This window comes from Helicobacter macacae MIT 99-5501 (assembly GCF_000507845.1).
GTDB classification, from domain to species: domain Bacteria; phylum Campylobacterota; class Campylobacteria; order Campylobacterales; family Helicobacteraceae; genus Helicobacter_B; species Helicobacter_B macacae.
The window spans coordinates 1-57,671 of the sequence record NZ_KI669456.1; the positions used below are offsets into that span (position 1 = coordinate 1).

Genomic DNA, 57,671 nt, shown 5'->3' on the forward strand with positions numbered 1-57,671 from the left:
AGACATAAAAAATTTACATTTCCACCGAAATTTTTCCAACCTCCCCCCACAAATCTTTCACACTTTTTCACACTTACTTTATGACATTTGATATTTTATCTTTCACAATTTCTCTTAATTATCCCCACACTTAAGCAACATTTAAGCATAATATCTGTATTATTCCCTTTCCCAAATTTTCCCGTGTTTTTTATCTTTTTGTTTCTTGTTATTTCTGTGTTGTTTTCTTGTGTAGTTTTTACGCATTTCATACTTGCATTGTAGCACTTGCACTTTATACTAGATGATTTGTTTCTTATCATTACCAAATGATGCCAAATGATTTGTTAAATGACTTTTATTTGGGATACTCATTGTTGTGTATATTGTGTCGCTAGCTGTGATACTGCTGTGATGTTTTGTGATACTCTAAATGTAGAGCAGAGCAATGTAAAGCAGTGTAGATAGTGTAAAGCAGTGTTGTAAGCGTTAGAGAATCCAGAGAATGTGAAGTGGTGTAAAGTTTGATAAAGCGTGATTGCGCTTAAAACAATATCCACAAAAGCTACAAACAACAAAAATCGACTTAAACGACTTAAAAATGCTTTAAAAGCATTAGATAGTGAATGTTTAAGATAGCATTAACGAGTGGTAATAAGAGATTGATAAGAACGATAAGAACATTGAAGTAAAAACACTTAAAGAGCAATTTGGTGATATTTTACATTTTTTATCTTTAACTAGAATTGATGAAAAATTGGTAAATGATCTTTGACAACTAAGCAAGATGATAAAGCAAGTAATTATGCTAGCTTTATCTCTTACATTCATACAACTCGACTATGACTTAAAGCTTTAAGTAACCGTTGCAAATTGTTATTGCATATTGCAACACTTAACTTAGCTTAAGAGTAAAGTCTTTGTGATACGAGTGATAAGTCTATAACTTTAAGCTATGTTTTTACTAGCTTAATAGTTATGATTTAGTAAGTAGCAAGGATAAACCCTTTCATAAAACACAAAATTTAAGCACAAATTCTAAAGTTTAGAGTTTGCAAGTTTAACTTTGTGAGCCTTATTTAAGTTTTTATGAGTTTATGGCAAGTTTGTGGTTGGTATTTTATATTGACTTAAATTTCCATAGCTTCAAAAACTTTAACTTTTTATGGAGAGTTTGGCTCTATTTTTAGATTCTAAATTCCCCATTTTTATGGAGAGTTTGATCCTGGCTCAGAGTGAACGCTGGCGGCGTGCCTAATACATGCAAGTCGAACGATGAAGCCTTTAGCTTGCTAGAGGTGGATTAGTGGCGCACGGGTGAGTAACGCATAGATAACATACCCTTTAGTCTGGGATAGCCACTGGAAACGGTGATTAATACTAGATACTCCCTACGGGGGAAAGAGGCACTCAAAAATGCTCTTAGAAATGCACTTAGCTAAGCTCATAGAGTGTGATAAGTGTAGGGTTAGATTTGCAAGTTTATTTGCATAAATGCAGGAGAATCTAGCACTACAATGATTATGCTATATGTAGCTTATAAATGTATTTTTAAGAGTATTTTTGAGTGCTTTCGCTAAAGGATTGGTCTATGTCCTATCAGCTTGTTGGTGAGGTAATGGCTCACCAAGGCTATGACGGGTATCCGGCCTGAGAGGGTGAACGGACACACTGGAACTGAGACACGGTCCAGACTCCTACGGGAGGCAGCAGTAGGGAATATTGCTCAATGGGGGAAACCCTGAAGCAGCAACGCCGCGTGGAGGATGAAGGTTTTAGGATTGTAAACTCCTTTTGTTAGAGAAGATTATGACGGTATCTAACGAATAAGCACCGGCTAACTCCGTGCCAGCAGCCGCGGTAATACGGAGGGTGCAAGCGTTACTCGGAATCACTGGGCGTAAAGAGCGCGTAGGCGGGAAAGTAAGTCAGATGTGAAATGCTAAGGCTTAACCATAGAACTGCATTTGAAACTACTTTTCTAGAGTATGGGAGAGGTAGGTGGAATTCTTGGTGTAGGGGTAAAATCCGTAGAGATCAAGAGGAATACTCATTGCGAAGGCGACCTGCTGGAACATTACTGACGCTTAAGCGCGAAAGCGTGGGGAGCAAACAGGATTAGATACCCTGGTAGTCCACGCCCTAAACGATGAATGCTAGTTGTTGTGAGGCTTGTCCTTGCAGTAATGCAGCTAACGCATTAAGCATTCCGCCTGGGGAGTACGGTCGCAAGATTAAAACTCAAAGGAATAGACGGGGACCCGCACAAGCGGTGGAGCATGTGGTTTAATTCGAAGATACGCGAAGAACCTTACCTAGGCTTGACATTGATAGAATCCGCTAGAGATAGTGGAGTGCCACTTTGTGGAGCTTGAAAACAGGTGCTGCACGGCTGTCGTCAGCTCGTGTCGTGAGATGTTGGGTTAAGTCCCGCAACGAGCGCAACCCCCGTATTTAGTTGCTAGCAGTTTGGCTGAGCACTCTAAATAGACTGCCTTCGTAAGGAGGAGGAAGGTGGGGACGACGTCAAGTCATCATGGCCCTTACGCCTAGGGCTACACACGTGCTACAATGGGGTGCACAAAGAGTTGCAATATCGTAAGATGGAGCCAATCTCAAAAACACCTCTCAGTTCGGATTGTAGTCTGCAACTCGACTACATGAAGCTGGAATCGCTAGTAATCGCAAATCAGCAATGTTGCGGTGAATACGTTCCCGGGTCTTGTACTCACCGCCCGTCACACCATGGGAGTTGTATTCGCCTTAAGTCGGGATACTAAATTGGTTACCGCCCACGGCGGATGCAGCGACTGGGGTGAAGTCGTAACAAGGTAACCGTAGGAGAACCTGCGGTTGGATCACCTCCTTTCAGAGAAAAAAAGCAAGCTATTTGTTTAGCTTGCTTGCAACCTTGCTATTTTTAGTTGGTAGAGTTGGCACATTACGCGCTTTAGATTCTTGCTTAGTTTTCAGAGATTATTGTCCTATTTGATTCAATATGGGCTTATAGCTCAGGTGGTTAGAGCGCACCCCTGATAAGGGTGAGGTCAGAGGTTCAAGTCCTCTTAAGCCCACCATAGCTTGTTTCTTGTCTATTTTTGGTTTAGTGGCAATGAACTTGTTTATGGGTTAGATTTAGGAAATACATTGTGGTCTTTAGCCTATCCTTGTTATGTTATTTTAGATTTCTTAGATTGCTTAAGTTTTTTTAAGAAAATCTTTGCAAATAAGGGGAATTAGCTCAGCTGGGAGAGCGCCTGCTTTGCACGCAGGAGGTCAGCGGTTCGATCCCGCTATTCTCCACCATAGCTTAAGTCTATCTAAAATCCCAAGTTAATTAAAACTAATTAAAGCCAATTAAAATGGTTAATTAGAAGTGGTTGGTTAAAACCAAATTACTTAAAAAATAATTTGGTTAAAATCAGCAACGCAATATTTGATTAACTTACTTGGATTTTTAGTTTAGCTTAGAGTTTTTGTTTTTATTGTTTGTTCTATAAGGTTTAATGCAAGTCTTAGGAGAATCCACATAGAGAATCTTTAAGAAACCTTTGGTGTTAAGGTGTTCTTTTAGCATTCTTTTTAGTGTTTTTTGTGGAGTTCTTTAGAATCTCTATTAAGGGCAAAAAATCTAAAAAATGGAATCTTATTGAAGTAATAATCTAACACTTTTTTAGGTTCTTACTTCAACTTGGGTTTATAATCTTAAGTAGATTCTATTACAATCAACTAGAATCTAGCTATAAAATCCACTTGGAGTTATTTAGAATCTTAACTTAGATTCTATCTAGCCTCTTTGTGCTAGATTGTCTTTTAGATTTTTAGTTAGATTCTTTAAGATTCTTGGGTTTTATTATCCTTAAGATTCTAGCCTATTTGATTTTTCCATCTTTAAGGTTCTTAAGCTATCTTACTTTGGATTTTATCATACTTGCTTGAGTTAAAATCAGCTAGATTTGGCTAGATTCTAATTTGGATTTTTAATCCTCTTAGATTTTATCGCTTTAGATTCTTGCTAGAGTTTATGGCTTTTGCAAGATTTAGCATATTATGATTTCTAGCTTGTGATTTATGATTTCTAGCTTAGGATTTGCATTAGACTTTATAAGTCGTGTTATTTGACTTTTCATTGTTAATAGCCTAAGTAAAATAAAACTACAATAACCCTGCTTTATTGAAGTCTTTGTTTAAGCATTGTTGTGAATCCACAACAAGCTAAAATGATACACTCAATAAGGCGGTAATGTAAGAATACTTAACAAAAAGGCATAAGCTACAATAGAGCAAATGGTGGATGCCTTGGGTAGTAGAGGCGATGAAGGACGCACTAGACTGCGAAAAGCTACGCGGAGCTGTCAAGGAGCTTTGATGCGTAGGTATCCGAATGGGGCAACCCAATGCGTAGTGATGCGCATTACCTTTAATGGAGCGAACCTAGCGAAGTGAAACATCTCAGTAGCTAGAGGAAAAGAAATCAAACGAGATTCCCCTAGTAGCGGCGAGCGAACGGGGAAAAGGGCAAACCGAGTGCTTGCACTCGGGGTTGAGGACTGCAATATCCACTGCAATGTCTTAGCAGAAGAGTTTGGAAAGACTTATCATAGAGGGTGATAATCCCGTATGCGAAAAGACATTGCTAGGTAGCAGTATCCAGAGTAGGGCGAGACACGAGAAATCTTGCCTGAAGCAGGGGAGACCACTCTCCAACCCTAAATACTACTACTACACCGATAGCGCACAAGTACCGTGAGGGAAAGGTGAAAAGAACCGCAGTGAGCGGAGTGAAATAGAACCTGAAACCATTTGCTTACAATCATTCAGAGCCCTATGATTTATCAGGGTGATGGACTGCCTTTTGCATAATGATCCTGCGAGTTGTGGTATCTGGCAAGGTTAAGCACACGCGAAGCCATAGCGAAAGCGAGTCTTAATAGGGCGTTAAGTCAGATGCTGCAGACCCGAAGCCAAGTGATCTATCCATGACCAAGTTGAAGTAAGTGTAACAGCTTATGGAGGACTGAACTCGTGCCCATTGAAACGGGTTGGGATGAGTTGTGGATAGGGGTGAAAGGCCAAACAAACTTGGTGATAGCTGGTTCTCTTCGAAATATATTTAGGTATAGCCTCAAGTGATAGCAATAGGGGGTAGAGCACTGATTGGGCTAGGGCTGCTCACCGCGGTACCAACCCCTGTCAAACTACGAATACCTATTGCCTTATCTTGGGAGTCAGGCGGTGGGTGATAAAATCAATCGTCAAAAGGGGAACAACCCAGACTACCAACTAAGGTCCCAAAGTTCTATTCTAAGTGGAAAATGATGTGAAGTTACTTAGACAACCAGGAGGTTGGCTTAGAAGCAGCCATCCTTTAAAGAAAGCGTAACAGCTCACTGGTCTAGTGATTTTGCGCAGAAAATATAACGGGGCTAAGATAGACACCGAAGTTGTAGATTCTATGTGAAAGCATAGAGTGGTAGAAGAGCGTTCGTATCTGCGTTGAAGCCATATCGGCAAGAAGTGGTGGAGCGATGCGAAGTGAGCATGCAGGAATGAGTAGCGATAAAAGTGGTGAGAATCCACTTCGCCGAAAGTCTAAGGTTTCCTACGCGATGCTCGTCATCGTAGGGTTAGTCGGGTCCTAAGACAAGTCAGAAATGGGTAGTCGATGGAAAATTGGTTAATATTCCAATACCAATAGTAGTGTGCGATGGAAGGACGCATAGGGTTAGGTGAGCTAGCTGATGGAAGTGCTAGTCTAAGGGTGCAGCTTGGAGGATAGGCAAATCCGCCTCTGTATGTCAAACCTAAAAGGCTCTCCAAAGTCTTCGGATAGCGGGGAGAATCACTGATACCGTCGTGCCAAGAAAAGTTTCTAAGTTTAGCTACTATTGCCCGTACCGCAAACCGACACAGGTAGATGAGATGAGTATTCTAAGGCGCGTGAAAGAACTCTCTTTAAGGAACTCTGCAAACTAGCACCGTAAGTTCGCGATAAGGTGTGCCACGCAAGTGGTCTCAGCAAAGAGTCCCTCCCGACTGTTTACCAAAAACACAGCACTTTGCAAACTCGTAAGAGGAAGTATAAGGTGTGACGCCTGCCCGGTGCTCGAAGGTTAAGAGGATTTGTCAGGGGTAACCCAAAGCATTGAATTGAAGCCCGAGTAAACGGCGGCCGTAACTATAACGGTCCTAAGGTAGCGAAATTCCTTGTCGGTTAAATACCGACCTGCATGAATGGCGTAACGAGATGGGAGCTGTCTCAAAGAGAGATTCAGTGAAATTGTAGTGGAGGTGAAAATTCCTCCTACCCGCGGCAAGACGGAAAGACCCCGTGGACCTTTACTACAGCTTGGCACTGCACATGGGAGCATTATGCGCAGGATAGGTGGGAAGCTTTGAAGTCTCTACTCTGGTGGAGATGGAGCTGTCCTTGAGATACCACCCTTAATGTTTCTGTGGGCTAACTAGCTTGAGTTATCCTCAAGTAGGACAATGTCTGGTGGGTAGTTTGACTGGGGCGGTCGCCTCCTAAAAAGTAACGGAGGCTCACAAACGGTTGGCTCATTGCGGTTGGAAATCGCAAGCAGAGTGTAATGGCATAAGCCAGCCTGACTGCGAGACAAACAAGTCGAGCAGAGACGAAAGTCGGTCATAGTGATCCGGTGATTCTGTGTGGAAGGGTCATCGCTCAAAGGATAAAAGGTACCCCGGGGATAACAGGCTGATCTCCCCCAAGAGCTCACATCGACGGGGAGGTTTGGCACCTCGATGTCGGCTCATCGCATCCTGGGGCTGGAGCAGGTCCCAAGGGTATGGCTGTTCGCCATTTAAAGCGGTACGCGAGCTGGGTTCAGAACGTCGTGAGACAGTTCGGTCCCTATCTGCCGTGGGCGTAGGAGAGTTGAGGAGAGCTGTCCCTAGTACGAGAGGACCGGGATGGACACGCCACTGGTGTAGCAGTTGTTCTGCCAAGAGCATCGCTGCGTAGCTACGCGTGGATGTGATAACCGCTGAAAGCATCTAAGCGGGAAGCCAACTCCAAGATTAACTCTCCCTGAAGGTCGCAGCAAGACTAGCTGCTTGATAGGGTAGGTGTGTAAGCATAGTAATGTGTTTAGCTGACTACTACTAATAGACCGTTTGGCTTATTTCTTTATATAGCGTTAAGTATTCTAATTACTGCCTTATTGAGTGTATCAAATTGGGTAAAGCAAGGGTTGTATAATTATTGGTGTGTTTTTATTTAAGTCTAGATTCTAGAATCTAGCTTTATCTTAGGCTATTATCAGTGGTTGATAACTTACCAAGCGTTTTTTTACATTGGTGTTATCAAAATCAAATGTTATCCCCATAGGAAAATGGAAATAAGGGCAAAGAATATGACTAAGAACATAGACTTTACTTTATTTGTCGCAGATTGCCTTTATTTCCCTTTTCCTTGTGTCTATAGAGAGGAGGACACACCTAGCTCCATTCCGAACCTAGCAGTTAAGCTCCTCTTCGCTGATGATACTGCACTTTGCAAGTGTGGGAATGTAGGTCGATGCAGGGATTGGGGAAATATTTATCCTACTCACAAAATCTTGCTTTATCTGCTTTTTATTGTTTTTATCTTATCTTGCCTCATCTTGTTTTTGCCCCTTACTTTACTTTCTATCTTGTCTTGCCTTGTATTGCTTCAACTTGATTGTAAAAACTTGCTTATGGGGTGTTGTCTATGAATACCTATCATCAACCCTAAAAATTCATAATTCTCTATTTTTGGAGAATTTCACACATTTAGATTTTGCTCTCTTTTGCTACGACTTATTCCCAAGCATAGCCACTTTAGACATTATATCCCAGCTTTTGCCACATATATTTTTATCCCCTATCTGTTAAATAAATGTGTAAATTCTACCCATAGTCATATTTTTTTCATATTTTTTACGCGCTTTTTAAATCACATTAGGTAAAAAAATATATAACCTTATCTTAAGCATTCGCTATCATAATTTCATAGATACCAATGCTAAAAAATCTATAAAAAAGGAGCTAAAATGGCTATAAAAGGTTTTGCGATGCTAAAAATCGGCTCGGTTGGTTGGATAGAAAAAGACGCTATCACGCCTTGTGGTCCGCTAGATGCGATATGTCGCCCCCTAGCGATTGCACCCTGCACTTCAGATATTCACACAGTTTATGAGGGTGGTATCGGCGAGCGACACAATATGTTTTTGGGACACGAAGCAGTGGGTGAAGTCATCGAAGTTGGTGAGTTAGTAAAAGATTTTAAAGTCGGTGATAAAGTCATAGCTCCCGCTATCACGCCTGATTGGGGCTCGATAAATGCACAAAGAGGATTTGCCCAGCATAGTGGTGGCGCACTTGCAGGGTGGAAATTTTCAAACTTCAAAGACGGTGTGTTTGCAGAAAAGTTTCACATAAATGAAGCCGATGCAAATCTAGCGCACCTCCCAGAAAATGTCGATGTCGCCGATGCAGTAATGCTGTGCGATATGGTTACCACAGGGATTCACTGCGCAGAAAATGCTGATATAAAGCCGGGTGAGTCTGTGGCAGTCATCGGGCTAGGACCTGTGGGACTTATGGCTTGCGCAGGTGCAAACCTAATGGGTGCTAGCGAAATCTACGCCGTTGATTGCATAGAGTTCCGCGCTGATATTGCCAAAAAATATTATGGCGCAACGCATTATATAGATTTCACAAAAGGTGCGTTTTTTGACCAAATCAATGAAATCACAAAAGGCAAGGGAGTAGATAAAGTCGTAATCGCAGGCGGAACTACAAGCACGATAGGCGAGTGCTGCTGCTGTGTCAAAAACGGCGGTGTCGTATCAAATGTCAATTATCTAGGCACGGGGGATAATATCACTATTCCTCGCGTGGCGTGGGATGTAGGAATGGGACACAAAGACATAAGAGGCGGGCTAACCCCCGGTGGACGCTACCGAATGGAAAAGCTAGCCTCTTTGCTCTCCACCAAAAAGCTAAGTGTCAAACCACTCATCACACACAAGTTAGATGGCTTTGGCAAGATAGAGGAAGCACTAGAATTGATGCGAAACAAGCCAGCAGGGCTTATCAAACCTGTGGTGGTATGCTAGGATTTAGCCCTAGAAGTGTTTAGGGGGGTTTAGTTTTTTAAGCCGTTTATGAGTGGAGGGAGATTTGTGGCTATGATAGTTATCGTAAAAAGCGTGATTTAGATAGTTTTAGGTGTTTTTTTTGGCATTGCAAAATCACAAAGCTAAAAAATCACTAGCGTAGCAAAATCCAAAAATACTAAACCATTCTAAATCTAGTGCAAAATCCACAAGTCTAGCAAACATACCTGCCAATCTGCTTCATAGCATTTGTATCAATCGTTTTTATGTCCCAAAAGCATTTTATAATAAGAAATACACCTAAAATTATTACAAAACTACACAAATGCAAAAATTTCATCAAATATTTTCTAAAAATTCAAAAAATATTTAATCTTTTGGAGTAAAAACGCTTTTGAGGGTTTAAGCAAATGCAAGTTTTACTCCAAAGGATTTTAGGCAGATTTTGGAGCAAAATCTATTTGCAAACTCCTCCAAACAAATAAAGCAAACTCACGCTATCAAGCAAGATTTGCTAAAAAGGGTAACTAAAAGTGTCGGTGTCGCTTGCTTCTACTCTAGGGGCTTAAAGCAGATTTATTAGACTTCCTAGTGTCTAAATAGTGCCCAAAAGATTCTTGCAAAGACTTTCTAGGCATTCTAAGCTAGCCTTGAGAGATAGAATCAGCGATAAACAAAAGCCTTTGATTTTGGCAAAATCAAAGCAAACTTATTTAAGGAGACAAAATGTCTAAAACAATGAAAGCTGCAGTGGTAAAAGAGTTTGGCAAACCACTTGTCATACAAGAAGTCGCAATCCCCGAGCCACGCGATGGAGAAGTGCTAGTAAAGATTGAGGCGTGTGGCGTATGCCATACAGATTTGCACGCAGTTGATGGCGACTGGCCTGTCAAACCAAACCTAAAAGCCTTAGGCAGTGGTGGGTTTATCCCGGGACACGAGGGCGTGGGCTTTGTAGTCAAAGTCGGCAAAGGTGTTACACACATAAAAGAGGGTGATGCAGTGGGAATCCCTTGGCTTTATAGTGCGTGCGGGCATTGTGAGCATTGTATGGCAGGCTGGGAGACACTATGTGAGAAGCAAGACAATGGTGGCTACTCGGTAAATGGAGGATTTGCAGAATACGCCATAGCTGATGCCAACTATGTGGGAATCCTGCAAAAAGATGTGAATTTTTTAAATATCGCGCCTATTCTTTGCGCAGGGGTAACTGTCTATAAAGGGCTAAAGGTTACAGAGGCTAGACCGGGGCAGTGGGTAGCTATCTCTGGCATAGGCGGGCTAGGACACCTAGCAGTGCAATACGCAAAAGCTATGGGGCTAAATGTCGCAGCTATCGATGTGAGCGATGATAAGCTAGAGCTAGCCAAAAAGTATGGGGCAGAAGTCGTGGCAAATGCCAAAACTCTAGGCGAGCAAGGCACGATAAAGAAAATCATAGAAGAAACAAATGGTGGCACTCACGGCGTGCTAGTAACGGCTGTGCACCCCATCGCTTTCAAGCAAGCACTAGGTGTGGTTCGCAGAGGTGGCACTGTGGCTATGAATGGCTTGCCACCGGGAGAATTCCCTGTAAATATCTTTGATATGATTCTAAATGGCGTAACGATTCGAGGCTCGATAGTGGGCACAAGGCTTGATTTGCAAGAGGCAATAAGATTTGCCGAAGAGCAAAAAGTCCACGCTCACGTAGCTCCTGCTAAGCTGGAGGATATAAACGACATTTTCGCTCGTATGAAGCAAGGCAAAATCGATGGGCGAATGGTGCTAGATTTTCGCGCTTCATAAATCCGCTCCTCATAGATTTGCTTGTGCCAAAACCAAATGGCACAAGCAAACAAAACACGCAAGAGAAGCAAAATAAGGGAGGAAATATATAAAAATGAGGGGGAAGTATGGAGGGGGAAGCAAAGCACAAATACGGAGGGGGACAAATCTATAAAAAGCACAAAAAAGAGGATAAACACAACAAATCAAACACTACAAATTATGGATAATCTGCCAAAATCACACACTATCAAAACCACTATAATAAGGACAAACAATGCAAGCAAAACAATCGACACAGCAAGAAGCACAATCTAAAAAAACAAAAATCCTCCTACTTGGCGCGGGCTATGCAAATATGAGCTTGCTTACGCGACTAGATGAAGAAACGCTTAGAAAAGCGCAATTTAGCATAATCACAAAAGAGCCCTATCACTACAAAAGTATCTGTCTGCACGATGTCGCTTCGGGCAAGCACGACAAATCCGTGCTTTTCAATGTGGATTCTACGCTAGATAGCAAAATCAATGTTATCCAAGATGAGATTACAAGCATAGAATCTAGCATAGTCAAAGGGGCAAAATCAAGCTATGAATACGACTACCTTGTCGTGGGGCTTGGATTTGGGAGCGATGATTTTGGCATAAAAGGCGTGAGAGAGTATGCCAAAAGTATCACTTCTTATTCAAGTGCGAGAGAGATTTACGCCCTCATACTCTCAAAGCTAGAGGGCTTGCGAGAAAAAGACGATGATGAAGCAAGGCTAAGTTTTGCAGTGTGTGGAGGTGGCTTTAGCGGGATAGAGTTCGCAGGCTCTCTAGCCGAAGAGGTGGCAAAAAAATGCAGTGAATTTGGCATAGATTTTAGCAATATAAAGATTTATTGCATTGAGGCTGCACCTAAGATTTTGCCTATGTTTAGCGATAGTTTGCAAAGAGCAGGGCTTGATAAGCTAGAATCTCTAGGCGTGCAAGTGCTTACTAGCTCCAAAATCCTAGAATGCAAAGCACACTCAATCATCATAGAAAAAGAAGCCACACAAAGCGAGATAAACGCTGATGTCATCATCTGGACAGCAGGGGTAAAGGGCAATCCCGTGATAGAAAGCTCGCCACTTTTTAGTAGCACGATTCTAGCTAGGAGCAGGGTAGAAGTCGATGAGTTTTTGCGACCTAAATGCCTAGAATCCATAAAACCCCAAGAGCAAAATTCACAAAAAAGTGCAGAGCAAAGCACAGACAAAACCTCACAAGATTCACAAGCACAAAATTTAGCGCAATCCCAAAATGACACCAAAATCCAAAGCAATCAACCCCCCTCCCAAGCCGCCACTTTTGAGGACGCATCAAAAGGCTTATCCACTCAAAGCGGTGTGCTAGAAAATGTCTTTGTGCTAGGGGATTGCGCTAGTTTTAGGAATGAGCCAAGTGAGCGGTTTTTTCCTCCCACAGCTCAGCTAGCACGAGAGCAGGGCAAATATCTAGCACAGGTTTTCCAAATCCTGCTAAAGAAAAAGACACAAAAAAAACTAGCCCAAAACAAATCCCCCTATGGCAAAAAAATCCTCCCCTTTAGATTTACCCCAAAGGGCAGTATCTGCTCTATCGGCGAGTCTTATGCACTAGGCGCACTAGGTAGCTTTGAGATAAAAGGACGCCTTGCTAGCGTGCTAAAAAAAATCATAGAATCCCTTTGGAATTTACAACTAAAGGGATTCTCTTTGTGATTTAGATAGATTTTAGTTTTGGAGGAATTTAGAGGGTTTAGGCTAGATTTAGCCCAAGCCACAAAAACGCAAAATCTTTGTAAAAATTGCGCTAAAATACGACACTATTTTGCCAAATCACAACCAAAAGGAAAAAAATGCGAACACAGTGGATACAAAAACGCACAAATGATAAAATCAAAACACAGCTATATTATGCCAAGCAAGGAATCATCACAGAGGAAATGCGCTATATCGCAAATATCGAGCATATACCTGCAGAAGTGGTGCGCAAAGAAGTGCAAAAAGGACGGCTAATAATCCCCGCAAACATAAACCACACAAACCTAAACCCTATGGGCATAGGTGTAGCCCTACGCACCAAAATCAACTCCAATATCGGCTCAAGCCAAATCATAAATTCCATAGACGAAGAAGTCCAAAAGCTAAAAGTATCTATCCAATACGGCGCGGATACGGTTATGGATTTGAGCACGGGCGGGGATTTGGACTTGATTCGTTGCGCTATCATAGAGGCTTCTAGCGTGCCTATCGGCACTGTGCCTATGTATCAGATACTCCACGATGTGAAAAACGATGTCTTAAAGCTAAATATTGATTCTATGCTAGCCACGCTAGAGAAGCAAGCAAAGCAGGGTGTTAGCTACTTCACCATTCACTGCGGATTTTTGCTGCGCCATTTGCCATTTGTAGCTAAGCGCAAGATGGGCATAGTATCGCGCGGTGGTAGCCTAATGGCAAGCTATATGATGCACTATCATAGAGAAAATCCATTTTATGAAGCATTTGATGAGATTTTGGATATTTGCCAAAGATATGATGTGAGCCTATCACTAGGGGATTCGCTTCGACCGGGCTGTCTAGCAGATGCAAGCGATGAGGCGCAGTTCGCCGAACTAGAAGTGCTAGGAGAGCTAGCAAAAAGGGCAAATGCCAAAGATGTCCAAGTGATGATAGAGGGACCGGGACATATCCCACTAAACCAAATCGAGCGCAATGTCAAAATCCAAAAGCAACTTTGCAATGAAGCGCCGTTTTATGTGCTAGGACCACTTGTAACGGACATCGCCGCTGGCTATGACCATATCGCAAGTGCTATCGGTGCGTGTGTGGCGGCGTGGAAAGGCGTGGCGATGCTTTGCTATGTAACGCCAAAGGAGCATTTGGGACTGCCAAATGCAAATGATGTGCGTGAGGGGATTTTGGCTTACAAAATCGCAGCGCACGCCGCAGACATAGCACGAGGTAGAATCGCCTCAAGGGTGCGAGATGATGCGATGAGTGATGCGCGGTATGGATTTGATTGGGAGAGGCAGTTTGAGCTAGCACTAGACCCGCAAAGAGCGCGAGAATATCACGATGAAGCACTACCCCAAGAAGTGTTTAAAAAGGCAGAGTTTTGCTCTATGTGCGGACCAAAGTTTTGTAGCTACAAAATCACTCAAGATATTTTCAAAAAATATGGCGATAAAGACACACATAAAGAGGACAAAAGCTCACGCAAAATGGCTTAAATCAAGCAAAAATCTAATGCCAAGAAAATCTAGCTTCACGCATAAAATCAGCAAATAAAGCCCAAAAACCACAAAAATCCTAAAAAATCAATGCAGGGCAAATCGCCAAGACAAACTACCAAGACAAACTACAAAGTAGATTTCAACACAAGAAGTAACATAAAGCGTTTTGGCACAAAGCCTAAGATAAAATCAGCAAGATAGCTAGAGGGCAGACTTTGGCTAAAGATTTTTTAGCCAAAGTCTTTTTTAGACTAATATTTTGTCCCCGACCGACTTAAAAGATTTTTATGATTTACCAAAAAGCTAATTTCATCGTCTACCAAAGCTAAATGTGTAGCGAAGACTCGTAACAGATGGGTAGTATGAGGAGACGCCTTGTTCTACAATAGGGTTATATTGCACTCTTTGGACTATCTCTATCCCGTGATGTTTGGCGATATTTACGCGCAAGCCTATATTTAGAGCCACATTGACGATGTTGTGTTTCCTATACCAAAATCCCCCACCGTTCCACATATCTACCCCAGCTCCCACACCGACAAATGCACCAAAATCAATATTTTCATTAGAGATAAAATTCCCTAGAAAATCCATATTTGCACCATAATGAACCACTCTGGGTGCTTCTACTTTGGGTGCTTTTACATAATAAAGATCTACATTGCTTACATCTAGATAATATCGCAAACCAACGCGCTCGCTAAAAAACTGCTTATAACCAACCAAAATTCCCCACATATCTCCAACATACTCACCCTTCGCACCAGCGACAGATACACCGACTTCTATTCCTCCAAATACCGAGCTTTCTTCTGCTAGCACATTTTGGGCTAGGGTTAGGCTTATTATTATGACCATTTTTTGGACTAGTTTCATTACACTCTCCTTATTCACAGATTTGTCTTTTTGGATTTATTTTGTGATTTCACAAGACATATTCCAACAAAATTGGATTGTGTGGTAAAAGTTGCGAAAACTCAAGCAAAATCCAAAATGCGCACTGCATATTGTGCCACCCCCCCCCCCTTAATATATCCTTAAAGCCCATTAAGTTTTTTGCAAAAAAGCACAAATTTTTAAAAATTCGTTTTTGCGATATAAGAACTAAAAGAATCATAAAAATTAGCGAGACTTAAGTAGAAGCAAGATTTTTGATAGAGATAGTATGGGGGATAAAAGATTGGAGCAGGGTTTGATTTTGTTTAAAACAAAATCAAACAAAATAAAAAAGCAATGCAAAACATAAAATCCGCGATAAGCACATTTCAAATATATTTTGGATAGATTTAGGATTACGAGATGTCTATATGTGCAAAAAAGAGGAGAGAAATCAAGTAGGCAAGTATTCAAAAAGTAAAACCAAAAAAGCTACTTAACCCCCTCCAAAAACTAATGTAAGCCACCACACTAGAAGCTATAAGTATAGCGCAGAAGTATGCTATAAGGATTATATATGGTTGTATTGGCTTCTATCTGCTTGTTTAGATAAGCTATTTCCTTGCCCGCATTATTTTGCTTTTTTTGATACTCATCGTAGTATTCATAAAACGCCCTACTTCCCAAAAAAGACACCCTAAAGGCAATCTCCACTCCGTGTGCTTTTTGCAAAGTCCCTCTCAACCCCACATTTAGTGCCATATCAAAGCTTGTTATATTGCGCTTTAGCCCTAGTAGTGATATGTCATTGGCAAGGTTTGTTTCATAGAAATCCCTTAGCTTATCCAAATCTTTGCCAAGCCAAGTATTAGCCCCGATGCCAAGCCCTACAAACCCACCAAAGCTAGAATCCCTCACCACGACAAAATTCCCTAGCAAATCCACATTTGCGCCGTAGTTTAGCATTGTGGCATTTACTTTTTTGCTTAGCGAGCTTTGCGCGCCCTTTGCTTCAAACGCCAAGTGCGCGACATTGATATTTGCATAAGCCCTTAGCCCAAAATAGTGCGTTACAAATAGCTTATACCCCGCGACAAAACCATAATCCACGCCGCCATCACTGCTTAAGCCCTCGCTTCCCTGCCTAGCATCACTGCATACAGGGTATTCCACATCTATGCCTGTGGCTTGGCATTTGTAGTAGCTAGATTTTTCCTCCCCCCCCCCCACTCATTCCTATTTCAGCCCCTACAAACGCACCGCTTCTTTCAGCAGCCACATTACTAGCCACGCTAACCAATGCAAACAAACCCACAAACGGCTTGAAAGCAAAAAACTTCACACCTAAAAATTCTACAAACTTTTTCATCTTTACTCCTTTTGTTTATTTGGTTTGTGTTTTACGCACACATTCACACGCATTCTCGCTATTTAGCGCGACTTTCGCGCAAGTATTCTCACGCAAATTCCCTGCAACACTCTTGCACTAGATTTGCACGATTTTCGCCCTTTTGTCCCACTTTTGCACTATTCTTGTGGCTCATCAGGCAGAGGCATTATCTCCTCACTTGTGCCGATTTGCTCTTTGATTTTGCCTACTATTTCGCTAGCTAGGGCTTTGTTTTCTTTTAGCGCGGCTTTGGCGTTTTCTCTACCTTGCCCTAGCTTTTGGTCTTTGTAGCTTAGCCACGCACCACTTTTGTCGATGATGTCTAGCTTGATTCCGTAGTCGATTATCTCGCCTTCCCTGCTTATCCCCTCGCCAAACATAATATCAAACTCCGCTTCTCTAAATGGTGGCGCGACTTTGTTTTTTACCACTTTTGCTTTTGCTCGATTGCCTATGTGCTGCTCATTTTGCTTTAGGCTTGCGATTCTGCGTATGTCGATTCTCACACTAGCATAAAATTTTAGCGCGTTCCCACCCGTAGTCGTTTCTGGGCTACCATATCCCATAGTGCCGATTTTCATACGAATCTGGTTGATAAATATGAGCGTGGTATTCATCTTGTGCAAAGCACCTGTGATTTTGCGTAGCGCGTGGCTCATAAGCCGTGCTTGTAGCCCTACGTGCTGGTCGCCCATATCGCCATCGATTTCGGCTTTTGGCGTGAGGGCTGCCACCGAGTCGATGACTACCAAATCCACCGCTCCACTCCTAGTCAAAGTTTCTAGGATTTCAAGTGCCTGCTCGCCATTATCTGGCTGGGATACAAGCAGATTTTCTGTATCCACACCAAGTCGCTTGGCATAATACACATCTAAAGCGTGCTCCGCGTCAATAAACGCTGCGATTCCACCATTTCGCTGACACTCTGCTACGACTTGTAGTGATAGAGTGGTTTTCCCGCTTGATTCTGGTCCATAGATTTCTACGATTCTACCCTTTGGAATCCCCCCAATCCCTAGTGCCATATCTAGCCCCAAAGAGCCTGTGGAAATAGAATCAATTTTTTCTACTTGCTTATCGCCAAGCCTCACAAGTGCGCCTTTGCCAAACGCCTTGTCAATCTGCTTTAGTGCTAGCTCAATAGCTTTTTGTTTATGTTCATCTTGTGCCATTTATGTCCTTTTAATTGAAATAAGCCGTGATTATACTCAAAATCCATTTAAGATTTGCTTTAGCGTGTAATGATTTGCTTCTAGGCTAAATCCTCTTATTTTAGTATTTGCTAGATGCCTTGCCAAAATCACAATAACCTAAATCCAAATAGTCTAAAGCCAAGATAAAATCGCCTCTTTGACTTTACTTGGCTCAAGCACTTCTTTATGCACGATAGGCTTATCAAATAGACTTAATATTTCCTCCCCCACCTCCGCGCCTTTTTCTCGCATCTTTACGATAGCTTCAAAATCGCTTAAAGCACCACTACTATCTGCGCTAGATTCTATCCCCCTTAGCACACTAGGGGCAAACTTACTCCACTGCGCTGTGGAGCATATAAGTGCCTTTGTATCCGCTCCTTTTTTTGCGCAAAGCTCTAGATACGCTCCATAGCCTAGTGCGGTGTGCGTATCTAGGATATAGCCCTGCTTGTATGCCTTGCCTACTAGCTCCAAAGTGTCGCTATCATTTCCATAGTAGCAGTCAAAATACCTTTGTAGCTCCTCTAGCTCGCTTTTTTCTAGGGCATATTTGTTTGTGGATTCTAGGCTTTGCATAAGCTCATTTGTCCGCTTCGCGCCAAATAGCGCGAAAAGCACGCGCTCGACATTGGAGCTTTTTAGTATATCCATAGCAGGCGACACACTTTTGTGTAGCTTTTTGCTAGAAATGTCATACACCCCGCTTGTGATAATCTCGCTTAAGATATTGTTTGCATTGCTTGCGATGATGATTTGTCGCAAGTCTAGCCCCGCGCATTTAGCAAAAAATGCCCCCAAAGCATTGCCAAAGTTTCCACTTGGGATAATGCAGTATATCTCCTCTCCAAAGGCTATCTTCCCACTCTCTACCAAGCAGAAATATCCCCAAATATGATAGATGATTTGGAATGCTATGCGTCCGAAATTTACCGAGTTTGCCGCAGATAGCGCATAAGATTTCGCTTCTAGAGCGCAGAGAAACTCCTCATCATTTAGTAGCCCTTTTAGTAGGCTTTGCGCGGTGTCAAAGTCCCCATTTATCCCTAGCACTTTTAGGTTGCTTGCATTTTGGGTTTGCATTTGCAGGGCTTGGACTTGGCTAGTGCCACCGCTTGGGTAGAGGCAGATGACTTTTATGTTTGGCTTATCTGCAAAGCTGTGAAGTGTAGCAGGTCCTGTATCTCCGCTAGTGGCGGTAAGTATGAGGTAGTTTTGTGCTGTGTTTTTGGTGCGTTGTGTGTCTTTGGCTAGATTTTGCTCTCTTTGTATCAGCTCGCTAAATATCACACCAAATGGGCACAACGCCATATCTTTAAAAGCTCTTGTCGGTCCGTGATATAGCTCCAAAAAATGCGCATTTCCCACGCTTGAGATAGGTGCAGGATTGCTAGGATTATCAAAGCTATCATAGCTTTGAAGCGCGGTTTGTAAAATCCTAGAATCTAGCTCTAGCCCAAAGTGTTTAAAGACTTCTTTGCATAGCGTGGCATATCTATGCGGAATCGGCGTGGATTTTAGCAAGCAAAAAAGACTATCAAAGTCAATGCTAGGGATTTGGCTAATGCTCCAAAGCCCTTTGTTTGGGGCATTGGGAGAGAGTATCGCGCTAGAGAAATCCACACTTTTTATGGAATCATTCTGCTGTGTTGGGACTTCGCGCGTAGAGACAAACGATTGCATTTGTATCCTTTGTGTGTAGATAGAGATTTTGAGGTGCTATTGTAGCGTATTTTGGTTTGTGTTTTTGCTTGGTAGCAAAGCAAAATTACCCAAAATTGTTAGAGTTTATCCGCGCAAACTTGCTTATAAATTTGCCTAGTAAATTTTAGCTTGCAATCCCTTTTGCCCAAAACTCCACTTGCGCAAAAACTTACCCACAAAACCTATTAGCATTAGTTTATTTAGTATATAGTGAAATCTTATCTATCCAAAATCTTAATTTATCAGCGAAAAGGACAAAAATGGATTTTAACTACAAGCTAGTAATGTTTGGTTTCCCCGCACTTTGTGAGGACATAGAGGAAGTGAAACTACGAATGAAGCAGATTCCACTAGAGAGGGCAAAAGCAGAGACGCTAGAGCAGTGCTACCTCATAGAGCTAAAAACAGCCAAGCACTACAAAATCCTCTGTGATGAAAAGGGATACTTTATCGATAAAGGCGATGGCAAGCAGTGATAAGTAATGATAAGCGCGAAATATGACTCGCCACATTTTGCTTAAAAAGGCACAGAATATAAGAGCAAAAAGAGGATAAAGAAAGCAAAAGAGGGCAAAACAAAAAAGAGAAAAAAGCATAGCAAAAAGCAAAATCCTAATAAAACCCTAGCGATTCCACAGAGACTTTGCTATGCAAAGGCTTCCCCCTCCGTGAAAATCTACTAGAATGTATAAGAATACCCTAGCGTTATGATGAGATTTCGCTCTTCATATTTGGTGGTAGTCCCAGTCGCCGCGTCTGTGGTGGTAAGCGTAGTGGCAATGGTGGGGATTCTGAAGTTTAGGCTTGCGTTGTGATGCTTGCCCATATAGACTTCTAGCCCGATATTTACAGGTAGCACAAATCCACTTGCGACTTTTCTATCTGTCGTGGTTGTAGTGGATGCTTCTGTGGTTATTGTATGTGAGTTTGTCGCGCTATATCCCGCACCTAGTCCCGCATAAGCACCTAGCCCCACGCCATTTAAGTCAAAAAACTTAAATGTAGCTTCGACATTCCCTGCTACTTGATGATATGAAGCAAGCAGGGAGGAATCGGTTGTGGTATTAGTTTCTGTCATAGTGTCGGTGCTATATTCAAATCCATAATGATAGTTTGCATAACCTCTTATACCCACCCATTTGTTGAAAAAGTGCGTATAGCCAAGCTTCACACCGACATTTCCAATAGGAAATACGCTACTTTCTGTTGTGGTTGTGTTGGTAGCATTGGTTTCTGTGGCAGTTTCTTTTGTGAAGCTAGCTTGTCCTCCAACCTCTGCGCCTAAGAAAAATCCGCTTATATCCCCGCTTTTGCCACTTTTGGTAGGGGGGGGGGTGGCTGCACTAGCCGTAGCTAGGCTAAGTGCCATAAATGTCGCAGTTCCCAAAGCCAAGTTTGTAGCTCTTTTTGTAGCTATCAAGTTTTGTCCAAAATCAATATTCATCGTTTCTCCTTTTGATGATTTTGTGTAGCGATTTTTGTTTCATAGATTTTACAAACACTACCTAGTTTTTAAGCTAGTTTTAAAAATCTTAAAAAACTAGGAGTTGATTTTCTATCAATAAAGTTACAATAAAGTTAATATGATAAAAAATATCAACAAACACGATGTGTATTCTCTCAATTCGCGATGTTTCTTAGAAATGCTTTCTAAGCCCTGAAGCCACGCAAAGCTGTAAAGCCCTTATAATACTACTCATCAAATTTTACTCTTAAATAGTGTTTAAGCCTTTGGTTTCATCTCCTTAATCTAGCGATTTGTTGTGTCAATTTGTGCTACAATGCAGGCAAAATGGCATTCTTTAAGGAGGCGAAAATGAAGCGATATGGGCAAGCTAAGCTAGGGAAACTAAGTGCGCTAGTGAGAGTGGGCATAGTCTCGCTGATATGCGCTAGCTTCACACTACTTTACGCGCAGGACACAGGCGGTGTAAAGAGTGCAAATGGTGCAGAGAGTGCAGGTGGTGCAGGTAGTGTAAGTGGTGTGGGGAGTGTAGAAAATATCGATGATGAAGCAATCGATGAAGCATATATAAATAAAGAGCTACACACGCTTATTTATGGCGTAGATTGCAGTGGTGGAGCGCAGATTACCCCACGAAGCACCTCACCCAAAAGCACGATAAACGCAAGCAACCAAAGCACCATAGATAGCACAAAATACACAGACGCTAAAACTAGCACTATCTCCTTTAATGGCAGTGTGCTTTATGGCGGAATCTTTGATAACACTTCTAATGCAAATCTCTACTTAAGCGCGGATAGACGCATATCTTACACGCTTACAAGTGGCACTTTGGATAATGGCACGCTAGAAATCAAGGCAATTTGTGAGAAACAGAGCTTTAAGATTAGCAACTTTCGTAATGGCGATTTTAATATCTATCTTAGCAAAAATCCCACAAAAGAAGTTGCAATCGCGCTTAATGTCAATGCTTCAATGAAAGGCTACATAGAAGCGTTTAAGCAAATCGCTCCCTTTGTAGCAAAGCATATTTTGGGCGATAGGGAGAAGCAGTTTGCGAAGATTTCGCTTGTGATTTTCTCAAATAGAGGCACGGAGAATTTGGGCACTTTTTATGATGCGCAAGAGTTTGCAAACACGGCAAATAGCGTGCAAGCTATCAAGTCTACTGTCGTGCTTACAAACGCTGCAATAATCCGCTCCATAAAAAACTTTACCAAAGATAATGGACTAAAAAAGGAAGTCTATCTCATCGTAGCAGGAAGCCCAGATGATACACGCAACACTCAAACAATGCTAAATCTAACCAAAAGCATTAACGCAAGCATTGTCAAAAACTCGCCACAAAACTCAGATAATCTAGTCAAAATCCACGCTTTTGCACTAAGTCCGAATCTAGAATTTCTAAAAAATATCGCCAAAATCACAGGTGGCACTTACAATGAAGCAAACAATAGCTATGACTTCAAAAAACAGATTTTAACCCTTAGCAATGGTGGCAAGCCATTTGATATGCGCAAGCTAGATAACCAAATCCGCCCAAGCAAGACAAACAAAATCTATGACCCTGATAATCCACAAGATAAGCCAAACAAATAAAATTAACAAAAACAGCACAAAAGCAAGCCAAAAAGTGGGAGCTTAATGAGTGCGAAATGAGTAGGGATATAAGCGCAAAAAATGAGTGGAAATGAGCGCGGAAAATGAGTGGAAAATGAGCAAAGATGATTAAAGATTTTGCAAATGAAAATAAGCAAAGCATTTACAAAGTGGATTTTGCTACAAATCTTTAGTAGAGATTTTGTAGCAAAATCCTAGCATAAGGGGGATTTGTGTCTTTTAGTGTTTGTTTTTAGAGATTTTGTATAATGCTACAAAAACTTGCAAAAAGCCTATGAAGCAGTGGCGATGAAAAACTAGCAAGGAATACGACAAAGCACATAGCTACAAATTTGGGAGAAATGGCGATGAAAAACACCACACCACCAAACCCAACCACACAAAGCCAAATCCCAAACCCCGCACAAAGCCAATTACCACACATAGACAAAAGTAGCGCACCCACCGCAAAAATCGACCTAAAAGCAGATTCTATCCCTAAGCTATTTTTTTACTACTTTATCCCCGCACTTCTTGCTATGCTAGCATTATCGACTTACTCTACGATAGATGGGATTTTTGTGGGCAAAAAGGTGGGAGAAAACGGCTTAGCAGCGATTGGAATTTGCTGGCCTATTTTCCCTGCTTTTATCGCTTATGAGTTGCTATTTGGCTTTGGTGGGGCAGCGATTGTGGGGTATTTTTTGGGCAAAGACCACGCATATAGGGCTAGGCTTGTGTTTTGCTCGATTTTTTATTTCGTGGCGATTAGCTCGGTGTTTATTGGCATAGTTGGATTTTGCTTTGCGGACTTTATCATCACAGCACTAACGGCAAACAAGCCTATCTCAAGCGAGATAAAAGACTTCGCACTTGCTTACATAAAAGTGATATTTCTAGGCACACCTATGCTGATACTCCACCCTTTGTGTGATATTTTTGTCATCAATGACAAACGCCCGATTTTGGCAAGCATAGCGATGATAGTGGGCTCTGCTAGCAATATCGTGCTAAATTATGTGTTTTTGTTTGTGTGCGATATGGGGATAGAGGGTAGCGCACTTGCCACAGTGAGTGCGCATCTCATAGGTTTTGTAGTGCTTTTTAGCCATTTTATCTCTCACAAAGGCAAGCTATTTTTTATCCCTAGATTTTCTATCGCCTCTATCATCTCTTCGGCAAAAAGCGGTATCCCAGAGAGTATCGCAGAAGTTTCCGCAGCCGCAGTAATGCTACTTTTTAATGTTACTCTGCTACAAATCGCAGGCGATGATGGCGTGAAAATTTATAGCATTATGATGTATTGTGGAATCGTGTTTTTTACGGTTTTGCTATCTGTATCGCAGGCTTTGCAGCCTATCGCTAGCTTCAACTACGGAGCGGGGAATTTTGCGCGACTAAAGATAGCGTTTTTGTTTTCGCTGGCTATGGTGGTTGCAATAGGAGTGGGAATATACGCGCTTTTTTATGGGTTTGATAGGTATTTGGTGGAGCTATTTTTGCAAAAAGAGGATTCCACGCTAGTGCAATCTAGCTTGGTAAATTCCGCTTTGGCGCATTCTAGCTTGGCGGAGCGCACGATAGAAGCTATGAGCATCTACTACATAGGCTATGTGATTTTTGGGATAAATATCGTGTGTGCGATATTTTTGCAATCCGTGCAACGCACGGTAAGTTCCTTTATCATCACTATTTGCTATACGATATTATTTCTAGCTATACTTTTACCACCTCTTAGCCACACTTATGGCATAGATGGTGCGTGGGCTAGCTATCCGTTATCCCAAGTGTGCGCGTTTGTGGTGGCTTTTGGCGTGATGTGCTATGAGTGGCGATATGGGATTTTCTCAGGCGAGATTCCTAGTGGAGCTACATTGTGGAAAAGGAGAAAACATCGTGGCTAATATTTTTGGTAAATTTTTGGGCGAAAAGGGTAATGAGAGTAGCAAAAAAGTCGCAGAGCAAAACTCACAAAACAAGAGTTTGCAAAATGATGATTTGCAAGATAAATTTGAGCTAGCTCCACAGAGTGTAGCACAAAGTAGCGATGAAAAAATCGAGCTAAAGCCTGATAATGACACAAAAAGTGCGGATAAAATCATTGCGCATTCTACGCAAGGGTATGCTAATCTATCTAGCAATGCTACAAGTGAAAAAAAGATTATTTTATTTGATTTGGATGGGACGCTACTAGATTCATTGGAGGGAATCTATGCGAGCTTTTGCCGAGCGTGCGAAGAGGAGGAGGGCAAGGAAGCATACGCACCTAGCCTAGAAGAAGTGCGCTCTATGATAGGACTGCCTTTGAGGGAAATGTTTTTGCGTGTAGGGTTTAGCCAAAACGAAGTAGAATCCCGCATAACGCGCTACAAAAACCACTACCGCAGAATCTGCATAGAGAAATCAAAGCTATACCCAAAGGTGCGTGAGGCTTTGATTTTGGCAAGGGAGTTTGCCCATCTTGGTGTGGTAACGACAAAAACAGGGCTTTACTCTAAGCAGATTTTGGAAAATTTTGAATTGCTAAAGTATTTTGGCGTAGTCATCGGTATCGAAGATGTAAGCGAGCCAAAGCCCGATGCCGAGCCGATTTTGCGTGCGCTTAGCTTTTTGCCCATAGCACCAAAGCAAAAGGTGTATATGATAGGAGATACCATACTAGATATAGAGTCAGCCAAAAACGCAGGCGTAAATGCGCTGTGGGTGCGCTGTGGCTATGGGCAGGGGCTAGAAAGTCAAGCGGATAAAAGTTTTGATAGCGTCTATGAAGCAGTGGCTTATATCAAAGAAGTGCGATAGACTTGGCTAAATCTGCTACAAAATCAAAATGCTAGAATCTAATATCCTCTATGAGCAAAGCAGGGCTAGCTCTGCTTTTTTGCCTCGTCCATATCCCCAAAAAGACACACCTCTTTTGATATATGGTCCTCCAAAAAGTGGCAAAACCTCCCTTGCGCTTGAGTATGCCAAAAATGTCAAAAATGCCAAGCGCGTTGTATTTGTTGATTGTGCTGATATGAGATTTTGCCTAGAGGACACCCAAAAGGAGCTGCTTAAAGCATTTTTGGAAAAAGCCTTTGATTTGCTTGTGGTGGATAACTATGACATTTCCTCACTCGCTCTTAGCCCATCATCTAAGCCCTCGCTTATCTCATCTGCGGAATCCACTCTATCTAGGACTGCTACGCCTGCGCTTACTCTGCCAAATCTTAGTAATATTATCCTTGTTTGCGCTAGTCCTATTTGTGATAAGCAGGGCTTATCAAAATATCCTACACACCATTTTGCACACCATCTTGCACACCTTAGGCAAATGAGGGTTTTGCCTCTTAGCTTTAGGGAGTTTGTAAGCTTTAGCAAAGCCCAAAAGCTAGAATCGATTTTTTCGACATTTCTAAAAAGTGGCAATTTACCTGAAATGCCATTTCTCACAGAGTCTAAGCACACCGCTAGAAATCAAGAAATTATCCGCCTTGCTTATCAAAAGCACGCACGGATTTTCCAAGAGATTTTGGACTTTCAAGGGCAAAATTTTAGCGCGTATAGCCTTTTGCGCAAGCTAAAGCCAAGTCTTAAAACTTCCAAAGACACGATATATGCTTTCATAGAAAGCCTAAAATCCCAGCAAAGTATCTTTTTGCTCCCCCACACCCAAAATCGCTCAAAGCCTAAGCTGTATTTGTATAATTTTGCCCTGCCTTACGCGCTTAGTGCTTCGCCACATTTCCAGCATATTTTTGAAAATATGGTGTTTTGTGAGCTACTTCTAAAGCATAGCAATCCTTTTAGCGAGATTACACAAGCAAAATCTAGCACGCCAAAATCACTCATAAGCTATGATGAGGAATGCGATTTTTTGGTAAATGATATTGCTTATATTGTTATGCCATTTCCAAATGATGCGCTACTAAAAGCAAGGCTACAAAAGCTCACCAAGAAGTATAAAAAAGTCATTTTTATTAGCATCGAGCATAGTGAGAAGCAAAGCGAATATGAAGTGCAAAGTTTTATTGATTTTGCGCTAGATGATGAGGTGGGCTAGGATTTATTTGCTATTGCTTAAGCCCAACACATTGCTTGTAGCATTGCTTCTCTTGCCCATCTCATTGCCATTTATCGCTTAAGAGTGCATAGCGTAAGTCGCTTATGGTTTTTAAGCGTAGAATCCTAAAAAAATATATGAAATTTTGCGTGATTTTTTCGACATATTAACTGAATTTTTGATAAAGTCTTGGCTAATCTTTCTAGCCAAAAAGAGGTTTTGCTGATTTTGCCAAAATATGCCAAAACCTTTGCAAAATCTTTCACAAAACCTTATCTGTTTGGCGATGATAAGAAATCTACTTCACAAAGGACTTAGTATGACTACTAAAAATCTTTTAGCTTTGGCGTTTCTAGCGGCGTGTAGCCTTGCATTTGCAAAGGATTATGAAATCAAAATGCTAAACAAAGGTGCAGAGGGACCTATGGTATTTGAACCAGCGTTTGTGCATATTCAGCCCGGTGATACTATCACATTTGTAGCTACTGACCCTACACACAACGCACGAAGTGTGGTAATCCCAGCAGGTGCGGAGAAATTCCAAACACCTCAAACGATGATGAGAAACAAGGGTGAAAAATTCACTATCAAGCCAAACAAAGAGGGTGTGTATGTATATGAGTGCATACCTCACACACCAATGGGTATGGTAGGCATATTCCAAGTAGGCAAAGCTACTAATGCAGCTGCTATCAATGATGGAATATTTAAGCAGCCAAAAGCAAAAGAGCGACTAAACAAATACATTCAGCAAATCAAAAAATAGCGCAAATAGCACTTAAGCCCAAAGTTCTAAATATGTGGGCTTAAGTGCTTTTGCTAGGTTTTGTATTTTTGCTTTATTCTCACATTTTGCTTCGCTTCCCTCGCTTTATTTTTTCTCATTTTTGCTCTATCACCTCAAGCCCAAAATCTTTTGCGCAAAAAGTCTTAACTTCCTAATCTTTGTAGATTCTAAGCCTAACTTCATAAAATCCTAAAAACTTTTTTCTAAAAACCCCCCAAGCAAATCTCATCTATTTATAAAATCTATTTGTGATTTGTGTAATGATATTTTGCACTTCTAGAGTGCCTTTTGGGACAAAAAAGCGTTGATTTTCTTGCCTTATGAAGCCTTTTTGCCTAAAGTCAAAAAACGCCCTTAGTGCTTCATCTAGGCTTTTTGCGTGGTGCATTAGGGAGTTTTTAAGCAAGTATTTATCGTGATAGAGCAAAAGTGAGCGAGTAGATAGCGTGGGTATGCCTAGAAAGCTAGATTCTAGATTCATAGTCCCTCCTCCACCTAGTAGCATATCTATGCAGGGGTAAAACTCGTGTGTGAAAAGCGTCTCTTTTGCCACACGCACGCTAGGATAGCTACCAAATTCAGCTTCTAGATATTCTCTCTCATATCGTGGCATAATGATGATATTTGCCTCCTTAGCAAGCGCGTGCAAAGCCTCATAAAAAAGTGGATATTTTTTTTTCACATAGTGGGCTTTATACTCCTCCTCTCTAGCCAAAATTAGTGGCTTATTTTCATTAGCAAAGCCAAACTTTTTCAAAAATGCCTTTTTTGCTTCTTGGCTAAATTTTAGCCTATCTACTTCTAGCCACAATGCCACATCAATGAAGTTGTAGGGAATTAGATTTTGCTCTGCCACACCAAAAAAACTATATGCTTGCTTTGGCACGACAAATGGATAAAAAATAAGGCTTGATAGGGGCAAACTAAGGCGTGATAATAGCGTGATATGCTCCTCTCCACCCTCAAAGCTATCCATAGGCGTATCGCTAAAATGCACCACAGGAATCCCTAGCCCAAAAGCACTTTGCGCCCCATCCACGCTAGCACCTGTGAGAAACACTCTAGGCAAGCCCACGCGCTTAAAAAGCGCGATAAATTCTTCTTGGCGTTTGATTCTAGCCAAAAATTTATCCTCTAGCCCGCTCCCACCATAGCCACTCTCCCCACCTATGCAAATCGCTTTAACCCCTAGCTTTTCTAGCAGTGAAGCGCACTCGGTGTAGCCTGCACTTTTGCGCGTAGTAACTAGCACGGTGTCGATTTCGCGCAAATGTGGCAAAAGAGAGTGAAAAAACAGCGCGTATTTAGGGTCTGTGATGTCTATCCATAGCATTTTGTGCCTTAGATTTGCTAGATTTTACTAGATTTGGTTTTGCTACGCATATTTGCTTTAGCCTACCTCACGCCTAGAGCCACTCTTACGCTTTTATCAAATGATGATTTAGTATTTCTTGCGTGATAGATTCTAGTGGCTTGCTTGCATCGATGACTAAATCTGCGGTGTTTTTGTAAATATCTTTGCGATAGAGAAAAATCTCTTTAGCCTTTTTCAAATCCCTAAAAAGAGGCCGTTTGGTTCTTTGTATAGAATCTAGCCTTGAGAGAATCTCATCAAAGCCAATCTCTAAATACACCACAAAGCCCATTTGCTTGACATCATTAAAAATCGGCATACCGCCACCTGTGGAGATGATAGCGTTTTTTACACTTGAACACACCCAAGCGATAAATTCCGCTTCCCTCAAGCGAAACGCTTCCTCGCCCCTGCGCTTAAAGTATTGGCTGATACTCATACCCAAATTTTTGCTTATCATCTCATCGCTATCAAGCACAAATCGCGTAAATCTTTGCGTGGTGTCTTTGCGTAGTGTTTTTTGTGATAGCTTTTGGGGTGGATTTTGACTTTGGCTATATCTTTTGCCAAGATTTTTAGCCACGCTACTTTTGCCACTGCCCATAAAGCCGATTAGGACAATGTTTGCACTATCAAGCACCAAAATCACTCCACCGAGATAATGTAATAATCCACTTCTTTGTCAATGTGGTAGGTGTATTGTCCATCAAGGGTGATGATGAAGCGATAAAAATCTTTATGCACATCTAGGGCGGCTTTGGTAAAATACTTGACATTTAGTGGGATAAATCCGTTGCTAGATGTTGGAAGCTTTTGCAAGCCGTATTGCTCTGCTTTGTCTATGTCTATTACGATGCGATAGGGCGAGGGAAGCACAAAAGAGCGGATAATAGTGTTGGCACTAAAGAGGTAGAATCGATTTTTTTGAGTGAAAAAATCAAAAGGCGTGATAGTGTAGTGCTGCACTTTTTCGTTTAGAAATGCTTTTCTTTGGCTTAGCAAAATGGGGAAATGCCAATCAATCCCCTCATCAATGTTTAGGGTTTTGCTCTCTGTGCTACCGTCAATATTTTGGTATGTTATGGTTACGGTCTTTAGGATTCTAGCGGTGCTAGGTAGCTTGAAGTCAAACTCTTTGAAATAGTTTTTTGCATTTGGGGATTTAAAAGTATCTTCTTGTGGGCGACTCATCGGCTCAAATGGATTCTCTCTAGCCAGCGCAAAATCAATAGCTAGTAGCACAAAAAGTGTGGCACAAATCAGGGCGGGCGCAAAATACGCAAAATATGCGACAAACCTCGCAAACGCGATTTTGATAACATTTAGCTTGCTAGCACTTAGTATGTCTTGTAGTATGTTTTGATTACTCACGGTTCTAATCCTTTGAGCTCAAATAGCACTTTTTGCAATCTGGCATTTTCAGCTTGCAAGGTATCGACTTCTTTTTGCAGGGTGTTTTTTTGCTCCCTATTGTGAAGTAGCACTTCCAAAGAATTCTCCCCTACGACCAAAAATGTCAAATACGCACTAGCCCCTGCCAAAAATAGCAAGAAAAAAGCGTATTTTCTATGTGTATAGAGGAAATACCAAAGATTTTGCATTTTGCTCTCCGTTTTGCCTAGTTTAGTTTTTGGATTCTAGGCTATATTTTGCTTGCAAATACTTGCATAGTGCTTGTTAGATTTTGGGATTTTGTGGTTTTTGGGATAAGCATATTTCTATGCTTTTTTCACTTCTTAGGCTTTTTACGCGGTTTTACGCGTTTTGCACTTCTGTGGCTTGTGCTTCTATGCTTTTTGCGCAAAGATTTAGCCAAATAGCTCCCTGCCTAGATAGTGAGGTTTTGCTAGCTCGTGGTGCAAGGCAAGCAAGCGATTATACTTTGCCATTCGCTCGCTTCTAGCTGTGCTTCCTGTCTTTATCTCGCCTGTGTTTAGAGCCACTGCAAAATCCGCGATGAAGCTATCCTCGCTCTCCCCACTTCTGTGGCTCATTATGCACTTATAGCCGTTTCTTTGCGCTAGACGCACGGTTTGCATAGTTTCACTCACTGTGCCGATTTGATTTGGCTTGATTAGAATCGCGTTTGCGATTTTTTGTTTGATTCCGTGAGAGAGAATCTCTGCATTAGTTACAAACAAATCATCGCCCACAAGCTGGACTTTGCCACCTAGCTTTTTGGTAAGTAGCTTCCACCCCTCCCAATCATCTTCGCTTAGCCCATCTTCGATAGATACGATAGGATATTTCGCGCATAGTGTTTCGTAGTATTCTACCATTCCCGCAGAGTCTAGCTTCCTGCCCTCGCCATCTAGGTGGTAGATTCCTTTTTCATCGACTAGCTCGCTACTAGCGACATCTAGAGCGATAGCTACTTGCTCTTTTGGCTTGTATCCTGCTTTTTCTATGGCTTGGAGTATCACTTCGATTGGCTCGGCATTATTTTTGAGATTTGGCGCGAATCCACCCTCATCGCCGATACTTGTGATATGTTTGGATTTTTTTAGAATCGCTTTTAGGTGCTGGTAGATTTCCGCACTTGCTCGCAGTGCCTCATCAAAGTCCTCAAACCCAAGCGGCATTATCATATATTCTTGGAAATCCACCGTATTATCCGCGTGGCTACCACCATTTATGATATTTAGCATAGGCACGGGAAGTGTTATGGCATTTGCGCCACCTAGATAGCGATATAGCGGGATTTTTAGGCTTTTGGCACTTGCCCTAGCTACCGCCATAGACACGCCTAAGCTAGCGTTTGCACCGATATTTGCGTAGTTGTTTGTCCCATCAATCTCTTTTAGCGTAGAGTCGATGAAAGCTTGGTCATAAGGGCTAGTCCCCACAAGCGCGTCTGAAATAATCGCATCTACATTCTCGCACGCCTTTAGCACGCCTTTGCCAAGATAGCGCGACTTGTCGCCATCTCGTAGCTCTATGGCTTCTCTTTTGCCCGTGCTTGCGCCACTTGGCACTATCGCACTCTCTATCGTGCCATCACTTAGGGCGACTGTGGCTTTGAGGGTGGGATTCCCCCGAGAGTCAAGCACCTCTTCGGCAAAAATACTATCAATAAAAGTCATTCTACGCTCCTTATGCGTCTATAAAGTCTTAAAATGTAGCCTTAGCAATTTGGATTCCACCTATTGCACTACGCTACACCACTTTGATGATTCTTTTGGTAATTTCACTATATTTTTAGCTTGTTTTGATTTATGAAAAGCAAAATCTATTGTAGCATTTCTTTGTAATGCAAAAACAAGTTTGGTGCTTTTATTGCCAAAGCAATTATCGAAGTGAAAAAGTCTTTTGGCAAGATTTAGAAGTGATAAAAAATGATAAAAGTGTGGCAAGCTAGATTTAGCTTTTTTCAAGGCTATTTAGCGATTTTTTGAAACTCGCGCGGACTTATGCCGTATTTCTCTTTGAAGTTTTTGCAAAAGCAAGATACATTTATGTAGCCCACTTCATTTGCTGTGAAAGAGATAGATTTGCCCTCTTTTAGGATTTTGCAAGCATTGTTGATTTTGCAGGATTTTAGGAACTGATAGATAGAGATTCCCTCATATTTGGCAAAATCTTGCGTTAGCTTACTCACACACACGCTAAATCTCTCACTCAAATCACGCAAGTTTAGCTCATCTTGGCTTAGAAAATAGTTTGCTTGCAAATACTCCTTTACTCGCGCTATGTATGCTTTCGTGGTGTATTGCGTGCTTTGGCAAGTTGTTGGTGTTGTTGCCCTAGCTTGCTTTAGCTTCATATCTATCTCTAGCAAGCACTCAAGCACCTTTAGTCGTATCATATCTACGCATTTGGCTTGCCAGATATGGTGGAAAAGCATTTTATCACGCACGCAAGCGTCCAAAATATATGGATTTTGGTTTGACATTTCATAAAACCTCTCCAAATCAAACTCGCTAAAAAACGCATTTATCTCCTTGCTCGCTTCTTGTATATCGATATTTATCTGCACGCATTTGCATTGTGCTTTCGCGCTTTGTCCAAAATCGTGCATATTTGGCGAGATGACAAACATTTCATCATCGCTTAGGGCGAAGTCTTGCCCATCGCAGCTACTTTTGTAATACCCGCTTTGTATTAGCCCAAAATTTACACTTGGCTTATCATAGCTTAAATCTAAATGCCCAAAATCCCCCACAAACTCCCCAAAATCCACCGACACTCCTTGCAAAATAGAGCAGGTTTTTATATCTACTTTGCACTCTTTGCACTCAAGTTTTATCTCTTTTATGCCATTTTGGTTTGCTTGATAGTGCTTTAGCGTGCCACCGACTTTGGCAAATGCTTGATAATGCCTGCTAAAATCCCTTGCTTTGTTTAAAAACCTTGCTTCACTCATTTTCTTTCCTTACTTTTTGATTTTTGTGGTGTTTTGTGCTTTCTATACCTAAATGTATTTTGTGGCTATTTTTGGCTTTTTGATGACTTTAGCTATGACATTCTCATTATATTTCAAAATATGAGAATCACTCTAAAAGTGTCTCAAAAAGTCGCCATTGTAGCACACAAAAAAGAATAAAAATGCAAAAAAATGGCAAAACGCGTTATTGCAAAAAATTATGGCATTTTGAGGTAGAAAAAATTTTTGGGTTTTATTATCATTTGTCTTGTTCTAAATTTTTTCACCTCGTAAATGAAATTTTAAAATGACAAAAAGGAAAGCCAAAATGAATACCTTGCCAAAAGCGACAAAAAAGCTAAAGCTAATTTTACTAGCAGCCACGCTAGCAAACGCACAAAATCCTAGTGTGCCAAGCACGCTACAATCTAGCCCCTACTCTAGCACAGATTCTAGTCAAACCACAGATAGCCACACCAAGCATAGCACTTATGAGCATCTAAAACCCCACGAGCTAGAGAAAATCACAACGACTGCAAACAAATACGAAGCAGAAGTGTCAAGTGTAAATTCTAGCGTCCAAGTCATCAAAGAAAAGCAAATCGCTAATACAAACATAAACTCCACCGATGAGCTAGGCAGTGCTTTTGCAGGACTACAAATCCAAAACTCCGATGGCGCAAGCGTGTTTCCTATGGCGGTTTTGCGCGGTGTGTCAAGTAGCGATTATTACTCCACCACGCTAAATCTCTATGTCGATGGCGTGCCTCAAAGCCCAAATTTCATTATCCAATCTCTAGGAGATGTAGAGCAAGTAGAGCTACTTCGCGGAGCGCAAGGCACGCTTTATGGCGAGAATTCACAAAGTGGGCTTATCTCTATCCGCACCAAAAATCCTATGAAAGGCAACTATGCAAATATCTCCCTCACAGGCTCAAAACTCTATGAAGACTTAAACGCATATTTTGGTGGTGTGCTTATCAAAGACAAGCTATGGGGCAAAGCAAACCTGCGCTACACTCACGAAAATGGCTTCATCAAATACGGAGATAAGATAAGAAAGACAAGTGATAACATTCTAGGTGGTGTGGCATTGTATTATGCACCTACAAGTGCGTTTCTAGCGACAATAAGCTATAATTTTAGCTTTATGCCAAACAACACCAAAGGATTCTACCTCACAAAATCCCAATTTGAAAACAATGCCACAGATTTTGGCTATGAGATTTCAGGGGATATTCCGCCTTTATCTAATTTCGCAGGGATAACCACCCCACATATCTACGCCCCAAATCCGTGGCACAAATCTTTATCAAATAGTGCTTCTCTAAAGCTAGAGTATGATTTTGGCAAGCATATTTTAGCCTCCATTAGTTCGTTTAGCAAAAGCGATTCTCTGCTAAATGTTTATCCCATAGTTGGGACTTCTCCAAACACTTCAAAAGGCTATTTTGCCACCAAACAAAATGGATATTTTTATAATGTAACCCAAGCACTAGAGGAGCTTCGTCTAAATAGTGAGTATAAAAACGGAATCAAAACGACTTTTGGGGCGTATTATAAATATTTGCAGACAGATAACGGTATGCGTGGATTTATCGCTGATAATGGCGGTGGGCTTACTTCGTTTGGATTTCGTGCGAATTGGAATGCAATGGAGAGCATAAACACCGCCGCGCTATTTGGAGACGCATCTTTCCCTATCGGTAGGCACTTTGACATAGGAGTGGGAGCTAGGTATCAAATCTTGCGTGCTGATATGGACGCTCCCGTTTCCCCGGGAGCAGGGATAACACAGCCTTACAAATCCCACAAGATTTGGCATAGCTTTGACCCTAGAATCTCTTTTGGCTTTAGCATTAACGACAATGCCAAAATCTACATTAGTGGCACTAGCGCGACAAAGCAAGGTGGCTTTGCCAAATTCCCTTATGCCAACAGCGACCAGCGTCCCTACAACCCCGAGTATATTTATAGTGCGGAGCTTGGCTCGCATTTGAAGTTTTTGGACTCTAGGCTAAGGGCAAACTTGGCGGTGTATTATATGTTTATCAAAGATAGACAATCCTATGTAGGCAACACCACCCAACAATCCATAAAAAACATAGGCGATGCACAAAGCTATGGGCTAGATGCAGATATAAGCTACTATGGAGAGCGCGTAAGCACAGGGCTTGGGCTAAACATAGGGAGTGCTTCATATACAAACTCTAGCAAAAACGCAGGCTATTTGGATTTTTATAACGCCACACAAAGTCAAAATCAGCAAGTGCCTTATGATGTGCGAGGAAAGGGGCTCAAATTTTCGCCACTGCTTAGTCTAAGCGCAAATGTTGATTGGAATTTTTTGCGTGTAGGGGGGGGGGCGCATAGATTTTATCTAGGTGGAAATCTAAGATTTTATACTAAGCAATATTTTGAGGATTTAAGCAGGAGTGATGATTTGGCACAAAAGCCCTATGCGGTTTTGGATTTGTTTGCAAGGTATGAAGTCAAAAATCTAAGTCTAAAAATCTTTGCCCAAAACGCCACAAACACCAAATACGCGCTATATTCTCGCTCATTTAATGGAATGGCTACTTACTATATGGTAGGCAACCCTTGGAATCTAGGTGCGCAAATCGCGATTAAATACTAGGAAGTGCTATGCAGATTTATGCTATTTCTTTTGGTGTGTATGGGGTTGTGAGTGTTTTTACGCTAATGATTTATGGTGCACTCCCTGCTATCGCTGCCAAAAACGGCTTGCCCCCACAGCAAATAAGCTTGCTCTATCTTAGTATGATTCCCTTTATGCTTAGCTTTTTTTACTCGGGGCTTGTAGAATCCTACCGCAAAAAGCACCCACGCAATTTTAAGCTACTCTGCCTCACACTTGGAGCTGTATCCACACTTGGATTTGTGCTACTTGGGGCGGTTTGCGCACCAAGTGATATTTTGCTTATGAGTGTGGTATTTGTGGCTATGTGCTTGTTTGGGGCGTGCGCTATCATTAGCCTAAATGCAATCGCTATCGAGCAAACAAGTGCGGACAAAAAAGTCGCGCTAAATACCATAATGCTACTTGCCTCTGGCGTAGGTGGAGTGCTTGGGATTGTGCTAGCACTATTTGTGTATGAGGAGTTTGGATTTAGTGTGGCTTGCTACGCAATGGCTATATGTGTGGGTGTGCTATGCGTGCCATTTGTGCTTATGAATAGTAGCGGCAAATATGGCAATATAAAATCTAGCGCAGAGCACACCAAATCCGTAAATTCCATACTAACAACGATAAAAACTCCGCGCCTATGGTGGCAGCTAGGATTTTTGTGTGCGTGTATGCTCCCTATCACGCTAGCAAACACCACAAGCACAATGCTTCTAGTCTATATTGGATTTTCCTTGCAAGTGGTTGGAATCTTTAGTGCGATACTAAATTGCGCGACTATGTTTGTAGGCTCGCCTTTGGCATATTTTTTTATCCGCATACTTGGATTTAGGAGGGCATTTATAGCCTTACTTGGATTTTGTGTGGTGGTGTTTGTAGGGCTAGTGCTGAATATATGGCTATGGCAAAATCACGCTTTTATCGTGCTTGGGCTAGCAGGAGTGAGTGTGTATTTTTGCGCTCTTTTTGTGTTTGCGTATTCGCTTGGTATGCGCTGGTGTGAGGGTAGCACACAAAGTGGCGTGGATTTTAGCTTTTTGCGCTCTGCTGAAAATGCTTGCTTTGTCATCGGTGGCGTAGTCGCTTCACAGATTTTAGGGATTTTTATCGCGCAAGAAAAGCTAGATTTTCTAAGTAGCCACTCTAGTGATTTTATCGGCTTTTCTTTGTGCGAAGTTTTGGGAAAAAGCGGGATTGAAAGCAGTGTGGCAAATGGCTATGGAGTGCTCTTTTGCGCTTCTTTGCTGTTTGCTATCATCGCACTTGGTATCACTATGTGCAATAAAAAAATCGCTTAAAATTAGAATCTAAAGCTAAGGAGTGAAAATGAATGAAAAACCCAAAAAAGGAATCTTGCGTTTGCTTGAGCTAAGCGGGGAGAAAAAAACGCTCCTCATTTTTTCAAGCCTGCTTTCCTCGCTTGCAGCGATTTGTCAGTTTGTGCCTTATTTTGCGGGGTATTATATCGTGCAAGAATTTATCCTAAACGCATACAATTTAGGCAATGTCGATAAAGAAATCGTCTTTTGGTGTGCGTTTATCGCCATTGCTAGCGTGCTTGTGGCGATGGTGCTAAATGGCATAACATTCACACTTAGCCATTTTGGCGCGTATAGGATTTTATACAATCTACGCTTGCGATTAGCGCGACATTTAGCGAGCCTCCCGCTAGGGTATTTCACGCACCACACAAAGGGGCAGATTCACAAAACCTTGCAAGAAAATGTCGAAAAAATCGAAAACTTTGTCGCGCACAAAATTCCAGAATTTATCCAATCAGTCATAGGAGCGAGCGCGCTATTTGTGATTTTTTTGATGAGTGATTGGAAGCTAGGGCTTGTGTGCGTGGCGACTTATATCATAGCGATATGCGTGCAGTTTAGCACCTATGGCAAGACTAAAGAGGAGATGAAGCACTGCTTAGAGCAGTATTTTGACAAACTAGAGTCCATAAACGCCTCAAGTATTGAGTTTGTCAAAGGCATAAGTGTGGTAAAAATGTTTGGCAAAAGCATTAGCTCTTTCCAAGATTTTGCCAAAAGCGTAGAGCAATATCATCACTTTACTTTAGGCTTTACTTACAAATGTATGCGCCCTTTTGGGATTTTTAGCACACTTGTAAATGGCTTTATTTTATTTACTCTGCCTTTTTGTGCCTACTTCATCACGCGCGATACTTTTAATCTCTATGATATTTTGCTTTGTGTGTTTTTTATTTTGCTTAGCAATGGACTGATTGCGCCGTTTTTAAGGCTATTTAACCTAAGTGGCGAGCTAATGCAAATAAGCGAGGGTGTGGAGCGCATAGACAAAATCTTTAGCCAAAAGCCCCTGCCACAAAGCCAAAATCCCAAAAAGCCAACGCGCTTTGACATAGCGTTTGAGAGCGTGGATTTTGCCTATACGGATTCTAGTGGCAAGCCTTATAGCAAAAACGCGCTAAAAGGCATTAGCTTCACACTCAAAGAGGGAGAATCGCTTGCCATAGTAGGCAAAAGCGGTGCGGGGAAATCTAGTGTGCTACACTTGCTTGCGAGGTTTTATGATACAAATAATGGACACATACGCATCGGTGGAATCGACATAAAAGACATAACCGAGAGTGATTTAATGCAATCTATGAGCTTTGTTTTTCAAGAGAATTTTATGTTTTTGGACTCATTACGCGAGAATATAAAAGCGGGCAAAGAAGCCAGCGATGAGGAAGTGCTAAATGCCGCTAGCCTAGCGCAATGCAAAGAAGTCATCGATAAATACGGGCTTGAGTGTGTCATAGGCAAAGAGGGAATGAACTTAAGTGGCGGGGAAGCGCAAAGAATAAACCTCGCCCGCGCTATTCTAAAAAACGCGCCAATACTTTTGCTAGATGAGGTGAATTCCGCACTTGATAGCACCAATGAAGCCAAACTCAATGAAGCTTTGTCCCACCTAGCCAAAGGCAAAACACTCATAATGGTCGCTCACAAGCTAAACTCCGCGCTAAAGTGCGACAAAATCGCGCTAATGCAAGATGGGCAAATCATCGCTTTTGGCACGCACAAGGAGCTACTACAAACAAGCACGGAGTATGAGGAGCTGTGGAATCTCTACAACGACACGCAAAAGTGGAGTATCAATAATTAGATTTTGGGTTTTTATAGTGGAATCGTGTGAGGATTTCAGAATTTAAATTTTAAAAGGAGCAAAAACAATGTTGCAAATGCTAAAAATCATCACCCTAAATGATATGCCTAGATTTTACAAATCGCTTTTTTGGACAAGCATAGCAGAAATAGCAAAATTTAGCACGATTTTTGTGGTGATTTACTTTGTCGCTAGGGTTTTGGGTCCCTTTTTTGAGGGCTCGTTTTTTTACTTTGGTGGAGTGGAGGCGAGCTTTAGCGAGCTATTGCTTATCTGTGCAGTAGGGTTTTTGCTAATGATAGCGGGCTATTATCTCTCTATCCCTGCGTATAGGGCAAACTTTGAGAGCACTTACAAAGCAAGCGCAAAAGGGCGCATAGAGCTAGCCGAGCATATCCGCAAACTGCCATTAGGGTTTTTAGAGAGTGCAAATCCCTCAAGGCTAAGCCACTGCATTATGAAAGATTTTGCAAGTATCGAGCAGGCAAATAGCCACCTTGTCCCGCAAGTCTTTGGGAGCTTTGTGGTGAGTGTGGTGGTGTTTGTGGGGCTAGCGATTTATCATTTTCAAATGGCGTTGGCATTTTTTGCGTGCGTGCCTTTGGCGGTGGTTATTTTATGGGCTACGAGGAGGCTTAGCGATTATCTAAGCACAAGGCATATCAATGCGGTGCTAGACGCTTCAAATCACATAAACGAATACATTGACGGAATCACTACGATAAAAGCGCATAGCTTAAGTGGCGAGAAATTCAAACGACTAGAGAGGAGCTTTAAAAACCTGCGCAAAGAAAGCATAAAAATCGAAGTGGGGCTAATGCCTTTTGCGCTTGCTGTGGTGTCGTGTATGGGTGCTGGAATCGGGCTTATGATAGGCTTTGGCAGGGAGTTTTTGCTGCGTGGAGAACTCTCTGTGATTGAGTATTTGGGCTTTATTTTGGTGGGCTCTAAGGCGTTTGTCCCGCTAATGACTTTTGCGATAAACTTCATCGAGCTGCGCTACTTCGCCAAATCTGGGCAAAATATCCTAGCTTTGAGGGCGCAAAAAGAAGTAAGCGGGAGCGATAGGCAAATCCCGCAGGGAAATGACATAGCCATAGAAAATCTGTGCTTTAGCTATGGCGCGAGGAGTGATAACAAGGGCGAGGATTTCGAGAATGTGCAAGGAAATGGCGAAAATAAGGGAGTAATTAAGCAAGATTTTGGCGTGCAGGACTTAGGCGGACAAGATGTTAGCGGGCAGGATTTTGATAAGCAGATTTTGGCTAGGCAAGACTTCGCCCTGCGAGATATAAACCTCCTAATCCCGCACAAATCTAGCCTAGCAATCGTAGGTGAATCTGGCTCGGGCAAAAGCACGCTAGTCAAGCTCATTGCTAGATTTTATGAGCCAAGTAGCGGGGCAATCAAAATCGGCAATGCAAATGAAAAAGCTAGCCTAAAAAATATCGCCGAGCTAGAAATCGAAAGCCTTATGGCGAAGTTTTCTATGGTGTTTCAAAACCCTTATCTTTTCGGCGGGAGCGTGAAGTCAAATGTCGCCTTTGGCAAAGAGGACGCAAGCGATGAGGAGATAGAGCAAGCACTAAAATCTGCCAACGCGCTAGAGTTTGTAAATGCGCTGCCCTATGGCATAGACACAAAGGTGAGTGAGAGCGGAGCAAGCCTAAGCGGTGGAGAAAAGCAGCGAATCTCAATCGCTCGGTGCAACCTCAAAAACTCGCCCATAATCTTGCTAGATGAAATCACTTCAAGCCTTGATGTGTATAATGAGTTTGCGATGCAGCGTGCGCTAAACCGCCTAGCAAAAGACAAAACAGTCATCATCATCGCGCATAAACTAAAAAGTGTGATGAACTGCGACAAAATCGTGTTTTTAAAAAACGGCAAAATCGTAGAGAGTGGCACGCACAAGCAGCTACTAGCACTAAAGGGCGAGTATGCCAAAATGTGGGGTGCACAAAATCTGGGATAGTGGCTAAGGTGGCAAGATTTTGGGATTTGATTTTGTAGATTGCATAGATTTTGGGGGATTTTTGGGAAGCAAGGGTTTTTGTAGAAATATTTTATTGGCGAAAGTTTTAGTTAGCAAAAAGGTTTTCTAAAAAATAAGGCGATAAGCAAACACTATGTCTAGAAAATCTAGTTTGGATTTAGCGGGCTTGCTTGAAGTAGCGTGTGAAGATGTGCTAGGGTTTGCTTTTTTAGCGAGGGGTTGCGTAGGAGCTGTGAGAGAGAGTAGGTGGCTATCGCCTTTTTGTCTAGCAAATCTAGTGCTACGCCTTTGTGGCTAAAGTCTAGCCCTAGCACACTCTCACACACCACCTCGCCAAAAAGCACTACGGCTTTGGCTGGGCTTTTTGATAGCTGGGATATGAGGTAGGGTTTGCACGCTTCGCGCTCTTGCTGGGTGGATTCTCTAGTGGCGCATTTTAGCAGAGATAGCACGCTAAATTTATCGGTTTTAAACACATTTTGGGCGATGTTTTGGAGCATTTGCGCTCCTTTGGAGTCAAAGAGAAATGGAGAGAGAATATGTGGATTTTGCGCTGATTTTGGTGGCTTTGTCATATCGCCCATAGCAAACTCACTTACAAACACCACCACACTATCACTTCGCACATAGTCAAGTTTGGGTGTGTCTAGCTTGCTTCTAGCGCAGAGGTGGCAGCTTTTGATTTGGGCAGCTAGGCTTGATTCTAGGGATTTGCTTGGGGCGACTTGTGGGGTTTCTTGGGCTATGTAGTCTACGCCAAATGACTTTGCTAGATATAGTTCATATAGCTTATAGATTTCAGCGGTTTTTGGATTTTGCGCTAGATTTTTGGTGGCTTTAGGTGTCATTTAGAGATTTCCTAGATGCTCGATTAGTAGCAGTGGAGTGAGCGCGTAGGAGTTTTTCTCTCTATGAGAAGCAAGCGCGTGGGCTAAAGAAGCGTTTATCGTGCAATCTAGCGGGGATTTTTTTTGGGCAGCTTTGGCTACTGATTGGGCTAGATAGGCAGCGATGACACCGCATAGCACATCGCCACTTCCGCCTTTGGCTAGGGCTTGGCTACCAAGTGGGTTTATGTATAGCTTGCCATTTTGGGCGATTATAGAGTTTGCTCCTTTTAGTAGCAAGGTGGCTTTGGGATAAGTTTGGCTAAATTTTAGGGCGAGGGAGAATCGGTTTTGTAGCACCAAGTCAATCTCTTGGCTTGCTTGCCCCTCATTTGCTTGGCTTGAGTCTTCCAAAATCGAGCAGATTTTTGCTAGAGAAGCAAACTCTTTTGGGTGAGGGGTAAGCACGATTTTGCCTTGTGCCACCTCATCGCTTAGCAATTCTGCCACAAACTCCGCATAGCACATATCCGCATCAAGCACCACAAAATCCACACTAGAATTTGCTAGGGCGGATTTTAGCGCGGTTTTGAAGTTTGTATTTTTTAGTCCAAGCCCTAGCCCCATTCCCACCACAAGGACATTTGCTCCCTTTGGCAGTCCCCGCTCTAGCATTATCTCTGGATTTGTTGCGATGAGGGCAAAATCACTAGATTTGCTTTGACTAGATTCTCTTTGAGTAGAATCGCTAAAATCTTTTGCCACTGCTACCCCGCTGTCTTTGTCTAAATCTTTGCCAAAATCTTTTATCAGGCTTACTTTGCCCGCTCCCATACGCAGAGCAGATTTTGCTGCTAGCACACTAGCACCTAGCTTTTCTCCACAGATAAAAGCGACATACCCAAAATCGCCTTTGTGGCAGGATTTTTCTCGCCTTTGTGGCAGGACTAAGTCGCTTTCCTCTAGCAAAAAAAACGGGCTTTGCACTTCATAATCCTCTCTGCTAACGCCTAAATCCCCTACGATGACTTCGCCTACGAAATCTTTTGCATTATCACTAAAAAGCCCTATCTTTAGCGCACCCATACAAAGTGTATAATCCGCTCTAAACGCTTCTTTTACTCGCGTATCAAAGCCATTGCTTATATCTAGTCCGCTTGGAATATCACACGCGATTTTTACCCTAGCGCAAGAGTTCATCTGCCCTAGTAGTGCCACAAACTCACTCCCTAGCTCGCCACTAAAGCCACTTCCAAAAAGACAATCCACCACCACATCGCAGGGCAAAATCTTTTTTGTCCACTCTACGCCACACACTTGCGCCCTTTGAGCTTGGAGCTTGCAGAGAGTGGATTTTGGCTCTTTTGCTTCATAAACACGCACGAGATAATCCCCTCTAATTTTTCTAGCAAGTGCGTAGCCATCACCTCCATTATCCCCGCTACCGCAGACTATGGTTATCACGCTTTTTTTGTGCGTAATCCTAGATATAAGCGAAGCAAGCGCGTTTGCAGCGTTTTCCATCAAAATCTCTTCGCTTAAAAGAAATTTGCTAATCGCGCGTTTATCGAGATTTGCACTGCTTTGGTAGAGTTTTTTCATTTTGACTTCTTAGAGTTTTGTTATCTTTTGATTTTGTGGCTTGGTGTTTGTGTGGCTTTTAGCTTGTGATTATTTCGCAGATTTTGCAAAGCTAAAGTCTATCCACTTATTTGCCACACTTATTTTTTACTTACTCGCCATTTTTGACAAAGTCTATGACATTTTTTATGCTTAAAGCCACTAGCTCTTTTAGAGAATCGCCATACGCCCACGCAATATGTGGCGTGATAAGCAATCTATGAGATAGCTCCCCGCCACTTATAAGTGCAGAATCCAAAAACGGGTGATTCTCCCTCATAGGCTCACTCTCTAGCACATCTGTGCCGTAGTAAAAATCCGCGCCATTTTTTAGGGCTTTTGCCACTGCTTCTTCGCTGACTATGCCACCGCGCCCTAGATTTAGCAATATCGCGCCACTCTTTAGTAGCTCTAGCTTGCTAGAATCTATGAGGTTTTTTGTAGCGGGATTTAGCGGGGCGTGGATAGAGATGATGTCGCATTGCTTTAGTAGCTCATCTAGCTCTACTCGCTTTGCGTTTGGGTTGTCGTTTTTGCCACTTGTGGAGGTGTAGCACACTCGCGCGTCAAATGCTTTGACTAAGTGAGCTACTCTCTGCCCTATGCTACCAAAGCCTATGATTCCCCACCTTTTCCCTGCTAGTCCAGCCCTGCCTATGCCTAGATGAGTGAAAATATCGCTTTTGCACCACGCGCCAGACTTGACATAGCTATCGTAGTAGTGGATTTGGCTTAGGAAATCTAGTGCTAGGGTGAGCGTGTGCTGTGCGACACTTAGCGTGGAGTAGCCTGCGACATTTTTTACTTTTATCCCGCGTGATGCGGCATAGTCTATGTCGATGATATTTGTGCCTGTGGCGGTTACGCAGATGAGCTTGAGATTTGGCAGAGATTCTAAGATAGACTTATCTAGGACTACTTTATTTGTAAGGATAATGTCTGCTTGCTTTGCTCGCTCGCAAGTCTGCTGATATGTGGTGGTGGGGTATTCTATATAGTTGCCATAGGACTTTAGCTCGCTCAAATCCGCGCCACCTAAGGTTTTGGCATCAAGGTTTATTATGGTTAGATTTTGCATTGTTGCTCCTTTTGTTGTGGGTTCTGTATTGTCGTTGTGCGCTGATTTGGCAAGGTATTTGACTAGAGATTTTTAGCTTAAGGCGATGATTTGCTTATATATTATTGTAGTTATTTAATGTGGATTTTATATATTTTGGATTTTGCGTGGCTTGAAATCTCACTTTAAATATTGCTATATTAAAGTGTTGCAAGGGTATTTTATAGAAAAATTAACAAAATATGTATTTTTTGCGCAAATATTTTGAAAATTTCTTTGTCAATTAACTTTTTTTATGTTATAACTTCAGTTCAATTTCACTTTTTGAGGAGAATCCTATGAAAAAATTGGCTCTTTTTGCTTTCGTAGCAGCTCTAGGCGTATTGTTTGTTGGTTGTGGAGATGACAAACCAAAACAAGAAGCTACTTCCACAGAAGCTCCAGCAACTGAAGCTACACCAGCTCCAGAAGCTAGCACAGAAGCTCCAGCAACTGAAGCTACACCAGCTCCAGAAGCTAGCACAGAAGCTCCAGCGGAAGCCAAAACAGAAGAAGCTAAATAAGGCTTTTTTGGATTTTATTCCGTCTTGCCTAGCTTAGAGATTCTAAGCTAGGTTTTTTTATGCCCTTTTTTTTTAGGGTTTTTACTTCTTTAGTTCTCTCTTGCTTTTTACTTCTTTTTTCTTTTCTTTATTTCTTTTTATTGGATTTTTAGTAGAGATTTCGCGTTTCCACGCTTGACAAAAAAAAAAAAACGGGCAAAATCACATAACAAAACTTCTAAATAAAGGATATGTGATGCAGACTTCCTTAGCTCGCTCGTGGCAAACTTCCCAAGCACAAAACTCCCAAGATTCACAAACTTCCCAAGTATCTGCCAAAACCTCCAAAATGCTTAAGGCACTATGTTTAGGTGCGTTTGTAGCGTGTGTAGCACAAGCGCAAAATCTAGACGCAGAGATAGAGAGACTAGAGAAGCAAAAAAAGATTTTGGAGCTAAAAAGGCAAAATAATCAACTCCAAAAGGAGCTAGATAGGACAGGCACGCGAAGCAATCCCCAAAATAGTGCGCCAAATAACTATCCAAACAACTATCAAAACACACAGGGCAACTACCCAAATAACAACTATCCAAACGCACAGCCAAAATCAAAGCAAAACTACCCGAAAGGAAATCAACCCCAATACTACGGTCCCCCTGCGCAAAATCAGCAGCAAAACAAAACAAGATACTACTATGAAGAAGAGGAAGATGATGAGGAAGTCATCTATACGAGCAAAAAAGACACAGACACGCAGTTTTATATCAGGCTTGAGGGCGGGGCTTATGCGGGTGGTTGGCTACGAGTAGCACCGTTGGCTGGACTTGAGCTAGGGGTTAAATTTAATAATGGTAGAATTTTCTTAGGCTCAAGCTATGCGTGGAGCAAAGGAAATCAATTTATCGTAGATGGGTATGTTGGCATAGGGTGGATTCCTAGACTTTTTGATAGTCCTGTGCGATTTGTGCTAGACTCATATATAGGTGGGAGTTATGGGGAGTGGAATGATACTTATGACAAAAACAATTGCTCTTCTACTTCTAAATCTATGAGTGATATTATAGGTGGCATTATTGGTGAAATGATTGGCGGCAATAAAGAAAATACTTGCAAACCTCAATATGTAGCATACAAGGCTAAAGGAGGAGGATTTTTAGCGGGGCTAAGGACAGGATTAGCCTTTGATATAGGTAGGCATACTTGGCTAGAGTTTGGCTGCAGGCTTGATGTTACAGTTGGCTCGCTTAATAATCTTTACGCTATTGGTTATGGCAGCTTTAGTGTGCTTTTTTAGAGAATCCAAATGAAATATCTCTATCATAATCTATGTAGATTTGTATGCGCGGTTTGCATATCTCTAGTGTGCGGTGTGGGGCTAAGCGGGTGTCTAGATGTCGTGCTGCCAACCGTCATAAATGAAATAACGCCAGCAAACACAGGCAAGAGTATCTATACACCAAAGCAGAGTCAAAATCTAGGATTTACCACCTTGCAAGGAAGCTCACTAGGTAGCAATCCTATGCAGGACAAAAGCAAAATCTGCTTTGCTAGCTTTTGGGACAATACAAAGCTAGCATTCCCCGTGCACTTTGAGTATAATCCTAGCCTAAATAGCGAGGGCAAATATAGCCCTAGCGGGACAAAAGCGCAAGGTGGCTTTGGCGAGATGAGGGGCAAAGGTGGGTTTTGCGTAGAAGTGGCGGGGGACTATCCTCTAGCTATATTTTCACTTGGCAAATATCCAAGCTATATCGTGTTTATCCCATCTTCTGGAGCGACTTACTGCATAAGGGGCGACATAATACTAGGAGGAGGAGCTGGGTCATCTCTAAGTTTGACAATGTCAAATCGCGCATATTGTGAGATGTTTTTCGCCACGATAAAAAAGAAAAAGAAGTAAGCTAGAAGCAGGGCATTTGTGGATTTTGCTGGGCATAGATTTTGGATAAAAAAGATTTTTTAGGCATTTTGTGGGAATGCAAAAATCTAGTGTTTGAATTATTGGGCTTATTTTATGAAAATGCTTGGTTTATAGTTGGGATACTTATATCTTTGATTTTGATATGCCTTATCTCATTTGCTATAAACAAATTGATTGCTAGCTTTTTTGAAATTTTGATTAAGGTTTTGCTTGGTTTTGTTTGCTTATCGTGTTTCATTATCGCAGTTGCTTGCTTTGTAAATAAATCTATTTGGGGAGGGGTAGGCTGGGCAGTAGCCTCTCTACTACTATTTTTGTATTTGCTTGCGTGTATAGGCTCTAACGATTCTATCAAAAAATTTAGCTCCACCACACCATAAAAATCTATGGAATCTTTATGGTGTGGCTTCTCTCTTTTCACTCGCCCAAAATCTCAATGCTTACAATACTATCCCCCTGCTTTAGCGAGTCAAGCACGACAAAGCTGTCTTTGTCCTGCTCCTCTATGCTACCAAATACCGTGTGCTCGCCGTCCAAATGAGGCAAATCCACAAAGCATAAAAAAAACTGACTGCCCCCTGTATCTCGCCCTGCGTGTGCCATAGAGAGTGCGCCTCGCTTGTGCTTGTGGGGATTGCTAGCTACTTCGCACGCGATAGCATAGCCCGGCCCGCCTGTGCCATCGCCTTTTGGGCAGCCACCTTGCGCGACAAACCCATCTATTACGCGATGAAATGTGAGATTGTCATAAAATCCGCTTTTTGCTAGAGTGGCGAAGTTGGTAACCGCTTGTGGTGCAGCCTCTCCAAAAAATCGCACGATAATATCGCCCTTGCTTGTGGCGATTTTTGCCTTTGCATAAGAAGCTAGCTCCTCTTTGCTTGGGCTAAATGTCTTTAGCTCTTTCATTTGTATCCTTTAGATTTAGTTTTGCACACTCTAATTAAGAGTGCTTAAAGCAACGCGTATTTTACCGATTTTGCATTTACCACATTTTAATGCTTGAAAAATTTATCTTGCTTTTTTGGCGTGAAATATTTTGGGCGTTAGTTAGTTTTATTTCTTTGTGTGGAATATTTGGAGTGGGAATCTTGGGGGTAAATGTGTGGAATCGTAGAATCTGCAAAAAATCTATGCCAAAGGTTTATCAAAATGCGCGTTTATAAAATCTGCAAAAATGCTATTGTTTTTGGTGTTTTGTGCTTTTTGGGCGGTTTTGTCGCGCTTGCAGAGGGGGCAGAGGAAGTAGGAACAGCAGAGAATACAGAGAAAGCAAAGGACGCAAAAAGCTCCCAAATCGCCAAGCAATTTGAAGCGATAAAAGAATCTAGCCAAGATTCTTCTAATGATAGCTTGGCAAAAGGCAAAGATTCTACACAATCCATCGCACAAGCTATCGCCCAAACTCCACCAAAGCCCAAAATCCCTACAAAAATCCCCACCCACAAGCCAGAAGCACTAAACCTCCCCGCCCCCAAAAAAGGCTTGCAAGATTTGCTCGTTATGCAGACTAGCTTGCCGCAGGATTTCCAAGAAGTGCAGAGAAGTTTCCCGTGGATTCGCTACATAGGACTTGCTATGGTAAGTTTTGATGATGGTAGCTATCGCAGTGGGTTTGGGCTACTACTACCTGATAAAATCTTTTTGACTTCTGCAGAGCTAGCGCACAATGCTTCTGCCTACCCAAAAGAAATGCTACTAAAAATGCGCGATGATAGTGCGGGCAACCTCATCTGCATAGCACAGCTTCGGCTAAAAGCACTTGATAAAGGGCGCGGGCTAGCACTATTTGAAGTGGAGGAATACACCGATGACTACTGCAATATCCGCGCTCAAAGCTACTACCACGCAAGGCTTATGAAAAACAATGCCTATGACATTGGCAAGCCTGCTGTGAGTGCAAGCGATTATTTCACAGTTACTACGACATTTAACAACCCCGATATAAGCGTGCTTCGCGTAGGCAGGGCAAATGCCCAAAGTGTGGAGCTACCTATACAAAACGACCAGCGCATAATCTTTGGGCGTCCGTTTTTTAGCCGAAGTGGTGTGCTACTAGGTATGGCAAGTATGCAGGAGAGCTCGTTTAAGCCGATGATTATCAGCAATGCTAAGATAAAGGAGTTTATCTGTGCTATGCGCACAAGCGGTGTAGTGCTACCTGCAAGTGTCGGCAAAATCTGCGCTGGAGCGCAAAAATACGCTACAAACTCTATGAGTGGCTTTGGAGTGCAAAAAAGCTCTCAAAAGGATTCTATCAAAAACTTTGTGCCAAAGTCCAAAACAGATGTGCAGAAGTTTAAGCAATATCTAGAGAGGCAAGAAGCCTGCCTAAATGATAAAGCTGCCAAAGAAGCAGGCTCGTATAAAAACGGCTCTTTTACAGGCAAAAATAGCGACTTCTATGAGTGCAAGATAGACTAGGGAGTGCAAGATAGACTAGCATTTTTTGGTTGACGGGTTTTGCATATTTGCAAGAAAAATTGTAGATAAATGTTTGCGCTAAAAAATGCTTTAGCGTGGGGCTAGAAGCGAATTCATCAGATGTGGATTGCCATTAAACAACGCGATACTATCACTCGTAAGTCGCACTTCTAGCTCTGTAATGCTACTAGATTCTATGGAAGAATCATATCTATCAGTAAGGTAGATAAACCGCTGATTGCTAGAGCCTACGAGATTGCGTGAGCTACTTTTTTGCTCTTGTATATATCGCCCATCGATTAGCACATCTAAGTAGGATAGTAGCTCTGCTCGCTCTTTTATATGAGAGTTTAGGATTTCTTTGTGTGTAAAACCACTAAAACAAATGATAGAAAGCCCCATTTGGCGTATTCCTTTGGCTAGCTTTGATAAACCTTTTGCTTGCAAAAACGGCTCTCCACCTAGAAAGGTTACTCCCTCAATATTGTGTGCTTTTTTTGATTGTGCGATTAGCTCTAGTAGTTTTTGTGTTGGCATAAGATTGCGCGGGATAAAGGGCTGTAAGGCTAGATTGCAGCAGTTTGGGCAGGCTAGATTGCAGCCTTGCACCCATATACAAAATCTCTTGCCTATGCCCTCTGCTTTTGTGCAAGGAATGAAGCGAGCGATATTTAGCAAATTTACTCCTTAATGTGATTAAATCTAGACAAGCTAAATCTATGCTTTATACAAATTCTATTTTTAGTCCCTCATCGCTACTACGCGAAATCTTTAGCACTTTGTTTGCATACTCATCACTTTCAAAAATCGCATTTGAAATAGGGTCGATGAGAGAATCTACCGCCGCGTTTAAAATCCCTCTCCCACCACTACTAGAGCCACCCTGCTTCAAAAAATCATCAATCATTGGATTTAGTGCGGAGTCTTGCAAATCTAGCGAGGTGATTTTATACTTGCTTTGTAGAAGTGCTTCTAGATTTGATAGTTTGGATTGTATGATTTCACGCAAAATGTCTTTATTGTCGATGTGATTAAAGGCAGTGATATTGTTGCCAATGCGGTTTAGCAATTCTGGGCGATTGAGCTTATCCCTAAAGTGCTCTTGCACAGCTTGTATAAACTCTTTTTCGCTTTTAGCCGTGCTTGCACCGATATTTGAGGTAAAAATAATCACAGATTCCGTGAAGCTAACTGTCTCTCCTCTGCCATCGGTAAGTCGCCCATCCTCTAAAATCTGCAAAAATTTATCTAAGATTCTTGGGTGTGCTTTTTCGATTTCATCAAATAGTAGCACGCAAAATGGACGCTTCTTTAGGGCGTTTGTAAGCTGTCCACCCTCCTCATAGCCTACATATCCGGGTGGAGCACCTACTAGCCTTTGGTCGCTGTGTTCGTGATTATACTCACTCATATCAAAACGGATACACAAATCCTCATCGCCAAATAATGCTTGTGCTAATGCTTTTGCTAATTCTGTTTTGCCAACTCCTGTGGGTCCTACAAAAAATAGTGCGCCTTTTGGTGTTTTTCTAGCACTTGAGTGCTGAATCCCAGATAGTCCCGTATATGCGCGAAGCACCATTTGAACGACTTTATCTACCGCGCTATCTTGTCCTTTTACACGCTTTTTTAGTGTGGTTTTTAGCTCACGCACTGTGGATTTGTTTAGCGATTCCCACGGGCTAGTTTTTGTGCCATATTTGTAGCGATAGATTAGGTCTTTGTGATTTATGTGCTCACCTTGTAGCGTGCAATATGCTAGCAAATCACGCAAATGCAAAATATCCCTAATGCTAAGCCCCTCCAAATGGTCGATAAACTCCTCTTGTGCCGTAGAATCTTGTAGCAATTCTTGGCTAAAGTCAAAAGTAGTCATATTGATAAATGTTTCTCTTGTAGCTCTATCTGGCATAGGGATAGCAATATCCCTAATAGAAGCATTGTTTTGCGATAGAATCAGAGGGATATGCGCTAGATTTTGCACGATTAGAATGATTAGTGGCTGTGGTCTGCCTCTATCGCTAGATTCTGCAAAGTGTGATTGGCTCACACACTCACGCAAAAACATCAAAGTCTTTTTGTCATTGCTATCAAGCTGCGTGGCATTTGGCATAGCAAATGAAGCATAGTTTGCAATAAATGCCACTCTTTTTTGCTCTGCCTCATCGCTTTCATCTGCTTGCCTAAATGCGGAGCGAATCATCGCAAAAAATTCTGTTGTATCCGTTTTTTGTGCTTCTTTTTGGCTAGATTCATCATCAAAATCAATTGGCACACCGCTACTTGGCTCTTTGTGCAAAGATGATATTTTTGTATTATCTGCGCCATTTAGCCTATCCCAAAAGCATAGCTGTGTATATCCCACTTCGCGCAAAATCTCTTCAAGTCGCTTCTGCAAAAGGACAAAATCCTCTACGATTGGCGAGTAGAAATAATCCTCTACATTGCCGTGCAAAATCAGCATTTTGTTGGCAAAAATTTGTGTGCGCAAAAACGCCACCCATTCGCCCTCTTTGTTTTGCTTATCTAAACTTACGCTAGCCATTGTGTCCTCCTGTATTGGTATGTGTGGGTGCTGGGATTGGTTTTGCGCTTTTTTTGATTCTATCGGGATTGCCCTCTATTAGCTTTATATGGCTTGTGTCGATGCTGTATATGGATTTTAGGATTTCTAGTACCTTAGAGCTTCCCTCAAAGCAAGAATCCCCCTCATATCCCTTAAACTCATAGCGCACACCCAAATCATTGATAGCAAAGCTCGCTCTCTCGCCACTGAAGTTTTTCCCCTCAATTATAAAGGTATTTTGCTCTGGCTCAAACCTAGCTTTTGAATCTAGCCCTATGCTATCAAGTGCTTTTTTGATAGATTTTAGATTGTCATATCTTTGCTCCTCGTTTTGGATATGGCTCATAAACTCTTCGCCAATGCCAAATATTTTATCTCTTAGCTCGCTAAAATTTGCGCTAGTCATATCTCGCTCTTTGATTGCTTGGCGCATAGATTGTATGCTTACGCTTAGATTTTTAGCTAAGCAGTCTTTGACTTCTTTGATAGTGAAGTCCTCTCTAAATGTGTTATCTCGCAGTGTCTCTAGAGCGTCTAGTTGCTCATTTAGCAAGCGATTCTCTGTGGCAAAAGCTTCTTCTTCTTTTGCAATGAGGGCTTGACTTTGAGATAAAATCTGTCGTTGTCTTTCTTGCAGTCGCAAAGCTGTATTTAGATTTTGCTTTGCTTGGCTGTGTATGTTGTTGATTTTTTGCGTTTGCTCTGCTGCATATTTCTCTACATACCACGAGCCACCATAGATGTCTTCTTGTAATTGTGGCAGGGCAGAATCCAAATCAGCACCTTGCTTTAGCGTTTCTAGCTCATTTTGCAATGTGTCAAATTCACATTGCAAATGCTCATGCACGCTAGTCTTTTTCTCTAGTATGACTAATATGCGGCGGATTTTATCTCTCATACCTATGATTTGCTTTGATTTTATGCGGTGATTATCTAGCTGTGCTTGTGTGATATGGCTCATTTCTTTTTCCTTTTCTTTTGGGATTGATTGACTTGAGAGTCATTGATACCTGCGTAGAGTTTTTCTAGTTGCCCTCCATTTGCAACATTTGCCATTGTGCCATTTGCCCTTGCGCATAGATTGTTATCACTGCTCCTAATCCACACCTTTTTTACAAGCGATTCTCTCAAAGGGTCGCTTAAAAAATCTTTTGCGATTTCTATGAGGCTATCATCTGTGCCAACCCCATCGTAGTCAAAATCATCATATTTATCAAAGCTAGATTTGGCCAAAAAGCGATTGACTTCGCGCACTTTTTGCGCTCTTTCATCATCGCCATTTTTTAGCCCATCTAGCTCTTTTAGGACAGATTTTGGGACTATGTTATACAAATCACGCATTTTGGATTCTAGGGATTTACTAAAGTCAATAAGTGCGCTTGTATCCCATATAGCGATAGTTTTGGCATTATATTTTTTGAAGTAATCAATATGCTCAAAAATACCCGCGCTAAATTCGCGCAGATTTTCTAAAATCTCTTTGGTGTGGTTTATATCGCATTCTTTTTGTAGCTTGTCGTGCACTTCGCTCAATCCTTGTAGCAGCTTAAGCTTGTCGCTTGGGTGGATTGCACTTGCTAATTGAGTGTGTAAATCAATGATTTTATACGCATTGTGCGAGGTAAAGCTAGCAAACTCATTTGTGTTATCTATACTTTGATTTGTTGCTAGTTTGTCAAATTCTCTAAATAGCTCTTGGGATAGGGTGCGATTGCTTAGGGCAATGTCTTGAGTGCTTTTATCAAGTAGCTTGTATTGACTAGCTCGCCTTATATCAGCTAGATTTTGTTTTGGCATATTTTTGATAAATACAGGTTTAATCCACTCATATATTGTCTCTAGTGAATCATCTTTTAGCGTGGCTAGCAAAGTATCGCTTAGAGTGCCTTTTGTAAGTGGGGGATTTTGGCAGTATTTCTCAAATAATTGCTTTGCTTCCTCGCTTCTGCCTTGTGATTTGTGAGTGGCGATAGCGTGCAATCTATCGATATACTCTCGCCCCTCCAAGCACTTGCCAAATAAAAACATTTTTAGATTTTTATTTGCGGGGATATTTTGTTCAAAATAGCGCGTGATGAAGCGCATAATAGGGGATTTTTGTAGTTTGTTTATCTCTGTTTGTATATCGTGTAGCTCTACTTGCTCTTTATCGTGCTCTCTATTATCGTGCGTTTGGAGTGCGATAGAGAGTGGTTTGGGGTTTGGCTTTGCACCAAGTCCGTGTAGTGCTATGTAGCACTTAAGAGAATCAATAATCTCACTAAAATCACGATATTTTTTATACTCGTTTTGTAGGTAGGATATGACTTGCTTTTTTACGCTAGTGATTTTTGAAGAGTCGTTTTTTGCTTCAATTATGGGGATTTGTAGCGTTTTGGTGCGCTGTTTTGACATTTTTAGCTTGGCATTGTAGAGCGTATAAAGTGAGTCTTTATCAATCCACTGCCCACATTCTAGCTCGAAATCATTAGGAATGACTATTTCATTATACTCCTCCTGCCCATCTGCTTTTTGTGTGGATTTGCCCAAATCATTCTCAAGCAAAATGAAAAGTGCGTCTTTATTGTTGTGATTTTGGCGTATCGCTTCTATCGCATTTGCCCTGCCTATACATAGATTATCGCTTATTTGATACTCAAAGCTATATGTGGCATTATTTTGTGGGCTAGATTGGGTTTGGTGCAAATCGGCAAAGTTCTTACCACCTGCTTGCGTGCTGATAAATACCTCATCTAGTAGTTTTTGAATCACGCTTGTATCACTTAGTCCATTTAGATAGTCTGCAAACTTTTTACTTGGAGAAGCAAACTCAATCACGCGCTCGCTCATATCGATACGAATATCAAGTGTTGTATCTTTGCTAAGCCGCTCTTTCTCAATACCCTCAACCTTTAGATTGAAGTGTTTTTCTAAGCCATTGGCGATAAAGTCTTTAAGCTCATCTATTTTTGGGATAAAATCTTTTTTAAGCTCATTTGGACTACTTGCTTTGTCGGATTTGCGCATAGAAAATACATCATCAGCGAAGCAATCATAATAGATTGTTTTAGATTCTTTCTCTCTATCGCCTAGTATGTATCCACGGTCATAAAAATCACGCATTTCCTTGCTAATGCGTATATCCTTTAGTGGCGATTGCATAATAGACTTTTGCTCGCTAGAATCCGTGCTAGAAATAATATCCCTTGTGGTTAGATTTTCTTGTATCATTGAGTATAGTAGCGATTTTGGCAAGTGAAATGAAAAATCACGCGGGATAGATTCTATCATTTCCTCTAAGCTATAATCCCCCCGCTTTTCCTTATAGTGCATAATCATACTTAGCACAAAAAACTCTATGTCATTCATTAGACGCTCTTGCTTGGAGTAAGAATAGCTTGTCTCTAGCTCAAGGTAGGGTGTGGCGATGATAAATCGCTTATAAAAAGTGCTCATTGTTACCCTTTGTGTGGTTTATCTGTGCTTGTGTAATCACTAGATTTGTAATGAATAATGTCTTTTAGCTTTTTATTTACTACGAAGCATTTTTGTGATTGGCGCATTGTTTGGTAGCATAGTTTTGCTTCCTTATCGCCAAATGATAGTTGAACTCTATCAAATGCTTCATTGCACGCTATGACTATGAGTAGTTGCCTTGCACGAGAAAAAGCCACATTTACACGGCGATAGTCTTTGATGAAGCGATTGTGGCTAATACCTTTATCCGTGCGGACAAGGGATACGATGATGACATCTTTTTCTTTGCCCTGAAAGTCATCGACTGTGGATATGTCTATGTCTAAATCTTTAGAATAGTCTTTATCCTTGCGGATATTTCTAAGCTCTCCTACTTGCGCACCATAAAAGCTAATCACTCCTATTTCTTTGCGCTTACTTTGGGCGAGATTGTGCTTAGTTTTGTGCGCTTTATACACGATAGCCATATCTTTGATGATTTTTCTTATGACTTTTGCTTCTTGCATATTGCGCTTAGAGGTGCTGTGCTCTGGAGCGTCTTCACAGCTAGTGCTACTATCTATCCATAGTATATGTCTATGCCCTATACCATATAGCTCCCCAAACTCGTGCGCTCTGCTCTCATCTGGATTTGGCAGTCCGCATTGTAGTCGCTTGTCATTATAAAAGTGGTTTATAAACTCCATAATGTGTGGATGCATACGAAACTGTGTAGTCAGTCTCGACTTGGCACTATCGGGGAAAATCTCAAAAAACTGCGTGAATTTAGAATACTCAATTAGATTTTTGTATCTCTCAAACATTTCATCTGAAATATTAAGCATTTCTGTTATCTCTTCTTTTTGTATGCCCTCTTTAAATATCGGTGGGAGCTGGTGCTGGTCGCCCACTAGGATAAGCCTTTTTGCCCTCTGCATTGGTAGTAGCATTTCAATAGCATTCATCTTGCTTACCTCATCGACAATTACGACATCAAATATGATTGGTGTTTCTTTCTCATCTTGCATTATGGAGAGTTTTTTTGGGTTGATATTGCAAGTAGCAGCATAGACATTTGCGCAAATCTTTATGCCCTCCATTACATTGGCATATCTAGTGGAGTTTTCACTACTTTTTGCACTCTGCTTTGATTGTAGTAAGTCATTTGCGATTTTTTCTAGCTCTTGCTCGCTTATGTTTTTGTCGTTTTTTTTGGCAATATCACGCAAAATCTTTTTTAGCTCTTTTTCATTGGTAGTGGCATTTGTGGCAAATCCTTTTTGCATTTGCCTTAGCTCTTCTATGTCTAGTCCAAGTTTTTGGACTATCGTTTGGGGTATTGTTTGGAATGCGGATTCTTTGCTAGGCATTGCTAGAGAATCTAGCTTTTGATAGATAGCTAGCTTTTCTTGCAGGTGCTTGATATGTGCTTTTAGTTCACTATGCGTGATTTGAATCGTGCCTTGTGAGTGGGTATTTTTGCCAAAATCTAGCTTCTTTGCAATCTCTTCTAGGGTGGATTGTATAGAGTCTTTGCGCTTGGATAGGGAATCTCGCTTTTGTGTCTGCTCGCTGATTTTTTCTTGGATTTTATCTTGTAGCTTTTGTGCTTGCTCTTTCGTGTTGATTGTGTTGGCATTTATGTGGTTTTTGAATTGCTTGATTATGTTGGGTGGAGTATCGCCTATGCAGCTTTGCATTAGCGTGTGAATCTCTTTGTTTCGCGCTTCTTCGCCTTTTTCCCATAGAGTTTGCCACTGCTGATTTGGCTTATTTGGCTCATCGCTACTTGCATACTTGCCAAGAAAGCTATGAGTGCCTTGCTCGCACAAAAACTTATGGAATCTCTCGCACTGCTCCTTTAGCACAGATTTTGGAATGCTCCGCAAGATAGAGAGATTGGCACTATCCAAATCTTTGCAGACGGTATCTATGTATGCAAAAAAGCTAGATTGTATAACTGTGTCTTGCTCTTGTCTTGCACTTGTGATACTAGATTCTAGCTTGTGCAAGTCTTTATCTATCTGTATAAATTCACTGTATGTGCTTATATACTTATCAATGTCCTTGCCATAAGTGTCGATAAACTCACGGATTTTGCCACGATATTGGTATATAAAGTAGTCTATCACTTGAGAATCATTGGCAAATAGCTTGTCTTGGATTTTGTCCTCACTACCGATACGCGTGGGGAAAATCCTCTCATCTTTTGGCAATCGCTCTAAGACATTATCTACTGCGAGATTTGACTGCGAGGTTAGCCAAATCTTTTTGCCTTGTGCGGTGTATTGGGCTATTAGCTCGGCTATGACGGTGGTTTTGCCCGTGCCGGGTGGTCCTTGGATTAGGTAGATGGGAGTAGGGCTAGATAGGGCTTTGGATATGGTTTCTTTTTGGTCGGGGGTTAGAGATTTGTTAAAATAATTTATAGAGTTGATATTGTGGGGGGGGGGGAGGCAAAACTTCGCTTTGTTTTTTGAGCAGGGTCTATTATCGCTTGGCTTGTGCTTGTCGCCATTTCTTTAAGAAAATAAGTCTCTGGATTAAAAAATATGTCATTTAGTGGTAAGTCTTTGGAGTGATTGTCGCAGTTTTTTACCCACCTGTCGATTTGGATTTTATCTCGTATGATATTTGTGCTTAT

Annotated in this window: 42 protein-coding genes, 2 tRNA genes and 3 rRNA genes (1 of these 47 running past the window's edge); 24 read left to right on the forward strand and 23 right to left on the reverse strand. The window is 41.7% G+C overall.

The window, feature by feature from the left end:
- The first annotated feature begins 1,186 nt into the window (after window positions 1–1,186).
- The 10 genes from HMPREF2086_RS09905 (at window position 1,187) to thiC (ending at window position 14,093) form a co-directional block, all read left to right on the forward strand.
- Window positions 1,187–2,848: ribosomal RNA gene (locus HMPREF2086_RS09905) — 16S ribosomal RNA — on the forward strand.
- 131 nt (window positions 2,849–2,979) lie between these two features.
- Window positions 2,980–3,056: transfer RNA gene (locus tag HMPREF2086_RS09910), tRNA-Ile, on the forward strand.
- 153 nt (window positions 3,057–3,209) lie between these two features.
- Window positions 3,210–3,285: transfer RNA gene (locus tag HMPREF2086_RS09915), tRNA-Ala, on the forward strand.
- A gap of 960 nt (window positions 3,286–4,245) precedes the next feature.
- Window positions 4,246–7,132, forward strand: a 23S ribosomal RNA gene (locus HMPREF2086_RS09920).
- A gap of 283 nt (window positions 7,133–7,415) precedes the next feature.
- Window positions 7,416–7,531: ribosomal RNA gene (rrf, locus tag HMPREF2086_RS09925) — 5S ribosomal RNA — on the forward strand.
- The 16S, 23S and 5S rRNA genes sit together here with 2 tRNA genes alongside, the layout of an rRNA operon.
- 487 nt (window positions 7,532–8,018) lie before the next feature.
- Window positions 8,019–9,086: an NAD(P)-dependent alcohol dehydrogenase gene (locus HMPREF2086_RS09930; protein WP_023928711.1), complete on the forward strand. Its 1,068-nt coding sequence runs from the start codon at window positions 8,019–8,021 to the stop codon at window positions 9,084–9,086.
- A gap of 726 nt (window positions 9,087–9,812) precedes the next feature.
- Window positions 9,813–10,874: an alcohol dehydrogenase AdhP gene (gene adhP / locus HMPREF2086_RS09935; RefSeq protein WP_023928713.1), complete on the forward strand. Its 1,062-nt coding sequence runs from the start codon at window positions 9,813–9,815 to the stop codon at window positions 10,872–10,874.
- Window positions 10,875–10,910: 36 nt separating this feature from the next.
- A complete protein-coding gene (locus tag HMPREF2086_RS09940) occupies window positions 10,911–11,171 on the forward strand; it encodes a hypothetical protein (protein WP_148374538.1) in 261 nt (86 codons plus the stop codon).
- On the forward strand, window positions 11,131–12,579 hold the full coding sequence (locus tag HMPREF2086_RS09945) for an NAD(P)/FAD-dependent oxidoreductase (protein ID WP_023928716.1): 1,449 nt from the start codon (window positions 11,131–11,133) through the stop codon (window positions 12,577–12,579). Before HMPREF2086_RS09940 ends, HMPREF2086_RS09945 begins: the two co-directional genes overlap by 41 nt.
- Before the next feature lie 137 nt (window positions 12,580–12,716).
- Entirely contained in the window at window positions 12,717–14,093 is a 1,377-nt protein-coding gene (gene thiC, locus HMPREF2086_RS09950) for a phosphomethylpyrimidine synthase ThiC (protein WP_023928717.1), read from the forward strand.
- A 312-nt stretch (window positions 14,094–14,405) separates the two neighbouring features.
- On the opposite strand, the gene HMPREF2086_RS09955 is transcribed toward thiC, so the two are convergent.
- From HMPREF2086_RS09955 to thrC, 5 genes are all read right to left on the reverse strand, one after another.
- On the reverse strand, window positions 14,406–14,972 hold the full coding sequence (locus HMPREF2086_RS09955; protein ID WP_023928718.1) for an outer membrane beta-barrel protein: 567 nt from the start codon (window positions 14,970–14,972) through the stop codon (window positions 14,406–14,408).
- A 531-nt stretch (window positions 14,973–15,503) separates the two neighbouring features.
- Window positions 15,504–16,202 carry an outer membrane beta-barrel protein gene (locus HMPREF2086_RS11060; RefSeq protein ID WP_023928719.1) on the reverse strand — a complete coding sequence of 233 codons (699 nt, stop codon included), beginning with the start codon at window positions 16,200–16,202 and terminating at the stop codon, window positions 15,504–15,506.
- Window positions 16,177–16,341: a hypothetical protein gene (locus HMPREF2086_RS11855; protein WP_023928720.1), complete on the reverse strand. Its 165-nt coding sequence runs from the start codon at window positions 16,339–16,341 to the stop codon at window positions 16,177–16,179. Before HMPREF2086_RS11855 ends, HMPREF2086_RS11060 begins: the two co-directional genes overlap by 26 nt.
- Window positions 16,342–16,499: 158 nt before the next feature.
- Window positions 16,500–17,534 (reverse strand): recombinase RecA, encoded by a 1,035-nt coding sequence (gene recA, locus HMPREF2086_RS09970; RefSeq protein WP_023928721.1) that lies wholly within the window; start codon window positions 17,532–17,534, stop codon window positions 16,500–16,502.
- Between the two features lie 153 nt (window positions 17,535–17,687).
- Window positions 17,688–19,238, reverse strand: a complete 1,551-nt coding sequence (gene thrC / locus HMPREF2086_RS09975; RefSeq protein WP_023928722.1) for a threonine synthase — start codon at window positions 19,236–19,238, stop codon at window positions 17,688–17,690.
- Between the two features lie 281 nt (window positions 19,239–19,519).
- Between thrC and HMPREF2086_RS09980 the strand changes: the two genes are divergently transcribed.
- Window positions 19,520–19,735, forward strand: coding sequence for a hypothetical protein (locus tag HMPREF2086_RS09980; RefSeq protein ID WP_023928723.1), 216 nt, complete (start codon window positions 19,520–19,522; stop codon window positions 19,733–19,735).
- Between the two features lie 203 nt (window positions 19,736–19,938).
- On the opposite strand, the gene HMPREF2086_RS09985 is transcribed toward HMPREF2086_RS09980, so the two are convergent.
- Window positions 19,939–20,703, reverse strand: coding sequence for an outer membrane beta-barrel protein (locus HMPREF2086_RS09985; protein WP_023928725.1), 765 nt, complete (start codon window positions 20,701–20,703; stop codon window positions 19,939–19,941).
- 372 nt (window positions 20,704–21,075) lie between these two features.
- On the opposite strand from HMPREF2086_RS09985, the gene HMPREF2086_RS09990 reads away from it, so the two are divergent.
- The 5 genes from HMPREF2086_RS09990 (at window position 21,076) to HMPREF2086_RS10010 (ending at window position 27,131) form a co-directional block, all read left to right on the forward strand.
- A complete protein-coding gene (locus tag HMPREF2086_RS09990; RefSeq protein ID WP_023928726.1) occupies window positions 21,076–22,323 on the forward strand; it encodes a vWA domain-containing protein in 1,248 nt (415 codons plus the stop codon).
- Window positions 22,324–22,691: 368 nt separating this feature from the next.
- The gene (locus tag HMPREF2086_RS09995; protein ID WP_023928728.1) at window positions 22,692–24,227 is read left to right on the forward strand and encodes an MATE family efflux transporter; all 1,536 of its coding nucleotides are present in this window, start codon (window positions 22,692–22,694) and stop codon (window positions 24,225–24,227) included.
- Complete coding sequence (locus HMPREF2086_RS10000) at window positions 24,220–25,122, forward strand: HAD family hydrolase (protein WP_023928730.1); 903 nt, start codon at window positions 24,220–24,222, stop codon at window positions 25,120–25,122. The genes HMPREF2086_RS09995 and HMPREF2086_RS10000 overlap by 8 nt, the downstream gene beginning before the upstream one ends.
- A gap of 28 nt (window positions 25,123–25,150) precedes the next feature.
- Entirely contained in the window at window positions 25,151–26,365 is a 1,215-nt protein-coding gene (locus HMPREF2086_RS10005; RefSeq protein ID WP_023928732.1) for an ATP-binding protein, read from the forward strand.
- A 319-nt stretch (window positions 26,366–26,684) separates the two neighbouring features.
- Entirely contained in the window at window positions 26,685–27,131 is a 447-nt protein-coding gene (locus HMPREF2086_RS10010; RefSeq protein WP_023928734.1) for a pseudoazurin, read from the forward strand.
- A gap of 250 nt (window positions 27,132–27,381) precedes the next feature.
- Here HMPREF2086_RS10010 and HMPREF2086_RS10015 read toward each other — a convergent pair whose 3' ends face one another.
- The 6 genes from HMPREF2086_RS10015 to HMPREF2086_RS10045 form a co-directional block, all read right to left on the reverse strand.
- Entirely contained in the window at window positions 27,382–28,485 is a 1,104-nt protein-coding gene (locus tag HMPREF2086_RS10015) for a DUF354 domain-containing protein (RefSeq protein ID WP_023928736.1), read from the reverse strand.
- Window positions 28,486–28,570: 85 nt separating this feature from the next.
- On the reverse strand, window positions 28,571–29,146 hold the full coding sequence (locus HMPREF2086_RS10020; protein ID WP_148374539.1) for a shikimate kinase: 576 nt from the start codon (window positions 29,144–29,146) through the stop codon (window positions 28,571–28,573).
- A gap of 5 nt (window positions 29,147–29,151) precedes the next feature.
- On the reverse strand, window positions 29,152–29,877 hold the full coding sequence (locus tag HMPREF2086_RS10025; RefSeq protein WP_023928739.1) for an AMIN domain-containing protein: 726 nt from the start codon (window positions 29,875–29,877) through the stop codon (window positions 29,152–29,154).
- Complete coding sequence (locus tag HMPREF2086_RS10030) at window positions 29,874–30,107, reverse strand: hypothetical protein (protein WP_023928740.1); 234 nt, start codon at window positions 30,105–30,107, stop codon at window positions 29,874–29,876. The genes HMPREF2086_RS10025 and HMPREF2086_RS10030 overlap by 4 nt, the downstream gene beginning before the upstream one ends.
- 207 nt (window positions 30,108–30,314) lie before the next feature.
- The gene (gene eno / locus HMPREF2086_RS10035; protein ID WP_023928741.1) at window positions 30,315–31,589 is read right to left on the reverse strand and encodes a phosphopyruvate hydratase; all 1,275 of its coding nucleotides are present in this window, start codon (window positions 31,587–31,589) and stop codon (window positions 30,315–30,317) included.
- 293 nt (window positions 31,590–31,882) lie between these two features.
- On the reverse strand, window positions 31,883–32,869 hold the full coding sequence (locus HMPREF2086_RS10045) for a helix-turn-helix domain-containing protein (RefSeq protein WP_023928742.1): 987 nt from the start codon (window positions 32,867–32,869) through the stop codon (window positions 31,883–31,885).
- A gap of 328 nt (window positions 32,870–33,197) precedes the next feature.
- Here HMPREF2086_RS10045 and HMPREF2086_RS10050 point away from each other — a divergent pair, with 328 nt between their 5' ends.
- The 4 genes from HMPREF2086_RS10050 (at window position 33,198) to HMPREF2086_RS11065 (ending at window position 40,614) form a co-directional block, all read left to right on the forward strand.
- A complete protein-coding gene (locus HMPREF2086_RS10050; RefSeq protein ID WP_023928743.1) occupies window positions 33,198–35,507 on the forward strand; it encodes a TonB-dependent receptor in 2,310 nt (769 codons plus the stop codon).
- 8 nt (window positions 35,508–35,515) lie between these two features.
- Entirely contained in the window at window positions 35,516–36,814 is a 1,299-nt protein-coding gene (locus HMPREF2086_RS10055; RefSeq protein ID WP_023928744.1) for an MFS transporter, read from the forward strand.
- Window positions 36,815–36,842: 28 nt separating this feature from the next.
- A complete protein-coding gene (locus tag HMPREF2086_RS10060; protein WP_023928745.1) occupies window positions 36,843–38,639 on the forward strand; it encodes an ABC transporter ATP-binding protein in 1,797 nt (598 codons plus the stop codon).
- Window positions 38,640–38,706: 67 nt separating this feature from the next.
- Window positions 38,707–40,614 (forward strand): ABC transporter ATP-binding protein, encoded by a 1,908-nt coding sequence (locus tag HMPREF2086_RS11065; RefSeq protein WP_023928747.1) that lies wholly within the window; start codon window positions 38,707–38,709, stop codon window positions 40,612–40,614.
- A gap of 167 nt (window positions 40,615–40,781) precedes the next feature.
- Here the strand turns inward: HMPREF2086_RS11065 and HMPREF2086_RS11070 are convergent, their stop codons facing one another.
- The 3 genes from HMPREF2086_RS11070 to HMPREF2086_RS10080 form a co-directional block, all read right to left on the reverse strand.
- Entirely contained in the window at window positions 40,782–41,483 is a 702-nt protein-coding gene (locus HMPREF2086_RS11070; protein WP_023928748.1) for a uracil-DNA glycosylase family protein, read from the reverse strand.
- On the reverse strand, window positions 41,484–43,064 hold the full coding sequence (locus HMPREF2086_RS10075) for a bifunctional ADP-dependent NAD(P)H-hydrate dehydratase/NAD(P)H-hydrate epimerase (RefSeq protein ID WP_023928749.1): 1,581 nt from the start codon (window positions 43,062–43,064) through the stop codon (window positions 41,484–41,486).
- A gap of 130 nt (window positions 43,065–43,194) precedes the next feature.
- Entirely contained in the window at window positions 43,195–44,160 is a 966-nt protein-coding gene (locus HMPREF2086_RS10080) for a D-2-hydroxyacid dehydrogenase (RefSeq protein ID WP_023928750.1), read from the reverse strand.
- 317 nt (window positions 44,161–44,477) lie between these two features.
- Between HMPREF2086_RS10080 and HMPREF2086_RS10085 the strand changes: the two genes are divergently transcribed.
- The 3 genes from HMPREF2086_RS10085 to HMPREF2086_RS10095 all read left to right on the forward strand — a co-directional run bounded on the left by HMPREF2086_RS10085 (window position 44,478) and on the right by HMPREF2086_RS10095 (window position 46,581).
- Window positions 44,478–44,702 (forward strand): hypothetical protein, encoded by a 225-nt coding sequence (locus HMPREF2086_RS10085; RefSeq protein WP_023928751.1) that lies wholly within the window; start codon window positions 44,478–44,480, stop codon window positions 44,700–44,702.
- Window positions 44,703–44,937: 235 nt separating this feature from the next.
- Window positions 44,938–45,975 carry a hypothetical protein gene (locus HMPREF2086_RS10090; RefSeq protein ID WP_023928752.1) on the forward strand — a complete coding sequence of 346 codons (1,038 nt, stop codon included), beginning with the start codon at window positions 44,938–44,940 and terminating at the stop codon, window positions 45,973–45,975.
- A 9-nt stretch (window positions 45,976–45,984) separates the two neighbouring features.
- Entirely contained in the window at window positions 45,985–46,581 is a 597-nt protein-coding gene (locus HMPREF2086_RS10095) for a hypothetical protein (RefSeq protein ID WP_023928753.1), read from the forward strand.
- Window positions 46,582–46,693: 112 nt separating this feature from the next.
- On the opposite strand, the gene HMPREF2086_RS10100 is transcribed toward HMPREF2086_RS10095, so the two are convergent.
- A complete protein-coding gene (locus tag HMPREF2086_RS10100) occupies window positions 46,694–47,023 on the reverse strand; it encodes a hypothetical protein (protein WP_023928755.1) in 330 nt (109 codons plus the stop codon).
- Complete coding sequence (locus HMPREF2086_RS10105; RefSeq protein WP_023928756.1) at window positions 47,020–47,511, reverse strand: peptidylprolyl isomerase; 492 nt, start codon at window positions 47,509–47,511, stop codon at window positions 47,020–47,022. The genes HMPREF2086_RS10100 and HMPREF2086_RS10105 overlap by 4 nt, the downstream gene beginning before the upstream one ends.
- Before the next feature lie 192 nt (window positions 47,512–47,703).
- Between HMPREF2086_RS10105 and HMPREF2086_RS10110 the strand changes: the two genes are divergently transcribed.
- Window positions 47,704–49,026, forward strand: a complete 1,323-nt coding sequence (locus tag HMPREF2086_RS10110; RefSeq protein ID WP_034561917.1) for a hypothetical protein — start codon at window positions 47,704–47,706, stop codon at window positions 49,024–49,026.
- Window positions 49,027–49,116: 90 nt separating this feature from the next.
- On the opposite strand, the gene HMPREF2086_RS10115 is transcribed toward HMPREF2086_RS10110, so the two are convergent.
- The 6 genes in view from HMPREF2086_RS10115 to HMPREF2086_RS10140 are tightly spaced (at most 46 nt apart) and all read right to left on the reverse strand, a layout consistent with a single transcriptional unit that may run on beyond the window.
- Window positions 49,117–49,704, reverse strand: coding sequence for a 4Fe-4S single cluster domain-containing protein (locus tag HMPREF2086_RS10115; RefSeq protein ID WP_023928759.1), 588 nt, complete (start codon window positions 49,702–49,704; stop codon window positions 49,117–49,119).
- A gap of 46 nt (window positions 49,705–49,750) precedes the next feature.
- Window positions 49,751–51,571 (reverse strand): AAA family ATPase, encoded by a 1,821-nt coding sequence (locus HMPREF2086_RS10120; protein WP_023928760.1) that lies wholly within the window; start codon window positions 51,569–51,571, stop codon window positions 49,751–49,753.
- Complete coding sequence (locus HMPREF2086_RS10125) at window positions 51,564–52,553, reverse strand: hypothetical protein (protein ID WP_023928761.1); 990 nt, start codon at window positions 52,551–52,553, stop codon at window positions 51,564–51,566. Before HMPREF2086_RS10125 ends, HMPREF2086_RS10120 begins: the two co-directional genes overlap by 8 nt.
- The gene (locus tag HMPREF2086_RS10130) at window positions 52,550–55,027 is read right to left on the reverse strand and encodes a PIN domain-containing protein (RefSeq protein WP_023928762.1); all 2,478 of its coding nucleotides are present in this window, start codon (window positions 55,025–55,027) and stop codon (window positions 52,550–52,552) included. Before HMPREF2086_RS10130 ends, HMPREF2086_RS10125 begins: the two co-directional genes overlap by 4 nt.
- Before the next feature lie 2 nt (window positions 55,028–55,029).
- Window positions 55,030–57,465, reverse strand: a complete 2,436-nt coding sequence (locus tag HMPREF2086_RS10135; RefSeq protein ID WP_325063605.1) for an AAA domain-containing protein — start codon at window positions 57,463–57,465, stop codon at window positions 55,030–55,032.
- Window positions 57,453–57,671, reverse strand: the end of a protein-coding gene (locus tag HMPREF2086_RS10140) for a hypothetical protein (RefSeq protein WP_023928764.1). Its footprint extends 981 nt past the window's final position; the window shows 219 of its 1,200 coding nt (coding positions 982–1,200); its start codon lies off the right edge, out of view; it ends in the stop codon at window positions 57,453–57,455. The genes HMPREF2086_RS10135 and HMPREF2086_RS10140 overlap by 13 nt, the downstream gene beginning before the upstream one ends.

Bases quoted from the DNA above. Each gene is read 5' to 3' on its own strand.
- HMPREF2086_RS10080 (WP_023928750.1), bottom strand. From the start codon at position 44,160: ATGCAAAATCTAACCATAATAAACCTTGATGCCAAAACCTTAGGTGGC.
- HMPREF2086_RS11065 (WP_023928747.1), top strand. From the start codon at position 38,707: ATGTTGCAAATGCTAAAAATCATCACCCTAAATGATATGCCTAGATTT.
- HMPREF2086_RS09980 (WP_023928723.1), top strand. From the start codon at position 19,520: ATGGATTTTAACTACAAGCTAGTAATGTTTGGTTTCCCCGCACTTTGT.
- HMPREF2086_RS10125 (WP_023928761.1), bottom strand. From the start codon at position 52,553: ATGAGCCATATCACACAAGCACAGCTAGATAATCACCGCATAAAATCA.
- HMPREF2086_RS10130 (WP_023928762.1), bottom strand. From the start codon at position 55,027: ATGAGCACTTTTTATAAGCGATTTATCATCGCCACACCCTACCTTGAG.
- thiC (WP_023928717.1), top strand. From the start codon at position 12,717: ATGCGAACACAGTGGATACAAAAACGCACAAATGATAAAATCAAAACA.
- HMPREF2086_RS10055 (WP_023928744.1), top strand. From the start codon at position 35,516: ATGCAGATTTATGCTATTTCTTTTGGTGTGTATGGGGTTGTGAGTGTT.
- HMPREF2086_RS09930 (WP_023928711.1), top strand. From the start codon at position 8,019: ATGGCTATAAAAGGTTTTGCGATGCTAAAAATCGGCTCGGTTGGTTGG.
- HMPREF2086_RS10090 (WP_023928752.1), top strand. From the start codon at position 44,938: ATGCAGACTTCCTTAGCTCGCTCGTGGCAAACTTCCCAAGCACAAAAC.
- HMPREF2086_RS10015 (WP_023928736.1), bottom strand. From the start codon at position 28,485: ATGCTATGGATAGACATCACAGACCCTAAATACGCGCTGTTTTTTCAC.
- HMPREF2086_RS10005 (WP_023928732.1), top strand. From the start codon at position 25,151: ATGCTAGAATCTAATATCCTCTATGAGCAAAGCAGGGCTAGCTCTGCT.
- HMPREF2086_RS10085 (WP_023928751.1), top strand. From the start codon at position 44,478: ATGAAAAAATTGGCTCTTTTTGCTTTCGTAGCAGCTCTAGGCGTATTG.
- HMPREF2086_RS10120 (WP_023928760.1), bottom strand. From the start codon at position 51,571: ATGGCTAGCGTAAGTTTAGATAAGCAAAACAAAGAGGGCGAATGGGTG.
- HMPREF2086_RS10050 (WP_023928743.1), top strand. From the start codon at position 33,198: ATGAATACCTTGCCAAAAGCGACAAAAAAGCTAAAGCTAATTTTACTA.
- eno (WP_023928741.1), bottom strand. From the start codon at position 31,589: ATGACTTTTATTGATAGTATTTTTGCCGAAGAGGTGCTTGACTCTCGG.
- HMPREF2086_RS09995 (WP_023928728.1), top strand. From the start codon at position 22,692: ATGAAAAACACCACACCACCAAACCCAACCACACAAAGCCAAATCCCA.
- HMPREF2086_RS10010 (WP_023928734.1), top strand. From the start codon at position 26,685: ATGACTACTAAAAATCTTTTAGCTTTGGCGTTTCTAGCGGCGTGTAGC.
- recA (WP_023928721.1), bottom strand. From the start codon at position 17,534: ATGGCACAAGATGAACATAAACAAAAAGCTATTGAGCTAGCACTAAAG.
- HMPREF2086_RS10045 (WP_023928742.1), bottom strand. From the start codon at position 32,869: ATGAGTGAAGCAAGGTTTTTAAACAAAGCAAGGGATTTTAGCAGGCAT.
- HMPREF2086_RS10105 (WP_023928756.1), bottom strand. From the start codon at position 47,511: ATGAAAGAGCTAAAGACATTTAGCCCAAGCAAAGAGGAGCTAGCTTCT.
- HMPREF2086_RS10030 (WP_023928740.1), bottom strand. From the start codon at position 30,107: ATGCAAAATCTTTGGTATTTCCTCTATACACATAGAAAATACGCTTTT.
- HMPREF2086_RS11070 (WP_023928748.1), bottom strand. From the start codon at position 41,483: ATGACACCTAAAGCCACCAAAAATCTAGCGCAAAATCCAAAAACCGCT.
- HMPREF2086_RS09955 (WP_023928718.1), bottom strand. From the start codon at position 14,972: ATGAAACTAGTCCAAAAAATGGTCATAATAATAAGCCTAACCCTAGCC.
- HMPREF2086_RS10075 (WP_023928749.1), bottom strand. From the start codon at position 43,064: ATGAAAAAACTCTACCAAAGCAGTGCAAATCTCGATAAACGCGCGATT.
- HMPREF2086_RS11855 (WP_023928720.1), bottom strand. From the start codon at position 16,341: ATGAAAAAGTTTGTAGAATTTTTAGGTGTGAAGTTTTTTGCTTTCAAG.
- adhP (WP_023928713.1), top strand. From the start codon at position 9,813: ATGTCTAAAACAATGAAAGCTGCAGTGGTAAAAGAGTTTGGCAAACCA.
- HMPREF2086_RS09945 (WP_023928716.1), top strand. From the start codon at position 11,131: ATGCAAGCAAAACAATCGACACAGCAAGAAGCACAATCTAAAAAAACA.
- HMPREF2086_RS10060 (WP_023928745.1), top strand. From the start codon at position 36,843: ATGAATGAAAAACCCAAAAAAGGAATCTTGCGTTTGCTTGAGCTAAGC.
- HMPREF2086_RS09940 (WP_148374538.1), top strand. From the start codon at position 10,911: ATGGCACAAGCAAACAAAACACGCAAGAGAAGCAAAATAAGGGAGGAA.
- thrC (WP_023928722.1), bottom strand. From the start codon at position 19,238: ATGCAATCGTTTGTCTCTACGCGCGAAGTCCCAACACAGCAGAATGAT.
- HMPREF2086_RS10095 (WP_023928753.1), top strand. From the start codon at position 45,985: ATGAAATATCTCTATCATAATCTATGTAGATTTGTATGCGCGGTTTGC.
- HMPREF2086_RS09985 (WP_023928725.1), bottom strand. From the start codon at position 20,703: ATGAATATTGATTTTGGACAAAACTTGATAGCTACAAAAAGAGCTACA.
- HMPREF2086_RS09990 (WP_023928726.1), top strand. From the start codon at position 21,076: ATGAAGCGATATGGGCAAGCTAAGCTAGGGAAACTAAGTGCGCTAGTG.
- HMPREF2086_RS10110 (WP_034561917.1), top strand. From the start codon at position 47,704: ATGTGTGGAATCGTAGAATCTGCAAAAAATCTATGCCAAAGGTTTATC.